At 64.4% G+C, this 57,671-nt stretch carries 47 protein-coding genes (1 of these 47 running past the window's edge); 35 read left to right on the top strand and 12 right to left on the bottom strand.

The window, feature by feature from the left end; all coding sequences use genetic code 11:
- The 8 genes in view from VUG52_RS08780 to VUG52_RS08815 are tightly spaced (at most 57 nt apart) and all read left to right on the top strand, a layout consistent with a single transcriptional unit that may run on beyond the window.
- Positions 1 to 1,131, top strand: partial view of a DUF2341 domain-containing protein gene (locus VUG52_RS08780; protein WP_262974334.1) — the 3' portion only. 675 nt of this gene lie to the left of the window's left edge; 1,131 of the gene's 1,806 nt are visible here — the last part of the coding sequence; its start codon lies off the left edge, out of view; it ends in the stop codon at positions 1,129 to 1,131.
- Positions 1,132 to 1,141: 10 nt separating this feature from the next.
- Positions 1,142 to 1,567, top strand: coding sequence for an ExbD/TolR family protein (locus VUG52_RS08785; protein WP_050707632.1), 426 nt, complete (start codon positions 1,142 to 1,144; stop codon positions 1,565 to 1,567).
- A gap of 8 nt (positions 1,568 to 1,575) precedes the next feature.
- Positions 1,576 to 2,250: an energy transducer TonB family protein gene (locus VUG52_RS08790; protein WP_259470170.1), complete on the top strand. Its 675-nt coding sequence runs from the start codon at positions 1,576 to 1,578 to the stop codon at positions 2,248 to 2,250.
- A gap of 38 nt (positions 2,251 to 2,288) precedes the next feature.
- Positions 2,289 to 3,989 carry a putative porin gene (locus VUG52_RS08795; RefSeq protein WP_050705812.1) on the top strand — a complete coding sequence of 567 codons (1,701 nt, stop codon included), beginning with the start codon at positions 2,289 to 2,291 and terminating at the stop codon, positions 3,987 to 3,989.
- A gap of 15 nt (positions 3,990 to 4,004) precedes the next feature.
- Positions 4,005 to 4,652: a hypothetical protein gene (locus tag VUG52_RS08800; RefSeq protein WP_050705811.1), complete on the top strand. Its 648-nt coding sequence runs from the start codon at positions 4,005 to 4,007 to the stop codon at positions 4,650 to 4,652.
- Between the two features lie 28 nt (positions 4,653 to 4,680).
- On the top strand, positions 4,681 to 5,157 hold the full coding sequence (locus VUG52_RS08805; protein WP_050705810.1) for a YbjN domain-containing protein: 477 nt from the start codon (positions 4,681 to 4,683) through the stop codon (positions 5,155 to 5,157).
- Positions 5,154 to 6,113, top strand: coding sequence for a peptidylprolyl isomerase (locus tag VUG52_RS08810; RefSeq protein ID WP_262974336.1), 960 nt, complete (start codon positions 5,154 to 5,156; stop codon positions 6,111 to 6,113). Before VUG52_RS08805 ends, VUG52_RS08810 begins: the two co-directional genes overlap by 4 nt.
- A gap of 57 nt (positions 6,114 to 6,170) precedes the next feature.
- Complete coding sequence (locus VUG52_RS08815; RefSeq protein WP_262974337.1) at positions 6,171 to 7,133, top strand: LysR family transcriptional regulator; 963 nt, start codon at positions 6,171 to 6,173, stop codon at positions 7,131 to 7,133.
- A gap of 9 nt (positions 7,134 to 7,142) precedes the next feature.
- Here the strand turns inward: VUG52_RS08815 and alkB are convergent, their stop codons facing one another.
- The 5 genes from alkB to VUG52_RS08840 all read right to left on the bottom strand — a co-directional run bounded on the left by alkB (position 7,143) and on the right by VUG52_RS08840 (position 12,057).
- Positions 7,143 to 7,787, bottom strand: coding sequence for a DNA oxidative demethylase AlkB (gene alkB, locus VUG52_RS08820; RefSeq protein WP_186714813.1), 645 nt, complete (start codon positions 7,785 to 7,787; stop codon positions 7,143 to 7,145).
- Between the two features lie 288 nt (positions 7,788 to 8,075).
- Positions 8,076 to 9,404: an MFS transporter gene (locus VUG52_RS08825; RefSeq protein ID WP_050704750.1), complete on the bottom strand. Its 1,329-nt coding sequence runs from the start codon at positions 9,402 to 9,404 to the stop codon at positions 8,076 to 8,078.
- Positions 9,405 to 9,450: 46 nt separating this feature from the next.
- Positions 9,451 to 10,644, bottom strand: a complete 1,194-nt coding sequence (gene lhgO / locus VUG52_RS08830) for an L-2-hydroxyglutarate oxidase (protein ID WP_050704751.1) — start codon at positions 10,642 to 10,644, stop codon at positions 9,451 to 9,453.
- Between the two features lie 102 nt (positions 10,645 to 10,746).
- The gene (locus VUG52_RS08835) at positions 10,747 to 11,457 is read right to left on the bottom strand and encodes a FadR/GntR family transcriptional regulator (RefSeq protein ID WP_050704752.1); all 711 of its coding nucleotides are present in this window, start codon (positions 11,455 to 11,457) and stop codon (positions 10,747 to 10,749) included.
- Positions 11,458 to 11,703: 246 nt separating this feature from the next.
- Positions 11,704 to 12,057, bottom strand: coding sequence for a hypothetical protein (locus VUG52_RS08840; protein ID WP_234561252.1), 354 nt, complete (start codon positions 12,055 to 12,057; stop codon positions 11,704 to 11,706).
- A gap of 271 nt (positions 12,058 to 12,328) precedes the next feature.
- Between VUG52_RS08840 and VUG52_RS08845 the strand changes: the two genes are divergently transcribed.
- The gene (locus VUG52_RS08845) at positions 12,329 to 17,194 is read left to right on the top strand and encodes an NAD-glutamate dehydrogenase (RefSeq protein WP_262951167.1); all 4,866 of its coding nucleotides are present in this window, start codon (positions 12,329 to 12,331) and stop codon (positions 17,192 to 17,194) included.
- Between the two features lie 184 nt (positions 17,195 to 17,378).
- On the opposite strand, the gene ppsR is transcribed toward VUG52_RS08845, so the two are convergent.
- Positions 17,379 to 18,197: a posphoenolpyruvate synthetase regulatory kinase/phosphorylase PpsR gene (gene ppsR / locus VUG52_RS08850; protein ID WP_028692934.1), complete on the bottom strand. Its 819-nt coding sequence runs from the start codon at positions 18,195 to 18,197 to the stop codon at positions 17,379 to 17,381.
- Between the two features lie 178 nt (positions 18,198 to 18,375).
- Between ppsR and ppsA the strand changes: the two genes are divergently transcribed.
- From ppsA to VUG52_RS08890, 8 genes are all read left to right on the top strand, one after another.
- The gene (gene ppsA / locus VUG52_RS08855) at positions 18,376 to 20,751 is read left to right on the top strand and encodes a phosphoenolpyruvate synthase (RefSeq protein ID WP_050704755.1); all 2,376 of its coding nucleotides are present in this window, start codon (positions 18,376 to 18,378) and stop codon (positions 20,749 to 20,751) included.
- A 136-nt stretch (positions 20,752 to 20,887) separates the two neighbouring features.
- Positions 20,888 to 21,880, top strand: a complete 993-nt coding sequence (locus VUG52_RS08860) for an alpha/beta fold hydrolase (RefSeq protein WP_050704756.1) — start codon at positions 20,888 to 20,890, stop codon at positions 21,878 to 21,880.
- A gap of 121 nt (positions 21,881 to 22,001) precedes the next feature.
- Positions 22,002 to 22,493, top strand: coding sequence for a ribonuclease E activity regulator RraA (rraA, locus tag VUG52_RS08865; protein ID WP_023630330.1), 492 nt, complete (start codon positions 22,002 to 22,004; stop codon positions 22,491 to 22,493).
- A 25-nt stretch (positions 22,494 to 22,518) separates the two neighbouring features.
- A complete protein-coding gene (locus VUG52_RS08870) occupies positions 22,519 to 23,514 on the top strand; it encodes a zinc transporter ZntB (RefSeq protein ID WP_050704757.1) in 996 nt (331 codons plus the stop codon).
- Between the two features lie 168 nt (positions 23,515 to 23,682).
- Complete coding sequence (locus tag VUG52_RS08875; RefSeq protein ID WP_028692938.1) at positions 23,683 to 23,946, top strand: hypothetical protein; 264 nt, start codon at positions 23,683 to 23,685, stop codon at positions 23,944 to 23,946.
- Positions 23,947 to 23,948: 2 nt separating this feature from the next.
- Positions 23,949 to 24,773, top strand: coding sequence for a mechanosensitive ion channel family protein (locus tag VUG52_RS08880; protein WP_050704758.1), 825 nt, complete (start codon positions 23,949 to 23,951; stop codon positions 24,771 to 24,773).
- A gap of 113 nt (positions 24,774 to 24,886) precedes the next feature.
- Positions 24,887 to 25,453, top strand: coding sequence for an RNA polymerase sigma factor SigX (sigX, locus tag VUG52_RS08885; protein ID WP_050704759.1), 567 nt, complete (start codon positions 24,887 to 24,889; stop codon positions 25,451 to 25,453).
- A 110-nt stretch (positions 25,454 to 25,563) separates the two neighbouring features.
- Positions 25,564 to 26,604 carry an OmpA family protein gene (locus tag VUG52_RS08890; RefSeq protein WP_050704760.1) on the top strand — a complete coding sequence of 347 codons (1,041 nt, stop codon included), beginning with the start codon at positions 25,564 to 25,566 and terminating at the stop codon, positions 26,602 to 26,604.
- Positions 26,605 to 26,841: 237 nt separating this feature from the next.
- Here the strand turns inward: VUG52_RS08890 and VUG52_RS08895 are convergent, their stop codons facing one another.
- From VUG52_RS08895 to VUG52_RS08910, 4 genes are all read right to left on the bottom strand, one after another.
- A complete protein-coding gene (locus VUG52_RS08895; protein WP_050704761.1) occupies positions 26,842 to 28,500 on the bottom strand; it encodes a bifunctional protein-serine/threonine kinase/phosphatase in 1,659 nt (552 codons plus the stop codon).
- Positions 28,501 to 28,509: 9 nt separating this feature from the next.
- Entirely contained in the window at positions 28,510 to 29,721 is a 1,212-nt protein-coding gene (locus tag VUG52_RS08900) for a nitrate/nitrite transporter (protein ID WP_050704762.1), read from the bottom strand.
- A gap of 310 nt (positions 29,722 to 30,031) precedes the next feature.
- Positions 30,032 to 30,607: an ANTAR domain-containing response regulator gene (locus VUG52_RS08905; protein WP_050704763.1), complete on the bottom strand. Its 576-nt coding sequence runs from the start codon at positions 30,605 to 30,607 to the stop codon at positions 30,032 to 30,034.
- A 10-nt stretch (positions 30,608 to 30,617) separates the two neighbouring features.
- Positions 30,618 to 31,892, bottom strand: a complete 1,275-nt coding sequence (locus VUG52_RS08910) for a CmpA/NrtA family ABC transporter substrate-binding protein (protein ID WP_156329599.1) — start codon at positions 31,890 to 31,892, stop codon at positions 30,618 to 30,620.
- A gap of 66 nt (positions 31,893 to 31,958) precedes the next feature.
- Between VUG52_RS08910 and VUG52_RS08915 the strand changes: the two genes are divergently transcribed.
- Positions 31,959 to 32,981 carry a quinone-dependent dihydroorotate dehydrogenase gene (locus VUG52_RS08915; protein WP_050704765.1) on the top strand — a complete coding sequence of 341 codons (1,023 nt, stop codon included), beginning with the start codon at positions 31,959 to 31,961 and terminating at the stop codon, positions 32,979 to 32,981.
- Positions 32,982 to 33,195: 214 nt separating this feature from the next.
- On the opposite strand, the gene rmf is transcribed toward VUG52_RS08915, so the two are convergent.
- Positions 33,196 to 33,411: a ribosome modulation factor gene (gene rmf / locus VUG52_RS08920; protein WP_003248687.1), complete on the bottom strand. Its 216-nt coding sequence runs from the start codon at positions 33,409 to 33,411 to the stop codon at positions 33,196 to 33,198.
- A gap of 549 nt (positions 33,412 to 33,960) precedes the next feature.
- Between rmf and rlmKL the strand changes: the two genes are divergently transcribed.
- The 8 genes from rlmKL to VUG52_RS08960 all read left to right on the top strand — a co-directional run bounded on the left by rlmKL (position 33,961) and on the right by VUG52_RS08960 (position 44,172).
- Positions 33,961 to 36,159 (top strand): bifunctional 23S rRNA (guanine(2069)-N(7))-methyltransferase RlmK/23S rRNA (guanine(2445)-N(2))-methyltransferase RlmL, encoded by a 2,199-nt coding sequence (gene rlmKL / locus VUG52_RS08925; RefSeq protein WP_050704766.1) that lies wholly within the window; start codon positions 33,961 to 33,963, stop codon positions 36,157 to 36,159.
- A 95-nt stretch (positions 36,160 to 36,254) separates the two neighbouring features.
- Positions 36,255 to 38,651, top strand: coding sequence for a sensor domain-containing diguanylate cyclase (locus tag VUG52_RS08930; protein ID WP_220689992.1), 2,397 nt, complete (start codon positions 36,255 to 36,257; stop codon positions 38,649 to 38,651).
- A gap of 447 nt (positions 38,652 to 39,098) precedes the next feature.
- Positions 39,099 to 40,124 (top strand): IS110 family transposase, encoded by a 1,026-nt coding sequence (locus VUG52_RS08935; RefSeq protein WP_050707629.1) that lies wholly within the window; start codon positions 39,099 to 39,101, stop codon positions 40,122 to 40,124.
- Positions 40,125 to 40,794: 670 nt separating this feature from the next.
- Positions 40,795 to 40,977: a hypothetical protein gene (locus tag VUG52_RS08940; RefSeq protein ID WP_331832721.1), complete on the top strand. Its 183-nt coding sequence runs from the start codon at positions 40,795 to 40,797 to the stop codon at positions 40,975 to 40,977.
- Between the two features lie 212 nt (positions 40,978 to 41,189).
- On the top strand, positions 41,190 to 42,632 hold the full coding sequence (locus VUG52_RS08945; RefSeq protein WP_050706524.1) for an aminotransferase-like domain-containing protein: 1,443 nt from the start codon (positions 41,190 to 41,192) through the stop codon (positions 42,630 to 42,632).
- A gap of 62 nt (positions 42,633 to 42,694) precedes the next feature.
- Positions 42,695 to 43,171 carry a hypothetical protein gene (locus VUG52_RS08950; protein ID WP_050706523.1) on the top strand — a complete coding sequence of 159 codons (477 nt, stop codon included), beginning with the start codon at positions 42,695 to 42,697 and terminating at the stop codon, positions 43,169 to 43,171.
- Between the two features lie 107 nt (positions 43,172 to 43,278).
- On the top strand, positions 43,279 to 43,533 hold the full coding sequence (locus tag VUG52_RS08955) for a YkgJ family cysteine cluster protein (RefSeq protein WP_023628900.1): 255 nt from the start codon (positions 43,279 to 43,281) through the stop codon (positions 43,531 to 43,533).
- 33 nt (positions 43,534 to 43,566) lie between these two features.
- Positions 43,567 to 44,172 (top strand): START domain-containing protein, encoded by a 606-nt coding sequence (locus VUG52_RS08960; RefSeq protein ID WP_050706522.1) that lies wholly within the window; start codon positions 43,567 to 43,569, stop codon positions 44,170 to 44,172.
- 207 nt (positions 44,173 to 44,379) lie between these two features.
- Here VUG52_RS08960 and gltA read toward each other — a convergent pair whose 3' ends face one another.
- Positions 44,380 to 45,669, bottom strand: coding sequence for a citrate synthase (gene gltA / locus VUG52_RS08965; RefSeq protein ID WP_050706521.1), 1,290 nt, complete (start codon positions 45,667 to 45,669; stop codon positions 44,380 to 44,382).
- A 352-nt stretch (positions 45,670 to 46,021) separates the two neighbouring features.
- Between gltA and sdhC the strand changes: the two genes are divergently transcribed.
- From sdhC to sucD, 9 genes are all read left to right on the top strand, one after another.
- Positions 46,022 to 46,408, top strand: a complete 387-nt coding sequence (gene sdhC / locus VUG52_RS08970) for a succinate dehydrogenase, cytochrome b556 subunit (RefSeq protein ID WP_088852917.1) — start codon at positions 46,022 to 46,024, stop codon at positions 46,406 to 46,408.
- The gene (sdhD, locus tag VUG52_RS08975; protein ID WP_028690455.1) at positions 46,402 to 46,770 is read left to right on the top strand and encodes a succinate dehydrogenase, hydrophobic membrane anchor protein; all 369 of its coding nucleotides are present in this window, start codon (positions 46,402 to 46,404) and stop codon (positions 46,768 to 46,770) included. Before sdhC ends, sdhD begins: the two co-directional genes overlap by 7 nt.
- Positions 46,771 to 46,773: 3 nt before the next feature.
- Positions 46,774 to 48,546, top strand: coding sequence for a succinate dehydrogenase flavoprotein subunit (sdhA, locus tag VUG52_RS08980; RefSeq protein WP_028690456.1), 1,773 nt, complete (start codon positions 46,774 to 46,776; stop codon positions 48,544 to 48,546).
- A gap of 11 nt (positions 48,547 to 48,557) precedes the next feature.
- On the top strand, positions 48,558 to 49,262 hold the full coding sequence (locus VUG52_RS08985; protein ID WP_028690457.1) for a succinate dehydrogenase iron-sulfur subunit: 705 nt from the start codon (positions 48,558 to 48,560) through the stop codon (positions 49,260 to 49,262).
- A gap of 245 nt (positions 49,263 to 49,507) precedes the next feature.
- On the top strand, positions 49,508 to 52,339 hold the full coding sequence (locus VUG52_RS08990; RefSeq protein ID WP_028690458.1) for a 2-oxoglutarate dehydrogenase E1 component: 2,832 nt from the start codon (positions 49,508 to 49,510) through the stop codon (positions 52,337 to 52,339).
- A 42-nt stretch (positions 52,340 to 52,381) separates the two neighbouring features.
- Positions 52,382 to 53,608: a 2-oxoglutarate dehydrogenase complex dihydrolipoyllysine-residue succinyltransferase gene (odhB, locus tag VUG52_RS08995; RefSeq protein WP_050706520.1), complete on the top strand. Its 1,227-nt coding sequence runs from the start codon at positions 52,382 to 52,384 to the stop codon at positions 53,606 to 53,608.
- Between the two features lie 92 nt (positions 53,609 to 53,700).
- Positions 53,701 to 55,137, top strand: a complete 1,437-nt coding sequence (gene lpdA, locus VUG52_RS09000) for a dihydrolipoyl dehydrogenase (RefSeq protein WP_028690460.1) — start codon at positions 53,701 to 53,703, stop codon at positions 55,135 to 55,137.
- 172 nt (positions 55,138 to 55,309) lie between these two features.
- The gene (gene sucC, locus VUG52_RS09005; protein ID WP_003254205.1) at positions 55,310 to 56,476 is read left to right on the top strand and encodes an ADP-forming succinate--CoA ligase subunit beta; all 1,167 of its coding nucleotides are present in this window, start codon (positions 55,310 to 55,312) and stop codon (positions 56,474 to 56,476) included.
- On the top strand, positions 56,476 to 57,360 hold the full coding sequence (gene sucD, locus VUG52_RS09010; RefSeq protein ID WP_004376004.1) for a succinate--CoA ligase subunit alpha: 885 nt from the start codon (positions 56,476 to 56,478) through the stop codon (positions 57,358 to 57,360). The genes sucC and sucD overlap by 1 nt, the downstream gene beginning before the upstream one ends.
- Positions 57,361 to 57,671 lie beyond the last annotated feature (311 nt).

The raw sequence follows: 57,671 nt of genomic DNA on the forward strand, positions 1-57,671 counted from the left end.
TTGCTGGGCCTGGCCCAGGGCGTGCCGTTCGTCGAGGTCGACGGCCAGCGCGCCAGCGCCAACCAGGCCGTGAGCGCAGGCCAGTGGCAACACCTGGCCCTGCTGGGCGAGGGCGGCAACCTGAGCCTGTTGCTCGAAGGCCAGCCGGTGGCGCGCCTGGCCGCCAGCCTGGGGGCCTTCAGTGGTGCCATCGGCGTCGGCGGCGACCTGCCGGCGGCCGAAGGCGAGGCGGTCAGTCACTTCGCGCCGTTCGTCGGTGCCCTGGACGAACTGCGCCTGTCGCGCGTGGCCCGCAGCCAGGCCAGCCTGCAGGCCGACGTGCTGGCCCAGGGCGCCGAGTCGCGCCTGGTGGCGTATGGCGTCGACGAGGAACAGTCGGGCTTCGGTTTCGGCGGCCTGGGCTTCCTGCTCAAGGCGGTGCCGGTGGACGCCTGGGTGATCATCGCCATCCTGGTGCTGATGATGGTGCAGTCGTGGGTGATCATGCTGCGCAAGCAGCGCACCCTCAACCGCGTCACCGCCGCCAACACTCGCTTTCGCGAGCACTTCGCCACGGTCGGCACGCGTCTGGAGCAGTTCGCCGACGATCAGAACCTGCATAAGCGGCTGACCGACTCCTCGCTGTGGCATCTGTACCTGGTGGCCGTGCAGGAGCTGCGCACCCGCCGCGCCCAGGGCGCCGACACCAGCTCAGTGTCCGCTGCCACCATCGAGGCCATCCGCTGCTCCATGGACGGCGTTCGCACCCGCGAGAACCAGGCGTTGTCGTCGAAGCTGTCGACCCTGTCCAACGCCATCGCCGGCGGCCCCTACATCGGCCTGCTGGGCACGGTGCTGGGGATCATGGTGGTGTTCCTCGGCACCGCCATGGCCGGCGACGTCAACATCAACGCCATCGCCCCGGGCATGGCCGCGGCGCTGCTGGCCACTGCCATGGGCCTGTTCGTCGCCATCCCCGCGCTGTTCGGCTACAACCGCCTGACCACGCGCAACCGCGAGGTCAGCGCCGACATGCGGGTGTTCGTCGACGAGTTCATCACCCGCCTGGCCGAGCTGCACGGCGAGGGCCAGGCCGGTGAAGCGGCGCAGCGTCCGGCCGGGCGTAGCGTCAACCCGTCGGTTCCGGCGTGAGGGCGCAGCCATGGCATCCGTGAACAACGCCCATGACGACGACGCCGACGCCGCGGTCGACAGCATCAACATCACCCCGTTGGTGGATGTGCTGATGGTGGTGCTGGTGATGTTCATCCTCACCGCCACCGCGCAGGTCTCCGGGATCCAGGTGCAGTTGCCCAAGGCCAGCGCCACGGTGTCGCTGGCCCAGCCCAAGACCAAGGCGATCTCGATCAACGACGCCGGCCAGGTGTTCCTCGACGCCTACCCGGTGACGCTGCAGGAGCTGGAGGACCGCCTGCGCAGCGAGAAGGCGCGCAACCCGGACTTCCCGCTGATCGTGCGCGGCGACGCGGGCGTGCAGTACCAGAAGGTGGTCGAGGTGCTCGACCTGCTGCGCCGTCTCGAACTGGCCCAGGTCGGGCTGGTCACCGGCAAGCCGAACCAGGGATGAGCGCAGGCATGGAACGTACAGCCAACCCCCGCCGCCTGCTGACCTGGGCCGTGCTCGCCGTTGCCGGCGCAGGCCTGGCCTGGCTGCTGTGGCAGTGGGCCAACGACATGGCCGGGGTGCGCCGCGAGGCGCCCAAGGTGCCGGCGATCATCCCGCTGCCACCACCTCCGCCGCCACCCCCGCCCGAGCCGCCCAAGGAGCCCGAGCCGCCGGTCGAGGAGAAGGTCGTCGAGCCGCAGCCGGTGCCCGAGGCCGAGGAGGTCAAGCCCGCCGAGGAGGCGCCCGACCCGGCCCAGGACCTGGCCGAGCCGATGCAGATGGACGGCGACGCGCAAGCGGGCGGCGACAGTTTCAACGTCGGCGCCGGCAAGGGCGGCGGCATGGCCGGTGGTGGTGGCGGGGGGCTGGGCAGTGGCAGCTACAGCCAGTACCTGGCCTACGCCTTCCAGCGCCTGCTGCGCGACAACCCCGAGCTGCGCAACCTGGTGTTCAACCTGCAGGCCGAGATCTGGCTCAGCGCCGCCGGCGAGATCACCCGTGTCGAGCTGCTGCGTGGCAGCGGCGAGCCAGAGGTGGACGCCCAGGTGCTCGCCGCCCTGCGCGGCGCCCGCGCCCTCGACCAGCGTCCGCCCGCCAACCTGACCTTGCCGGTGAAGATCGCCCTGCAGGGGCGCCGGCCATGAACAACGAAGCACGACTGACCCACAGGAGTTGCAAACCCATGAAGTGCCCAGTCAACCGATTGACCCTGGCGCTCGGCCTGCTGGCCGCCGCCACCGCGGTCGGTCCGACCGTCGTCCACGCCGCGCCGTCGGAGAACGCGACCGTCAACCTGATCCGCCTGCTGGTGGAGCAGGGCGTGCTCAAGCAGGACAAGGCCGACGCGCTGATCGCCCAGGCCGAACGCGAGGCCCAGCAGGCGCGGGTCGCCGCCAGCACCGCGCCGATCGTCGCCCAGGCCCCGGCCGCCAATGGCGAGGTGCGCGTGCAGTACGTGCCGGCCATCGTCCGCCAGCAGATCCGCGACGAGATCAAGGCCGAGGTGATGAACACTGCCAAGCAGGAAAACTGGGCCGCGCCCAACACCTTCCCCGACTGGGCCTCGCGCATCAGCTTCGACGGCGACCTGCGCCTGCGCTACGAGTCGCGCTCGTATGCCGACGGCAACAGCAACGAGATCGTCGATTTCGCCAGGCTCAACGAAAAGGGCCCTTACGACGTCAACCCCAACAGCAGCTCGAGCCTGCCGCCGCTGCTCAACACCCGCGAGGACCGCGACAGCCTCCTGCGCCTGCGGGCGCGCTTCGGCCTCAAGGCGCAGCTGGCGGACAACTGGGTGGCTGGCATCCGCGTCGCCACCGGCTCCAACAACAACCCGGTCTCGACCACCCAGAACCTCGGTGGCGGCTTCGGCAAGAAGGACATCTGGCTCGACCAGGGCTACGTCACTTGGACGCCCAGCGAGCGCCTGACGCTGACCGGCGGGCGTATCGCCAACCCGTTCATGTCCACCGACATCCTGTATTCCCACGACCTCAACTTCGATGGCGTGGCGGCGCTGTTCGACCAGCCGCTGGGCCGCGACCTCAGCCTGTTCGGCACCGTCGGCGCATTCCCCGTGCAGTACAGCGACGACAACGCCACAAGCAACGGCCTGGACAAGGAAGACAGTGACAACAAGTGGCTGTACGGCGCGCAGCTGGGCGCGAAATGGGCGCTCAACGACCACAACCGGCTCAAGGGCGCGATGGCCTACTACCGCTTCGATGACATCGCCGGCGAGCGCTCCAGCCCCTGCGCCCCGTGGGACGGCCAGCCGGCCTGCGACAGCGATGAAAGCCGGCCGACCTTCATGCAGAAGGGCAACACCGTGTTCCTGCTACGCGACATCACGCCGAACCCGGCTAACCCGGCGGCCACGCCGCAGCCGCAGTTCGTCGGCATTGCCTCGGAATTCGAGCTGCTCGACCTGAACCTGGTGTGGGACGCCGACCTGCCCCATGACTTCAAGCTGCGCAGCCAGGCCAACTACATCCACAACCTGGCCTACGACGAGGGCGACATGCGCAAGCGCTCGGCCGGGCAGTTGGCCAACAACGTCGACGAGAACGGCAACATCAAGAGTGGCGGCGACGCCTGGATGTTCCAGTTCACCCTGGGCAACGCCCTGGACATGCGCAAGGCCGGCGACTGGAACCTGTTCGCCGGTTACAAGCGCATCGAACCCGACGCGCTGCCGGACGGCTTCAACGACTCGAGCTTCCACCTCGGCGGCACCAACGCCAAGGGTTATTTCCTCGGTGGCAACTACGGCCTGGCCGACAACGTCTACGCTACAGCACGTTGGTTGAGCAGCGAGGCGGTCTACGGCGCGCCGTTTGACATCGATGTGCTACAACTTGAAGTCAACACGCGGTTCTAGGGAAGGAGCACGGGCATGAACAAGGGAGCTTATCGCCGCCGCTGCGCCTGGTTGATGCTGGCCCTGGGCGCAAGCCTGGCGGCCTCGGCGTCGGCCGAGACCCTCGAGGAACGCCTGCGCACCCAGCTGCGCAGCACCACGCAACAGCTGCAGGCCCTGCAGAGCGAGCAGGCCCAGGCCAGCGCCGCCCGCCAGGCGGCCGAGCAGCAGCGCGACGCGGCCCTTGGCCAGGTGCGCGAACTGACCGCGCAACTGGCCAAGGCCCGTGGCCAGAGCGAGCAACTGGCCGGCCAGCAACAGGCCGTGCACAGCCAGGCCCAGGCGCTGGTGGCCAGCAGCAACGAACAACTGCACAAGTACAAGCAGGCCTATGACGAGCTGCTGGCGATGGCGCGCACCAAGGAAAGCGAACGCGCCACCCTGCAGGCGCAGCTGGGCGAACGTGATGGCCAGGTGCAGCAATGCCAGGCCCGCAACCAGCAGATGTACGGGGTGGCCAAGGAGATGCTGGCCGCCTACGAGAAGGTCGATATCGCCGATGTCATGAAGATGCGCCAGCCTTTTGCCGGTGGCGCCCGGGTCAAGTTCGAGGAGCTGGCCCAGGCTTACGGCGACAAGCTCTACGAAAGCCAGTTCGACGCCCCCAAGGGCGTGACCCAGTGATGTTTTCTCAACGCAAGGAAGTAAGCACATGACCGAAGTCACCCTGATCGAAACCGTTAGCGCCGACTCCCTGACCCAGCTGCTGCAGGATGCCGGCTGCCGGGTCAACCGCACCGAGCAGAACGCCGTGGTGCAGTTGCTCAGCGCCAGCCAGGGCGTGGGTTATGCCGTTCGTTTCGGCAACCGGGCCGCAGGCAAGGAGGGCGAATTCCTCGACTTCACCTTCAGCTGTGCCCTGCGTATCCAGGGCGAGCTGCCGGCGGGCCTGGCCGAGCACTGGAATGCCAGCCGGCGCTTCGCCCGCCTGTCGGTGCAGGGCGAGTTCCTGGTGATGGAGCAGGACGTGGTGGTCGCCGACGGCGTCAGCCAGCAACACCTGCTGGGCAGCCTGGTGCTGTGGGACCGGCTGCTGCAGGAGCTGATCGTCTATCTGCGTGACTACAGCCGTAATGTGGCCGACCAGCAGAACGCCCAGGTCGCCCACGACGAAGAGCGCGCCTCGTGACGGCGCGCACTTTCTGGGCCGGCGCCGGCGCGCTGGCCATTGTCGCGGTGGCGGTCGCCCTGGCCTTGCGCCCGGGCGACGAGCCGGTTGCGGCGGCGCGTCCGGCGTCGCCCGCCGCCCTGGCGGCCGCCGACAATGGCCCGGTACTGGCGCGTCTGGGCGAGCAGCAGGTCGGCAGCGGCGAGCTCAAGGCGCTGTTCGCCCAGTTGCCCGAAGAGGCACGCGCCAGCCTGCGCGGCGACCGCCCGGCACTGGAGGCCTGGATCCGCGCTCGCCTGGCGGAAAAGGCCCTGTACCAGCAGGCCGAGGCCCAGGGCTGGTTGCAGCGCCCGGAAATCCAGGTGCAGACCCGCGCGGCCACCGAGCAGATCGTCCTGCGCGACTACCTGAACTCGGTGAGCAAGGTGCCCGACGACTATCCCGGCGAGGCGGAGCTCAAGCAGGCCTATGAGGCAGGCAAGGCCGGGTTGCAGTTGCCGGTGCGCTACCGCCTGAGCCAGATCTTCCTGCGGGTGGAGAACCCCAGGGACGACGAGGCCGTGCGCAAGCAGGCCCAGGCGCTGGCCAAGCAGGCCCAGGCCGCCGATGCCGACTTTGCCGCACTGGCCCGCGAGCACTCCCAGGATGCCGGCACGGCCGCAGGCGGCGGCGACACCGGCCTGCAAGCGCTGGCGCAGTTGTTGCCAGAGGTGCGCGGGGTGGTGCCCAAGCTCAAGGTGGGCACGGTCAGCGAACCGGTGCAGAGTGCGGCGGGCTACCACATCATCAAGCTGGTCGAGCAACAGCCCGCCCGGGCGGCGACCTTCGAGGAGGTGGCGCCACGCCTGCGCGAGTTGCTGCGTGCCCAGCGCCAGGAGCAGGTTGCCAAGGCCTATGTCGAGGGCATGTTCGACACCGCCACCCTGAGTATCGATGGCGCGGCGCTGAACCAGGTGCTGGAGAGCAGCAACCGCTAGTCGCCAACAACCATGGAAGAACCGGGCCTGCCCAGGCGGGCCCGCGGGAGGCGAGGAATGCCGATCGATCTGCCCCGGGGGCGTGCCCCCGATATCACCGTGCCTGTCGTTCGTCCCCAGGTGCCGCTGGCCCTGGACGAACAGACCCTGAACTGTTTCCTGGTCACCGCGCGCTGCGGCTGTTTCATGCAGGCGGCGCGGCGGCTCAACCTCAAGCCGGTGGCCCTGCGCAAACGCCTGGCGGCGCTGGAAGCGCGCCTGGGCTACAGCCTGTTCGTCAACCGCAATAACAATCCCGTGCTCAGCCAGCAGGGCGAGCGCCTGCTGCAGATACTCCAGGCGCGCGAGCCGGTCGTGCCGCTGCCGCGAGAGCAAAGCGCCTGCGTGCGCCTGGCCGTGGCCGAACCGCTGCTGCAGGACCTGCTGGGTCGCAACCTGATCAACTTCGTGCGCCAGCATGCCGGCATGCGCCTGGAGGTGGCCACCTTCGACGGTCGCCAGGTACCCGAACAGGTCGCCGATGTCGCCCTGTGGTTGGGCGACGCCAGCCACGGTGCTCGCGCCGGCAGCTTTGCCGGTGCCGCCCCCGAGGCCCTGGCCACCCTCGAGTACCTGCCGCATATCGCCAAGCGCTACGCCCGCGAGGCCAACCGGCCGACCCGCCTGGCGGACCTGCAGGACTACATGCTGGTGCAATGGCAGGGTGAGGCAGGTGTGCAGGCGCTGATGCCCTGGCAAGCGTTGCTGCGGACCCGTTCGGCCGGGGTGACGCAGATCGAGGATTACGAAATGTACTGCCAGCTGATCAAGTGCAGCGCCAGTGTCGGCCTGCTGCCGCACTATGCGACGCACATGGACCGTGGGTTGCTGGCCCTGCCGGGCCTGTTCCGCGAACCGATGCGGCGGCGGGTGTGGCTGGCGGTCAATGGGCAGACCGAGGACGATCCACTGGTGCAGGTGATGGTCGGGGCGATCCGGGCGGCGTTCGAGGAGCGCCGCGAGTGGTTCGCCAGCCTGTAGGCGGGCGGTTTATCCCGCCTTGCGCAGCGTGAGGTTGATCCGCCGCTCGCCCATGCGCGGGTGCACGCCCGGCTTGATCGGCAATACGCCATGAAAGCGCAGGCGGTCCTCGCCGCCCCAGACGAGCACATCGCCGTGGCTCAGCGGGATGTGCCGGGGGCGGTCCGAGCGTTGCAGCCCGCCGAACAGAAATACCGCAGGCAAGCCCAGCGAAATCGAGACGATCGGCTGTCCGTAGTCCTGTTCGTCGCGGTCCTGGTGCAGGCTCAGGCGGGTACCGGGCAGGTAGTGGTTGACCAGGCAGGCATCGGCCACGAAGCCATCGAAGCCCGCTTGCGCGGCGGCGCGGGTGGCCATATCGACCAGCAGCGGGGGCAGGGCGGGCCAGGGCTTTGCGCTGACCGGGTCGATGGGGGTGTAGCGGTAGCCGTTCTCGTCGCTGACCCAGCCCAGCGCGCCACAGTTGGTCAGGGCCACGGCCATGCGCAGGCCGCCGGGGGTATGCATGTGACGAAACGGTGCCGCGCGCAGCACGGGACGCAGGGCGTCGAGCAGGGCTTCGAGTTCGGGCAGGGCGAAGCCGGGCAGCAGCAGGGTATGGCGCGCCAGGCGCTGGGGATGGGGGTCGAAGAGATCGAGGCTGGACTGGATCATGTCTGGAGGCTGCTGCCTGGGGAGGGGGCCATTATACCCTCCCGAGGCAGCAGTTGGCGGTGGTCCACCTGGGAAACCCTGGCCAATGCCCGGGATTGGCCTCTTCGCGGGTACTACGCCAACGTGTAGGAGCGGCCTTGTGCCGCGAAAGGGCTGCAAAGCAGCCCCAGGATGTCAGCACCGACGCAGAAATTGCCGGGGCCGCTATGCGGCCCTTTCGCGGCACAAGGCCGCTCCTACAGGTTGGCGTAGTACCTGTGGGAGCGGGTTTACCCGTCTGTCGCCAGGTCAGTTCTTCGACTTCGAATGCCGCCAGCCCTGGTCAAAGAAGGCAAACACCACCACCAGTACCCCGGCCACCGCCAGGATCAACGCCACGCCGTCGGTGGAGTGAGTCGCCGAACCGGCCACCAGCGCCAGCCCGCCCAGCGGTGCCAGGCCACCGGCCACGGCGGTGCCGACCTCGCGGCCGGTGCCGAACCCCGACGAACGCGTCTGGGTCGGGAACTGCCGGCTGAGGAACGAGCCCTGCGGGGCGAACATCATCGGCGCCAGGATCCCGGTGCCCACGGCGATGGCCAGGTAGATCATCATCGGCTCGCCGGTCGACAGCAGTTGCAGGAACGGGAAGGCGAACAGCGCCGACAACAGCCCGCCGAGCATCAGCACGGTCTTGCTGCTCCACTTGTCGCACAGCCAGCCGAAGAACGGCACGGCAAAGATCGCCACCAGGCTGGCCAGGGTCACCGACAGCGAGGTGACATGGGCCTCGACGCCCTTGAACTGGGTCAGGTAGGCCAGCGAGAAGGTCTTGAAGATATAGCTCAGGGCGTTGTAGCCCACGGCCACGAAGAACACCACCGCCAGGCCCTTGAGGTCGTTCCTGAACAGCAGCTTGAGTGGCGACACCTGCGGCTTGTCGTCGGCCTTGTCCAGTTCCTTGAAGTCCGGGGTCTCGGGGATGCTCTTGCGCACCCACAGGCCCACCGCCACCAGGGCGATACTGGCGATGAACGGGATGCGCCAGCCGCCGGCCAGCAGGAACTCGTTGCCGTTCATGGTCAGCAGGTACACGGTCAGCGACGACAGCAGCAGGCCCAGGTTCAGCCCCAGCGCCGGCCAGGCGCCCTGGCTGCCGCGCTTGCCTTCGCTGGCGTGCTCGTAGGAGGTCACCGCCGCGCCGGACAGCTCGGCGCCGGCGCCCAGGCCCTGGATGATGCGGATGATCACCAGCAGGATCGGTGCCCAGATGCCGATGGTGGCGTAGCCGGGGATCAGGCCGATCAGCATGGTGCACAGGCCCATCATGCAGAAGGTGATCACCAGCACGTGCTTGCGCCCGAAGCGGTCGCCCAGGTAGCCGAACAGCACGCCGCCGAAGGGGCGGGCGATAAAACCGATGGCGAAGGTGGAGAACGCCAGCAGCGAGGCCACCGCCGGGTTGCTGGGGTCGAAGAAGATCTTCGAGAAGACGATCGCCGCCATGGTGGCGTAGAGGTAGAAGTCGTACCACTCCAGCATCGAGCCGAAGATGGTCGCCGCCGCTACCTTGCGCAGGCGCTTGCGTTGCTGTTCGGGGGTTTCGCTCGCGGCCAGGGCCGTCTCGTGTACCGACATGGGAGTTTTCCTTGTTGTCTTTGTAATTGTGGATGCAGCGGGTGGATCAGCGGGCCTGGAGAATCTTCTCGGCGATCATCTGGCCGATGGGGATGGCCGAGGTGGCGGCGGGCGATGGTGCATTGCACACATGCACCATGCGTGGCGTCTCGGCGAACAGGAAGTCGTGCACCAGGGTGCCGTCGCGCATCACCGCCTGGGCGCGGATGCCGGCTTCATAGGGCAGCAGGTCCTCGACTTCGAGGGACGGGCAATACTTGCGGCACTGCTCCAGATAGCCGCGCTTGAACAGCGAGTTCTTCATCTCGGTGGTGCCGGAGCCGAGGTTGTTCCAGATGGTTTTCCAGAAACCCGGGAAGCGTGCGTACTCGGCGACATCGCGCCAGTTCACCGAGAACTTGCGGTAGTTCTCCCGGCCGAAACCGAGCACCGCGTTGGGGCCGACGGTGACGCTGCCGTCGATCATCCGCGTCAGGTGCACGCCGAGGAACGGCAGCTCCGGGTCGGGGATCGGGTAGATCAGGTGGTTGACGATCTGGTTCTTGCTCGCCGGCAGGCGGTAGTACTCGCCGCGGAAGGGGATGATCTGATGGTCGATCTTCACGCCTGCCAGACGGGCCAGGCGGTCGGACTGCAGGCCGGCACAGGCCACCAGCTGGCGGGCGCGCCAGGCATCGCCGTCGGCGCTGATCGCGACATGATCGGCATGTTCCTGGATGGCGCGCACAGTGGTGGACAGGCGCAGTTCGCCGCCGGCCTGGCGGATCACCCTGGCCATGGCGTCGCACACCTGCTGGTAGTCGACGATGCCGGTGGCATCGAGGAACAACGCGCCCTTGCCGACGATGTTCGGTTCCCGCTCGCGCAGGACACCGGCATCCAGGCGCTCGACCTTCAGGCCATTCTGCTGGGAGCGCTCGTACAGCGCCTGCATGCGCTGCACCTCCAGGTCGTTGGAGGCCACCAGCAGCTTGCCGCAGACCTCGAAGGCGATGCCGTGCGCGCTGCAGAAGTCCTTGGTGGCCTGGGCGCCGCGCTTGCACAGGTCGGCCTTGAGGCTGCCGGGCGCATAGTAGATGCCGGCATGGATCACGCCGCTGTTGTGGCCGGTCTGGTGGCGGCCGAGGCTGGCCTCTTTTTCCAGGATCAGCAGCGAAGCGCCGGGGCGTTGTTCGAGCAGGGCCATCGCGGTGGCGAGGCCGACGATGCCACCACCGATGATGCAGTAGTCGTAGGTCATGCAGGGTACCTTGGTATTCTTGTCGGTGAATCTGCTTATCAGGTTGTCAGACTAAGTGGTGCGCGTGAAAGCCTCGCCAGGCCGCGATGGGGTTCTCCGGGGTCAGTCGAGGTCGGGAAGGTCGAGTTTCAGGCGCTTGGCCGAGGCGCGCAGGTGGGCCTCGGCGCAGCCGGCCGCCGCCTGGCGGTCGCCGTCGGCGATGGCCTGGTACAGCGCCCGGTGCTCGCGCAGGGCATCGGCCGAACCGCCCACCGCCGGGGTGGCGGAGTTTTCCCAGGCGGTGCGCCGGGCGGCGGCCAGCTGGCCGCCGAGGAAATCGTGGAAGGCGACGAAGTAGTCGTTCTTGCTGGCTTCGGCGATGGCGCGGTGGAAGGCCACGTCGGCGGCCGAGGCTGTGGCGAAGTCGCTGCGCGGGTCTTCCATGGTGCCCAGGGCGCTGGCCATGCGCGCGAGGTCGTCGGCGTCGCGGCGGCGGGCGGCGATGGCGGCGGCCTGGGTCTCGATCCACAGGCGCATCTCGAACATCTGCACCAGGTCCGGCTTGCGCCCCTGGCTGCCGGGGAAGCGGAACACCGTGCCGCTGGGCGTCTGCGAGATGTACGAGCCGAGCCCGCGGCGGGCGATCAGCACCCCGTCGGCCTTGAGCTGCGCCACGGCCTCGCGCACCACCGAGCGGCTGACATTGAGCTGTTCAGCCAGTTGCTGTTCGGTGGGCAGGCGCGATTCGGCGGCCAGGCGGCCGGAATCGATCTCGGCGCGGATGGCGCTGACGACCCGTTCGACGAGGGTGTCGGGGCGCTGGAGCTGGAGCATGGACAGAGGTTTCTTGTTGGTCAGGTTGTCAGACAATGCCTGCTCTGATGGCCAGCTGTCAATGCTGCCAGTGTTTCTGTAGGAGATCGGAGCTGCGCTGTAAGTATCCGGCGTGGGAGCGGGCTTGCCCCGCGATGGGGTGTATGGCACCGGCTTCGCCGGTGATCGCGGGTCAAGCCCGCTCCCACGCTGTCCTGGTCAAGTCAGAAAATTACGTTTTGTTCGTAAGAGGGCGATGCGCCGGGCTCAGAGCTCGGACACGAACGTCCCGGTCCCGTCGAGGATATTGCGCAAGGTCAGCGCCACTTCCTCCAGGTCGGTCCCGGCGCTGGTCAGGATGATCTCCAGCGTTTCATCCCCCTTCAGCGCATCACGATCTCCGGCCGCCACCTCGATCAGCAGCCGCTGCGCACTCAGGGTCACCTTCAGTCCGTCTAGGGTCGACGGCTCGTCATCCAGGGTCAGGTCGACGGTATCCTCGTCCGGATAACGGGTCAGCAGGAACATCTGGCCCTTGTCGCTGTGGCAGCACAGGGTCGCCATGTTGTCTTCCTCATCGTCACAGGGGGTGGCGAAGAGCAGGGCGGTTTTCAGTTGCATGGGCGGCTCGGATCAATGGCAATGGAAAGGAATTCTGACAGCCTTGGCGGCCGCGATAAACGTAAAGTTACCGCGCATTGACCGAAATTGTCGCAGCGCTGCAAGCCGTAGTGACCGTTCAGTCGTTAAGCTCCCCAGTCGGTGGACATGACGCTCGTGTCCAACGCCTGGTTTTACCGTCCGGCTTGCCGCGGGTTGGCTATCGTTGATCCGTACACGGCGGACGTACGCGACGCTTCACCTATAACAAAGCCCAAGCGGAGTACCACAGATGGCGTTTTTCACCGCAGCCAGCAAAGCCGACTTCCAGCATCAACTGCAGGCGGCCCTGGCGCAGCACATCAGCGAACAGTCCCTGCCACAAGTGGCGCTGTTCGCCGAGCAGTTCTTCGGCATCATCTCTCTGGACGAACTCACTCAGCGCAGGCTGTCGGACTTGGCCGGCTGCACGCTGTCCGCCTGGCGCATCATCGAGCGCTTCGACCCCGAACACCCGCAGGTGCGGGTCTACAACCCCGATTACGAACGCCACGGCTGGCAATCGACCCACACCGTGGTCGAGGTGCTGCACCATGACCTGCCGTTCCTGGTCGACTCGGTGCGCACCGAGCTCAACCGCCGCGGCTACAGCATCCACACCCTGCAGACCACCGTGCTCAGCGTGCGCCGCGGCGCCAAGGGCGAGTTGGTCGAGTTGCTGCCCAAGGGCACCCAGGGCGAGGGCGTCAGCCATGAGTCGCTGATGTACCTGGAGATCGACCGCTGCGCCAATGCCGCCGAGCTCAACACCCTGAGCATGGAACTGGAGCAGGTACTGGCCGAAGTGCGCGGCGTGGTCGCCGACTTCGAGCCGATGAAAGCCAAGATCCGCGAGCTGCTGGAACTGGTGGAGCAGAACGCCTTCGGCCCGGCGCAGAACGACAAGGCCGAGGTCAAGAGCTTCCTGTCGTGGCTGCTGGACAACCACTTCACCTTCCTCGGCTACGAAGAGTTCACCGTCGAGTCCGACACCGACGGCGGTCATCTGGTCTACGATGAGTCCTCGTTCCTCGGTCTGGCCCGCCTGCTGCGCGCAGGCCTGGGCGCCGACGACCTGCGCATCGAGGACTACGCCGTCGCCTACCTGCGCGAGCCGCGCCTGCTGTCGTTCGCCAAGGCCTCGCAGCCGAGCCGCGTGCACCGTCCGGCGTACCCGGACTACGTGTCGATCCGCCAGATCGACCAGGACGGCAAGGTCATCAAGGAATGCCGCTTCATGGGCCTGTACACCTCGTCGGTGTACGGCGAGAGCGTGCACACCATCCCGTACATCCGTGGCAAGGTCGCCGAAGTCGAGCGCCGCTCCAACTTCGACCCCAAGGCCCACCTGGGCAAGGAGCTGGCCCAGGTCCTCGAGGTGCTGCCCCGTGACGACCTGTTCCAGACCCCGGTCGACGAACTGCTCAGCACCGTCATGTCGATCGTGCAGATCCAGGAGCGCAACAAGATTCGCGTGTTCCTGCGCAAGGACCCGTACGGCCGCTTCTGCTACTGCCTGGCCTATGTGCCACGTGAGATCTACTCCACCGAGGTGCGGCAGAAGATCCAGCAGGTGCTGATGGAGCGCCTGAAGGCCACCGACTGCGAGTTCTGGACCTTCTTCTCCGAGTCGGTGCTGGCCCGCGTGCAACTGATCCTGCGGGTGGACCCGAAGAACCGCATCGACATCGACCCGCAACAGCTGGAAAACGAAGTGATCCAGGCCTGCCGTTCGTGGCAGGACGACTTCTCGGCGCTGGTGGTGGAGAACTTCGGCGAGGCCCACGGCACCAACATCCTGGCCGACTTCCCGAAAGGCTTCCCGGCCGGCTACCGCGAGCGCTTCGCCGCCCACTCGGCAGTGGTCGACATGCAGCATGTGCTGAACCTGTCGGAAGCCAAGCCGCTGGCCATGAGCTTCTACCAGCCGCTGACCCAGCTGGGCGAACGCCAGTTGCACTGCAAGCTGTACCATGCCGATACGCCGCTGGCGCTGTCGGACGTGCTGCCGATCCTGGAAAACCTCGGCCTGCGCGTGCTCGGCGAGTTCCCGTACCGCCTGCGCCACGCCAGCGGCCGCGAGTTCTGGATCCACGACTTCGCCTTCACCTACAGCGAAGGCCTCAATCTTGATATCCAGCAGCTCAACGACACCTTCCAGGACGCCTTCGTCCATATCGTCAAGGGCGATGCCGAGAACGACGCCTTCAACCGCCTGGTGCTGACCGCCGGCCTGCCGTGGCGCGACGTGGCGCTGCTGCGCGCCTACGCCCGCTACCTCAAGCAGATCCGCCTGGGCTTCGACCTGGGCTACATCGCCAGCACCCTGAACAACCACACCGACATCGCCCGCGAGCTGACCCGGTTGTTCAAGACCCGCTTCTACCTGGCGCGCAAGCTGACCCAGGAAGATCTGGACGACAAGCAGCTGCGCCTGGAGCAGGCGATCCTCAGCGCCCTGGACGAGGTCCAGGTGCTCAACGAGGACCGCATCCTGCGCCGCTACCTGGACCTGATCAAGGCCACCCTGCGCACCAACTTCTACCAGCCGGACGCCAACGGCCAGAACAAGTCGTACTTCAGCTTCAAGTTCAACCCCAAGCTGATCCCGGAACTGCCGAAACCGGTGCCGAAGTTCGAGATCTTCGTCTATTCGCCGCGGGTCGAGGGCGTGCACCTGCGCTTCGGCAACGTCGCCCGCGGCGGCCTGCGCTGGTCGGACCGCGAAGAGGACTTCCGCACCGAAGTGCTCGGTCTGGTCAAGGCCCAACAGGTGAAGAACTCGGTGATCGTGCCGGTGGGCGCCAAGGGCGGCTTCCTGCCGCGCCGCCTGCCGCTGGGCGGCAGCCGTGACGAGATCGCCGCCGAAGGCGTGGCGTGCTACCGCATCTTCATCTCCGGCCTGCTCGACATCACCGACAACCTCAAGGATGGTGGCGTGGTGCCGCCGGCCAACGTGGTGCGCCACGATGACGACGACCCGTACCTGGTGGTGGCGGCCGACAAAGGCACCGCGACCTTCTCCGACATCGCCAACGGCATCGCCATCGACTACGGCTTCTGGCTGGGCGACGCCTTTGCCTCCGGCGGCTCGGCCGGCTACGACCACAAGAAGATGGGCATCACCGCCCGTGGCGCCTGGGTCGGCGTGCAGCGTCACTTCCGCGAGCGCGGCATCAACGTGCAGGAAGATCCGATCACCGTGGTCGGGGTCGGCGACATGGCCGGCGACGTGTTCGGCAACGGCTTGCTGATGTCCGACAAGCTACAACTGGTGGCAGCGTTCAACCACCTGCACATCTTCATCGACCCGAATCCGGACCCGGCCACCAGCTTCGTCGAGCGCAAGCGCCTGTTCGACCTGCCGCGTTCGGCCTGGAGCGACTACGACACCAGCATCATGTCCGAAGGCGGCGGGATCTTCCCGCGCAGCGCCAAGAGCATCGCCATCAGCCCGCAGATGAAGGAACGCTTCGCCATCGAAGCCGACCGCCTGACCCCGACCGAACTGCTGCACGCGCTGCTGCAGGCGCCGGTGGACCTGCTGTGGAACGGCGGTATCGGCACCTACGTCAAGGCCAGCACTGAAAGCCACGCCGATGTCGGCGACAAGGCCAACGACGCCCTGCGCGTCAACGGCAACGAGCTGCGCTGCAAGGTGGTGGGCGAGGGCGGCAACCTGGGCATGACCCAGCTCGGCCGTGTCGAGTTCGGCCTCAATGGCGGCGCCACCAACACCGACTTCATCGACAACGCCGGCGGCGTGGACTGCTCCGACCACGAGGTCAACATCAAGATCCTGCTCAACGAAGTGGTGCAGGGTGGCGACATGACCGAGAAGCAGCGCAACCAGCTGCTGGGCAGCATGACCGACGAAGTCGCAGGGCTGGTGCTGGGCAACAACTATAAGCAGACGCAAGCGCTGTCGCTGGCGGCCCGCCGCGCCCGCGAGCGGATCGCCGAGTACAAGCGCCTGATGGCCGACCTCGAGGCCCGTGGCAAGCTGGACCGCGCCATCGAGTTCCTGCCGACCGAGGAGCAGTTGGCCGAACGCCTGGCCGCCGGCCAGGGCCTGACCCGCGCCGAGCTGTCGGTGCTGATCTCGTACAGCAAGATCGACCTCAAGGAGCAACTGCTCAAGTCGCTGGTGCCGGACGACGACTACCTGACCCGCGACATGGAGACGGCCTTCCCGCCGTCGCTGGTGAGCAAGTTCGCCGACTCGATGCGCCGTCACCGCCTCAAGCGTGAGATCGTCAGCACCCAGATCGCCAACGACCTGGTCAACAACATGGGCATCACCTTCGTCCAGCGTCTGAAGGAGTCCACCGGCATGAGCCCGGCCAACGTCGCCGGCGCCTATGTGATCGTGCGTGACATCTTCCACCTGCCGCACTGGTTCCGCCAGATCGAGGCCCTGGACTATCAGGTCCCAGCCGAGATCCAGCTGACCCTGATGGACGAGCTGATGCGCCTGGGCCGCCGCGCCACCCGCTGGTTCCTGCGCAGCCGTCGCAACGAGCAGGACGCGGGTCGTGACGTCGCCCACTTCGGGCCGGTGCTCGCCCAGCTGGGGCTCAAGCTGGATGAACTGCTGGAAGGCCCGACCCGCGAGCGCTGGATGGTCCGCTACCAGGGCTTCGTCGAGGCGGGTGTACCGGAACTGCTGGCGCGCATGGTTGCCGGCACTACCCACCTCTACACCCTGTTGCCGATCATCGAAGCTTCGGACGTCACCGGTCACGATCCGGCGCAGGTAGCCAAGGCGTTCTTCGCCGTGGGCAGCTCGCTGGACCTGACCTGGTACCTGCAGGAGATCAGCAACCTGCCGGTGGAGAACAACTGGCAGGCCCTGGCCCGCGAGGCGTTCCGCGACGACATCGACCTGCAGCAGCGGGCGATCACCATCTCCGTGCTGCAGATGGCCGACGCGCCGCAAGACATGGATGCACGGGTGGCACTGTGGTGCGAGCAGCACCGGGTGATGGTCGAGCGCTGGCGCGCCATGCTCGACGACCTGCGCAACGCCACCGGCACCGACTATGCGATGTATGCGGTGGCCAACCGCGAGCTGGTCGACCTGGCGATGAGCGGGCAGGCGGCGGTGATTCCGTCCTGAGCCTGGCGTTGAGGTAAAAGAAAGCCCCGGCAGTGATGCCGGGGCTTTTTCATTTGTCTGGGGGAGGCGAGGCGTGGGAGCGGGCTTGCCCCGCGATTGCGTCGGATCAGGCCATGGTCAATCGCGGGGCAACCCCGCTCCCACGCTGTCCGTACCGAACCTGTTTCCACAGGTTCGCAGCGGCTTACTTGAACCTGCGCTCCACGCCTTTCTCCACCAGGATCTTCGCCGAGATCTCCTCCACCGAGAAATGCGTGGAGTTGATGTTGGGAATGTTCTCCCGGCGGAACAGGTTCTCCACCTCACGCACCTCGAACTCGCACTGGGCGAAGCTCGAATAGCGGCTGTTGGGCTTGCGCTCGTGGCGGATGGCGGTCAGGCGGTCGGGGTCGATGGTCAGGCCGAACAGCTTGCTGTGGTGCTTCTTCAGCACCGCCGGCAACTGCAGGCGCTCCATGTCGTCCTCGGTCAGCGGGTAGTTGGCGGCGCGGATGCCGAACTGCATGGCCATGTACAGGCAGGTCGGGGTCTTGCCGCAGCGCGACACGCCGACCAGGATCAGGTCGGCCTTGTCGTAGTAGTGGGTGCGCGCGCCGTCGTCGTTGTCGAGGGCGAAGTTGACCGCCTCGATGCGCTCCATGTAGTTGGAATTGCCGCCGATCGAGTGGGATTTGCCCACGGAATACGACGAATGGGCGGTCAATTCCTGCTCGAGCGGGGATAAAAACGTCGAGAAGATGTCGATCATGAAGCCATTGGACGTGGCCATGACCTCACGGATGTCCTGGTTGACGATGGTGTCGAAAATGATCGGTCGCACCCCGTCGCGCTCGGCCGCGGCGTTGATCTGCTGGACCATGGCCCGGGCCTTATCCAGCGTGTCGATGTAGGGGCGCGTGAATTTATTGAACGGAATGCTCTCGAATTGTGCGAGCAGGCTCTGGCCCAGCGTTTCTGCAGTGATGCCGGTACCGTCGGAGATGAAGAACGCGGTTCGTTTCATTTGCACCTGGGGGCCTTAAGCTGCCGAAGATTTCTGGATATGATAGGTTCGGTTTGCCGAACGCGGTTGCTCGGCATTCTCACTTATTTTCCAGGTCCAGGCCACAAGCGTCCGGCCCAGTCAGTCAGGCAGGCGGGCGCCCTTGAGCTTTTCCAATACAGTTAGTGGAGAGATCACCTTGGTAGAGTACGTAGTTTCCCTCGATAAGCTCGGCGTCCATGATGTGGAGCATGTGGGGGGCAAGAACGCATCCCTGGGCGAGATGATCAGTAACCTCGCAGGTGCCGGTGTCTCGGTGCCGGGCGGCTTTGCCACTACGGCTCAGGCGTACCGCGATTTTCTCGAACAAAGTGGCCTCAACGACCGCATCCACGCCGCGCTCGATGCGCTGGACGTCGATGACGTCAACGCCCTGGCCAAGACCGGCGCGCAGATCCGCCAGTGGGTGATGGAAGCCGATTTCCCGGCGCGTCTTGATTCGGAAATCCGTACGGCCTTCGCCGAGATGGCCGGTGGCAACGACAACATGGCCGTGGCCGTGCGTTCCTCGGCCACCGCCGAAGACCTGCCGGATGCCTCCTTTGCCGGGCAGCAGGAGACCTTCCTCAACATCCGTGGCGTCGACAACGTGATCCGCGCGGCCAAGGAAGTGTTCGCCTCGCTGTTCAACGACCGCGCCATTTCCTACCGCGTGCACCAGGGCTTCGACCACAAGCTGGTGGCCCTGTCTGCCGGCGTGCAGCGCATGGTCCGCTCCGAGACCGGTACCGCCGGGGTGATGTTTACCCTCGACACCGAGTCGGGTTTCCGCGACGTGGTGTTCATCACCGGCGCCTACGGCCTGGGCGAAACCGTGGTGCAGGGCGCGGTCAACCCTGACGAATTCTACGTGCACAAGCAGACCCTGCAGGCCGGCCGTCCGGCGATCCTGCGCCGCAACCTGGGCAGCAAGGCGATCAAGATGGTCTACGGCGACGAAGCCAAGGCCGGTCGCTCGGTCAAGACCGTCGAGGTCGAGCGTGCCGAGCGCGCGCGCTTCTGCCTGAGCGACGCCGAGGTCAACGAGCTGGCCAAGCAGGCGATGATCATCGAGCAGCACTACCAGCGCCCGATGGACATCGAGTGGGCCAAGGACGGTGACGACGGCAAGCTGTATATCGTTCAGGCCCGTCCCGAGACCGTGAAAAGCCGTTCCAGCGCCAATGTCATGGAGCGCTACCTGCTGAAAGAGAAGGGCACCGTGCTGGTCGAGGGCCGCGCCATCGGCCAGCGCATCGGTGCCGGCAAGGTCCGCGTGATCAACGATGTCTCGGAAATGGACAAGGTCCAGCCGGGCGACGTGCTGGTCTCGGACATGACCGACCCGGACTGGGAGCCGGTGATGAAGCGCGCCAGCGCCATCGTCACCAACCGCGGCGGGCGTACCTGCCACGCGGCGATCATCGCCCGTGAACTGGGCATTCCGGCCGTCGTCGGCTGCGGCAACGCCACCCAGGTCCTGAAAGACGGCCAGGGCGTCACCGTGTCCTGCGCCGAGGGCGACACCGGCTTCATCTTCGAAGGCGAGCTGGGTTTCGACGTCAAGCAGAACTCGGTCGATGCCATGCCTGAACTGCCGTTCAAGATCATGATGAACGTCGGCAACCCGGACCGCGCCTTCGACTTCGCCCAGCTGCCCAACGCCGGTGTCGGCCTGGCGCGCCTGGAATTCATCATCAACCGCATGATCGGCGTGCACCCCAAGGCGCTGCTCAACTATGCCGGCCTGCCGCCGGAGCTGAAGGAAAGCGTCGACAAGCGCATCGCCGGCTACGACGACCCGGTCGGCTTCTATGTCGAGAAGCTGGTCGAGGGCATCAGCACCCTGGCCGCGGCTTTCTACCCGAAAAAGGTCATCGTGCGCCTGTCGGACTTCAAGTCCAATGAATACGCCAACCTGATCGGCGGCAAGCTCTACGAGCCGGAAGAAGAGAACCCGATGCTGGGCTTCCGCGGCGCCTCGCGCTACATCAGCGAGTCGTTCCGTGACTGCTTCGAGCTCGAGTGCCGTGCGCTGAAGCGCGTGCGCAACGAGATGGGCCTGACCAACGTCGAGATCATGGTGCCGTTCGTGCGCACCCTGGGCGAAGCCAGCCAGGTCGTCGACCTGCTTGCCGAGAACGGCCTGGCCCGCGGTGACAACGGCCTGCGCGTGATCATGATGTGCGAGCTGCCGTCCAACGCCATCCTCGCCGAAGAGTTCCTCGAGTACTTCGACGGCTTCTCCATCGGCTCCAACGACCTGACCCAGCTGACCTTGGGCCTGGACCGCGACTCAGGCATCATCGCCCACCTGTTCGATGAACGTAACCCGGCCGTGAAGAAGCTGCTGGCCAACGCCATCGCCGCGTGCAACAAGGCCGGCAAGTACATCGGCATCTGCGGTCAAGGCCCGTCGGACCACCCGGACCTGGCCAAGTGGCTGATGGAGCAGGGTATCGAGAGCGTGTCGCTGAACCCGGACTCGGTGCTCGAGACCTGGTTCTTCCTGGCCGAGGGCCAGGGCGCGGCGTGATGCGCTGAAGGCAACACACTGTGGGAGCGGGCTTGCCCCGCGATAGCGCCAGATGGGACAGCAGTGTCTGTAGGTCTGGTTCAATCGCGGGGCAAGCCCGCTCCCACGTTCATATCCTCTGTTTGTTTGTGAACCCATGCAAAGCAGCTCCACCCAATTCCCCGTCGCGTTGCTCAGTGCCGAGCGCCGCGGCGACCTCAGCGAAGACGTCTACCGGATCAAGGCCGGCAACAGCCCCGATCCGAGCGTCGAGCTGGCTGTCACCCGCCTGGGCCTGGCTGATCAGGAACACGCCCAGGGCGTGCCGGTCATTCTCCTGCACGGCAGTTTCTCCAACCGTCGCTTCTGGTACTCGCCCAAGGGCATCGGTCTGGGCGCCTACCTGGCCCGCGCCGGTTTCGATGTGTGGATCCCGGAGATGCGCGGCCACGGCCTGTCGCCGCGCAACCGCGACTGGCGGCAGAACCGGGTGGCCGACTATGCCCGCTACGACCTGCCGGTGATCGGCGCCTTCGTTCGCGAGCAGGCCGGGCAGGCGCCGCACTGGGTCGGCCACTCGCTGGGCGGCACCACCCTGGCGGCGGCGCTGGGCAGCGGTTACCTGGACGTCGCGCTGGTGGCCAGCGCGGCGCTGTTCGGCACCCAGGTCAGCCGGGTCTACTGGCCGCTGAAAGTACCGCCGGTGGAATGGGGCGCGCGCGTGCTGCTCAAGCGCTTCGCGCAGATCTCGGGTTCGCGCCTCAAGCGTGGTCCGGAGGACGAACCTATCGGCCTGGCCCTGGAGAGCTTGCGCTGGAATGGCCTGTTTGGCCGCTTCGGCGACAAGGACAAGGACTGGTGGGCGGGGCTGGCCGAGGTCGAGGTACCGCTACTGGCGGTGGCCGGGGCCGGCGACTTCCAGGACCCGGTGTGGGCCTGCCGCAAGCTGTTCGAGCAGTTTGGCGGTGACGCCAGGCAGTTCCTGCGCCTGGGGCGCGAGGAAGGCTTCGAGGCCTTCGGACATGTCGACATGCTGGTCAGCAAGGCGGCGCAAACCCAGGTGTGGCCGCTGGTGGAGCGCTGGCTGAGGGATCCGCGGGTGCCGGTGCATGCCTCGACGGTGGTGATGGAGCCGGTGCCCGCCAATTGATTGCGTGTCGGCTTCTTCGCAGGTAAAGGCGAACTGACTGCTCGGTCCCGGATGACTGCCGGCCTCCTGCGGTGTAGCCTTGCTCCACATCCGCTTTCGTTGTGACTGACAGGAGTTTCCCATGCAGCATTACGTAACGCCCGACCTGTGCGACGCCTACCCGGACCTGGTCCAGGTGCTCGAACCGATGTTCAGCAACTTCGGCGGCCACGACTCGTTCGGTGGCCAGATCGTCACCATCAAGTGCTTCGAGGACAATTCGCTGGTCAAGGAGCAGGTCGAACTCGACGGCAAGGGCAAGGTCCTGGTGGTCGACGGCGGCGGCTCGCTGCGCCGTGCGCTTTTGGGCGACATGCTCGCCGAGAAGGCGGCGAAGAATGGCTGGGAAGGCCTGCTGATCTACGGCTGCGTGCGTGACGTGGACGTGCTGGCGCAGACCGATGTCGGCATCCAGGCCCTGGCCAGTCATCCGATGAAGACCGACAAGCGCGGCATCGGCGACCTCAATGTCGCGGTGACCTTCGCCGGCGTGACCTTCCGCCCGGGCGAGTACGTGTATGCCGACAACAACGGTGTGCTGGTCTCGCCAAGCCCGCTGAAAATGCCCGAGTGACGCGCCGTACACCGATGGAGCTTTGATGTTCGAGGAAGACAACGCGCAGTGGGGCCTGGTGCATGCCCTGGTGCTCGATGGCAAGGGTGGCGCGCGTTCGATCGCCCGCACCGAGCTGGACGACCTGCAGTTGCAGCCCCAGGAGAGCCTGTGGCTGCACTGGGACCGCAGTCACCCGCAGACCCGCACCTGGCTGCTTCACGACAGCGGCCTCAGCGAGTTCGCCTGCGAACTGCTGCTGGAGGAGAACACCCGCCCGCGCCTGCTGCCATTGGCCGACGAGCAGATGCTGCTGTTCCTGCGCGGGGTCAACCTCAATCCGGGCGCCGAGCCCGAGGACATGGTCTCGGTGCGCATCTTCGCCGAGGCGCGGCGGGTCATTTCCCTGCGTCTGCGGCCTCTGCGGGCGAGTGACGAGGTCTTGCAGCAACTGGACGAGGGCAGGGGGCCGAAGACCGCCTCGGAACTGCTGTTGCTGATGGGCGAGCTGTTGACCGAAAAGGTCCAGGCGCTGGTCAGCGACCTGTCGGAAGCGGTCGATCTGGAAGAAGAAAAGGCAGAATCCGACGAACGGTATTCTCCGGCCCAGGGCAGCCTGCAGCAGATCCGTCGTCGCGCCGCCGGCCTGCGGCGTTTCCTCGCCCCCCAGCGCGACATCTATGCCCAGCTGTCACGCAACAAATGCAGCTGGTTCGCCGATGCCGATGGGGACTACTGGAACGAGCTGAACAACAGCCTGATCCGCTACCTCGAAGAGCTCGAACTGGCCCGCGAGCGCGCAGCGCTCGTGCTGGAAAGCGAGGACCGGCGGCGCAGCGAGCGGATGAACCGGACCATGTACCGGTTCGGCATCATCACCTGCATCTTCCTGCCCATGAGCTTCGTCACCGGGCTGCTGGGTATCAATGTCGGCGGTATTCCAGGCTCCGACAGCCCCTACGGATTCCTGTTCGCCAGCCTGATCGTGCTGGGGCTGGCGGTAGGGCAGTGGCTGCTGTTCCGGCGGTTGCGGTGGGTGTGATGTGTCTTGTTGCGGGGCAAGCCCGCTCCCACGCTCTGAGCGTGGTTCCGTGGGAGCGGGCTTGCCCCGCGATGGGTTCGCACACTCATTTTGAAACATTCGTCCCACATCCCTGTGTGACCCATCGCTCGGCGCCCTCGTCTTTGACTGACATTGCGCGAGGTGCCCATGCACGATCCGTTTGAAGAATCCCTGCGCGACCTGCTCAAGGCGTCGCCGTCCGGCCAGGACCGTGACGACGCCGCCTGCCTGGGTCGCGTACTCAAGACCGCCAACCGCCAGGTCGGCGCGGGCGATCTGTTCAGCTTGCTTGGCCGCTGGAGCCAGGCGCTGCTGATTGCCGTGAACAATGGCTCGGCGCATGTCGCGCCGGTCCGTCGCAACTCTACCCGCAAACCTGCCGCCGGCAGCAACGCAGATAAGGCCGATTGAATATGGAACTCGATCTCTGGACCCAGAGCCTGGTCACCGCCATGACTGCCCTTTGGACCAAGGTGGCGAACTTCATCCCCAACCTGTTCGGCGCGCTGGTCGTGGTGCTGCTCGGCTTCGTCGTCGCCAAGTTGCTCGACACCCTGCTGTCCAAGGTGCTCGCCAAGTTCGGCCTGGATCGCCTGATGAGCGGCACCGGGCTGACCAAGATGCTCGCCCGGGTCGGCATCCAGGTGCCGATCTCGACCCTGATCGGCAAGATCGTCTACTGGTTCGTGCTGCTGATCTTCCTGGTCTCGGCCGCGGAATCCCTGGGGCTCGAGCGGGTCTCGGCGACCCTCGACATGCTCGCCCTGTACCTGCCCAAGGTGTTTGGCGCGGCCCTGGTGCTGCTGGCGGGTGTGCTCCTTGCGCAACTGGTCAACGGCCTGGTGCGCGGCGCCGCCGAGGGCATCGGCCTGGAATATGCCGCCGGCGTCGGGCGTATCGCCCAGGGCCTGGTGATCATCATCAGCATCTCGGTGGCCATCAGCCAGCTCGAGGTCAAGACCGACCTGCTGAACCACGTGATCGTCATTGGCTTGATTACCGTTGGTCTGGCAATTGCGTTGGCCATGGGCCTGGGCAGCCGGGAAATCGCCGGGCAGATCCTGGCCGGCATCTATGTGCGCGAGCTGTATCAGGTAGGCCAGCAGGTGCGGATTGGCGAGGTCGAAGGCCACATCGAGGAGATCGGCACGGTCAAGACGACCCTGCTGACCGATGATGGCGAACTGGTGTCGCTGTCTAATCGCGAGCTGCTCGAGCAGCGCGTGAATAGCCGCTAACCGCACAAAAGCTGTTAATGTATGCCGCCGCAAAAATCGGCCCTGGGGGCCGAGCGGCGACATTGACCTGACTGTCGGCCAGATCCGTTTTGAATAAAGTTCATTCGCCGCCCATGCGCTATGACCCCCGCGAGCTCACCGACGAGGAGTTGGTGGCGCGTTCGCATGAGGAGCTGTTTCATGTCACCCGCGCCTACGAGGAGCTGATGCGCCGCTACCAGCGCACGCTGTTCAACGTCTGCGCGCGCTACCTGGGGAACGATCGGGATGCCGACGATGTCTGTCAGGAGGTGATGCTCAAGGTGCTCTACGGGTTGAAGAACTTCGAGGGCAAGTCCAAGTTCAAGACCTGGCTCTACAGCATCACCTACAACGAATGCATCACCCAGTACCGCAAGGAGCGCCGCAAGCGCCGGTTGATGGATGCCCTGAGTCTGGATCCTGTCGAAGAGGCGTCCGAGGACAAGGCACCGAAGCCGGAGGAGAAAGGCGGGCTGGACAAATGGCTGGTGCATGTGAACCCGATCGACCGGGAAATCCTGGTGCTGCGATTTGTCGCAGAGCTGGAATTCCAGGAGATCGCGGACATCATGCACATGGGCCTGAGCGCCACGAAAATGCGCTACAAGCGTGCGCTCGACAAGCTTAGAGAGAAATTTGCAGGCCTGGCTGAAACTTAGTGGCCAGCAAATACCTCTAACCAACCGGCAAGTTCTGCTAGACTTGCCGTCGAGTTGTCCCCCGGATGTTGGTGGGACTGCTTAACTATCACCAGATGGGGATTTAACGGATGAAATTGAAAAACACCTTGGGCTTGGCCATTGGCTCGCTCGTGGCCGCTACTTCGTTCGGCGTTCTGGCTCAAGGCCAAGGCGCTGTCGAAATCGAAGGCAACGTTACCAAGCAGTACTACGACAGCGAACGTAACTTCAAGAACACCGGCACCAATCCAGGTGTTCGCCTCGGTTACTTCCTGACCGACGACGTCTCCCTGGACCTGGGCTACAACGAGACCCACAACGCTCGTGGTGAAGTCTTCAACAAAGACATCAAAGGCTCCAAGACCAAGCTGGACGCCACCTACCACTTCGGTACCGTCGGCGACGCCCTGCGTCCGTACGTTTCCGCTGGTTTCGCCCACGAGAGCCTGGGCCAGGCCACTCGCGGCGGCCGTGACCACTCCACCTTCGCCAACGTTGGCGCTGGCGCCAAGTGGTACATCACCGACATGTTCTTCGCCCGTGCCGGCGTCGAAGCCATGTACAACATCGACAACGGCAACACCGAGTGGGGCCCGACCGTTGGTCTGGGTCTGAACTTCGGTGGCAGCGGTGGCCAGAAAGCCGCTCCTGCGCCGGCTCCAGTTGCCGAAGTCTGCTCCGACAGCGACAACGACGGCGTCTGCGACAACGTCGACAAGTGCCCTGACACCCCAGCCAACGTTACCGTTGACGCTGATGGCTGCCCGGCTGTTGCCGAAGTCGTTCGCGTTGAGCTGGACGTCAAGTTCGACTTCGACAAGTCGGTCGTCAAGCCTAACAGCTACGGCGACATCAAGAACCTGGCTGACTTCATGAAGCAGTACCCACAGACCACCACCACCGTGGAAGGTCACACTGACTCCGTCGGCCCAGACGCTTACAACCAGAAGCTGTCCGAGCGTCGTGCCAACGCTGTCAAGAACGTCCTGACCCAGCAGTACGGCATCGAATCGAGCCGTGTTGACTCGGTTGGCTACGGTGAGACCCGTCCGGTCGCCGACAACGCCACCGATGCTGGCCGCGCCGTCAACCGTCGCGTAGAAGCTCAGGTAGAAGCCCAGGCCAAGTAATTGGTCTGACGCTTCATGAAAAACCCGGCCTCGGCCGGGTTTTTCTTTGCCTGCGATTTCTCGAGGCACACGTCGCCCTTCCTTTGTAGGAGCGGCCTTGCCGAGGCGTCGGACCGGCCGGAAAGGGCTGCGTAGCAGCCCCGACAGTCTCACATGATGCCGAAATTCTGGGGGGCGTTGCGCACCCCTTTCGCGGCACAAGGCCGCTCCTACATGGAACGTCGCTCGGCTATGCGTTTAGCGTTTGAGCATTACCAGCAACAACACCATGTTCAACAGCAACGACACCAACCCAATCGTACGCCACACCTTCAACGGCTCGCGCTCCAGCAGCGGCCGTGGCCGTTCGTCCAGCTCCTGGCGATCCCCCCGCTCCAGCAACAGCAACCACTGCTCGGCGGTCTCGAAGCGCTGCGCCGGATCTGCCGCCACCGCCTGCAACAGGTTGCGTTGCAACCACTCCGGTAAATCAGGTCGATACCGCGCCGGGTTCACTGGCATGCCGAAGCGCGGCCGCTGGAACGCTTCGACCTCGCCATAGGGGTAGTGGCCGGTGAGCAGGTGGTAAAGCGTCACGCCAACGGCATACAGGTCCTGTCGTGGCGCGGGGGGCAGGCCGTCGAAGGCTTCCGGGGCGAGGAACGAGGGCGTGCCCGGCAGGGCATGGGGCGGGTCTTCGGAAAGCCCCGGGCAGTACGCCAGCCCGAAGTCCAGCAAGCGCAGTTGGCCATCGCTGCCGTGGTGCAGGTTGTCCGGCTTGATGTCGCGGTGCAGCAGGTTGCGCCGGTGTAGCACGCCGACGGCCTGCAGCAGCTGGCGGGCGACCTCCAGCCATTGTGCCAGTGGTAGCGGGGGCTGCCCGGCCAGGGTCGTGCCCGGGTATTCGCGCATCAGGTAGTACAGGTGCTGGCGTTGGCTGGCCGGATGTACCTCAGGGAAGTGACGGCCGGCGACCCGACGCAGGAACCATTCTTCCAGCAACAACGCCTGGGCGGCGCCGGGCTCCTGATCGCGGGACTGCGGCAGGGTCTTGAGCAGCCAGGACTGGCCTTGCGGGTCGCGGACCCGGTACAGCAGCGATTGCCGACTCTGGGCCAGCAGGCCGTCGACCTGCCAGCCATCAATCGACTGACCGTCACGCAGCGCGCCCGGTAACGGCCATTGCTGGAGCTGTGCCAGGGCGTCGCCCAGGGTGCTGGGACCCAACTGGTCGACCCGCACCAACAGGGCGCTGGCGTTGTCCTGACTGCCGCAGTGATGGGCGCTGGTGACCAGAGTGTGGGCGGCCACCTGCAAATCGGATTGTTCGCGCAGGATCGAGCGGATGTGCGCATCGCCCAGGCTGGCCCACACGCCGTCGCTGAGCAGCACGAAGCACTCGCCTTGGCGCAGGTCGCCTTCCAGGTAGTCCACCAGCAGGTGCTGGTCCAGCCCCAGCGCGCGCTTGAGCACATGCTGCATGCCGGGCTGGTCCCAGACATGGTCTTCGCTCAGGCAGTGCAACTGGTCGGCCTGCCAGCGATACACCCGGCAATCGCCGACATGGGCCAGGGTGAATCGCCGCCCGCGCAGCACCAGGGCGCTGAGGGTGGTCAGCAGCGGCTGGCCATTGCCCTGGGCACGCAGCCAGCGGTTCTGTGCCGTGAGCAGGCGGTCCAGCGCCTGGGTCACGCCCCAGGTGGCGGGCGTGGCGTAATAATCCAGGGCCAGGGCCTGCAGGCTGGCCCGCGCCGCCAGGCCGCCGTCGGCGCACTGGCTGACACCGTCGGCCAGTGCGCACAGGTAGCCCTTGCTGGCGGCCAGCTCCGGTGCGGGGGTCACCAGGCGCAGGGCATCCTGGTTTTCCGGGCGCGGCCCGGTTGCGCTGGCCTGGGCAAAGCTCAGTCGCAGGCTCATGGCAAGGCCTCAGACCCGCGCTGCGGTGATCGCCGCCGAGCCCCAGGTGGTGCGCCAGCGTTGCTTGACCCCATGCAGGCCGAACCAGGCCAGCAGGCCGAGGCTGGCGAACAGCCACAGGCCGAGCTGGTAGTCGCCGGTATGCTGCTTGATGGTGCCCAGGCCTGCGGCAAGCAGGAAACCGCCGATGCCACCCGCCATGCCGATCAGTCCGGTCATCACGCCGATCTCTTGACGGAAGCGCTGTGGTACCAGTTGGAACACCGCGCCATTGCCGGCGCCCAGTCCGAGCATGGCACTGACGAACAGGGCCAGGGCCGCCGCCGCGCTGGGCAGGTTGAAGCCCACCGCGGCGATGCACGCGGCGGCCACGCCGTACATCGCCAGCAGGGTGCGGATCCCGCCGAAACGGTCGGCCAGGGCACCGCCGAGCGGGCGCATCAGGCTGCCGGCGAACACGCAAGCGGCGGTGTAGTAGCCTGCAGTCACCGGGCTCAGGCCGTACTGGTCGCTGAAGTAGCCGGGCAGGGCGCTTGCCAGGCCGATGAAGCCGCCGAAGGTCACGCTGTAGAAGAACATGAACCACCAGCTATCCCTGTCACCCAGGGCCTTGAGGTAGTCGGCCATGGCCTTGGGCCTGGGGCGTTGGGGCGCATTGCGCGCCATCAGGGCGAACAGCACAAGCGTCAGCAGCAAGGGCAGCACGGCGAAGCCGAACACATTGTTCCAGCCGAAGCCCGCGGCCAGCGCCGGGGCCAGCAGCGCGGCGAACACCGTGCCGGAGTTGCCGGCGCCGGCGATGCCCATGGCCTTGCCCTGGTGCTGGGGCGGATACCACTGCGAGGCCAGCGGCAGGGACACGGCGAACGAGGCTCCGGCAAAGCCGAGGAACACGCCCAGCAGCAACGCCTGCTCGTAGCTGCGTACCCCCAGGTGCCAGGCGCAGGCCAGGGCGACGATCACGATGACCTGGCCGATCAGCCCGGCGGTCTTGGGCGACAGGCGATCGACCAGCAGGCCCATGGCGAAGCGCAGCACCGCGCCGGCGAGGATCGGCGTGGCGACCATCAGGCCCCGTTGCTGAGCGCTCAGTTGCAGGTCGGTGGCGATCTGCACCGCCAGGGGGCCGAGCAGGTACCAGACCATGAAGCTCAGGTCGAAATACAGGAAGGCGGCGAACAGCGTGGGCACATGCCCGGATTTCCAGAAGCTCGTATTCATCGAACACCTCGTTGGGCGCGGAAACGAAAAGACGCCGCTGCCCGGTCCACGGATGTGGAAGGGCAAGCGACGTCTTTGTCAGGGTATGGGGGCAACCGCCGTTGGCTACCGGGGTTTTCAGAGCAAGAGGCGGGCCAATGTTCCGGCCATGCGCAATTCCTGTAGGAGCGGCCTTGTGCCGCGAAAGGGCTGCGCAGCGGTCCCAGGATTTCAGGGTTCTGACAAAGATCGCCGGGGCCGCTTTGCGGCCCTTTCGCGGCACAAGGCCGCTCCTACAGGAAGGGTATTGCGCGACACCATGGCGTTACAGCTACCCCAACATCTCCGACATGGCAATGATCTGTTCCGCCACCTGGATCAGCTTCTGCTGGCGGCTCATGGCCTGGCGGCGCATCAAGGTGTAGGCCTGTTCCTCGTTGCAGTCCTTCATCTTCATCAGCAGGCCCTTGGCTTGCTCGATGCGCTTGCGCTCGGCCAGTTGCTGGTCGCGGGCCATCAACTGGGCCTTGAGCGCCTGGTCGCTTTCGAAGCGGGCCATGGCCACGTCGAGGATCGGTTGCAGGCGCGTGGCCTGGATACCCTCGACGATGTACGCGCTGACCCCGGCCTGGATCGCCTGGCGCATCACACCGGGGTCATGCTCGTCGGTGAACAGCACGATGGGGCGCGGCCGGTCGCGGCTGACCAGCACCACCTGTTCCATCACGTCCCGGCCCGGTGACTCGGTATCGATCAGCACCACGTCCGGATGCACCGTTTCGACACAGGCGGGCAGGTCGATGCTCAGGCTACCCGCCTCGATCACCTCGAAGCCGGCCTCGATCAGGGCGGCCTTGAGGCGGCCGACCTTCTTTTCCGTGTCGTCGATCAGCAGGATACGCAACATGGCCGCGCCCTCAGCGATGGGCGCGGGCGCCAGGCGCCGCGTCCAGGGCGTGCAGGGCGAAGCTGCGCGCATAACCATGGGGGTCGCTGCCGTCCCAGCGACTGCCGTCGATCAGCAGGCTGCTGCGCATGGGCGGGTCGGCGCAGGGGACGCCCAGCGCTGTGGCGGCCTCGCGGTACAGCGCCAGCTGCTGCACCTGGCCGGCGACGGCCAGGTAGTCCGGGTCGTCACGCAGCAGGCCCCAGCGGCGGAACTGGGTCATGAACCACATGCCGTCGGACAGGTACGGCAGGTTGGCCCGCCCTTGGTCGAACAGGCGTAAGCCATGAGGGTCGTGCCAGCGATGGCCCAGGCCGTCCTGGTAGTCACCGAGCAGGCGCGGCTCGATGCTGCCGACCGGAGCGTCCAGGTAGGCGCTGCCACTGAGCAGTTGCGCGGTGCCGCGGCGGTTCTCCTGGCTCTGCTCGATGAAACGCGCGGCGGCGAGTACCGACTTGATCAGCGCCCTGGCGCTGTTGGGGTACTGTTCGACGAAGCCGCGGGCGCAGGCCAGGACCTTTTCCGGATGGTCGGGCCAGATCGACTGGCTGGTGGCCAGGGTGAAGCCCTGGCCATTGGCGAGTGCATCCGCCGACCAGGGTTCGCCAACACAGAAACCGTCGATACGCCCGGCCTGCAGGTGGGCGGCCATCTGCGCCGGGGGCACCACCACGCTGGTCACGTCGCGCAGCGGGTGGATGCCCTGGCTGGCCAGCCAGTAGTAGAGCCACAGGGCATGGGTGCCGGTGGGGAAGGTCTGGGCGAAGGTCAGTCGTGCGCCCTGTTGGTGCACCAATCGCGCCAGTGCCTCGGGGCTGGTCACGCCCTTGCGTTGCAGTGCAGGGGAGAGGTTGATGGCCTGGGCGTTCTGGTTAAGGCCCATGAGCACGGCCAGGGGGCTGGCGGGCACGCCGCCGATGCCCAGGTGCACCGCGTACACCAGGCCATAGAGGCAGTGGGCGGCGTCCAGCTCGCCGCTGACCAGCCTGTCGCGCAGCCCGGCCCAGGAGGCCTGGCGGCGCAGGTTGAGGGTCAGGCCGAACTGCTGGGCGAAGCCCTGGGTGGCGGCGACCACCACCGAGGCACAGTCGGTCAGGGCCATGAAACCGATGTCCAGGCTGGGCTTTTCCGGCGCGTCGCTGCCGTTGACCCAGGCCAGGGGCGTTGTCGGGAGGGGTGTGTTCACGAGAATCCTCGGGCATTCGCGGATGGCCGCATGCAGCAGACATAGCAACCCATATGCCATGGCCCTGTCGCCCCGGCGGCGCGCTGGCTATAATCGCCCCCTCACACACCGCGAGTCCGCCCGCCCATGTATACCCTGGCCCGCCAGCTGCTGTTCAAGCTCTCCCCGGAAACCTCCCACGACCTCTCGCTGGACCTGATCGGCGCCGGTGGCCGCCTTGGGCTCAACGGCCTGCTGTGCAAGCAGCCAGCGGCGTTGCCGGTGACGGTGATGGGCTTGAACTTCGCCAACCCGGTCGGCCTGGCCGCCGGCCTGGACAAGAACGGCGCGGCCATCGACGGCTTTGCCCAGCTGGGCTTCGGCTTCGTCGAGATCGGCACCGTGACGCCGCGTCCGCAGCCGGGCAACCCCAAGCCGCGACTGTTCCGCCTGCCGGAAGCAACGGCCATCATCAATCGCATGGGCTTCAACAACCTGGGCGTCGACCACCTGCTGGCGCGGGTACGTGCCGCGAAGTACACCGGCGTGCTGGGCATCAACATCGGCAAGAACTTCGACACCCCGGTCGAGCGGGCCCAGGACGACTACCTGATCTGCCTGGAGAAGGTCTACAACGACGCCAGCTACATCACCGTCAACGTCAGCTCGCCGAACACCCCGGGCCTGCGTTCGTTGCAGTTCGGCGACTCGCTCAAGCAACTGCTCGATGCCCTGGCCGAACGCCGCGAACAGCTGGCGCAGGCGAACGGCAAGCGCGTGCCGCTGGCGATCAAGATCGCCCCGGACATGAGCGATGAGGAAACCGCCCTGGTAGCGGCGGCGCTGGTCGAGTCGGGGATGGATGCGGTGATCGCCACCAACACCACCCTGGGGCGCGAGGGCGTCGAAGGCCTGCCGTATGGCGGTGAGGCAGGCGGCCTGTCGGGGGCGCCGGTGCTGGAGAAGAGCACCCACACGGTCAAGGTGCTGGCGGGTGAGCTGGGTGGCAAGCTGCCGATCATCGCAGCGGGCGGGATCACCGAAGGACGCCATGCGGCTGAGAAGATCGCCGCCGGAGCTAGCCTGGTGCAAATCTACTCGGGCTTCATCTACAAGGGGCCGGCGCTGATCCGTGAGGCGGTGGATGCGATTGCTGCGATGAAGCGTTGACCTAACAAGGCCTCTTCGCGGGTAAACCCGCTCCCACAGGTCTCATGCTGCCTTGAGGTTGGCGCTGTACCTGTGGGAGCGGGTTTACCCGCGAAGCGGCCGGCGCTGGTGTAAGATGCGACGCAATAAAAAAGGGGTCCCTCAAGGGACCCCCTGGGCCGCAGCCCGCCGCCCGGATAGGGCGCGCATGGTGACTCGAATTCAGTGTCCTCGTTCAGCCAACGGCGTGATTTTCGTTGAGTCTATGAATGCCAGCGGTGCCGGTCATGCCATCCCAGTTGTCGCCGCGACCTTCGCGCCAGCCGTTGATCCAGGCTTGGCGTACAGAGGGTAGATTGAAGGGGCAAAGTTCGCGGGATTTGCCGGTGACCCCATACTGGTAGCCACGTGAGTATGCTCTTTCCAACGGATCACGCTTAAGTCTTCTCATAGGGTGTTGCCCTCACTTGTTGACTGTAATGTCCCGTCGGCCTCTCCGAGGCCGGGCAGAATCGTTCTGCCGGTGTGCGCCCGCTGCCGGCGTCGCGGGCTGGAAGTGCCGCCCCGTTGCGGTGCGGCCTGAGATCAGTTCTAACGAATGCGAGTCACAGTGTGAATGATCGATTTGTCATAAGGACGTAACCTTTCCGAGGGTGAGGGGATAAGTAAATAAATGCGACTCAACCTTGTTTGCCGTTGAGCCCGCTATGATCAGGGTTTACCCAACCTTGACGTCAATTGGCCAGCGTTGCTGGTTGATGACAGTAATATTTGGTAATGCGACGAAGGGTCACATCTGAACCCTGCGTCCACGCAATTTTCATACTGCTCGACGATCAAAGCCTTTTTCGCCACCCGGCAAAGGCATGATCGACGGGCGGCCAGGCCTGGCGAGCGTTTCGCCGGGCCACCCGGGCGCCTCGTGGAAAGGCGTGCGGGCAAACAGCGGCAGCCGATGCGTCGGCTCGCCATCTACCTAGCCAAAGGCTCTGGATTGCACATGTCGGACCGTTTCGAACTTTACCTTACCTGCCCCAAGGGTCTTGAAGGCCTGCTCGCCGAGGAAGCCCGTCAACTGGGCCTGAACGAGGTGCGTGAGCACACCTCGGCCATTCGCGGCGACGCCGACATGGAAACCGCCTATCGCCTGTGCCTCTGGTCGCGCCTGGCCAACCGCGTGCTGCTGGTGCTCAAGCGCTTCCCGATGAAGAACGCCGACGACCTGTACGATGGCGTGCATGCCGTCGACTGGGCCGACCACCTGGCGGCCGATGGCACCCTGGCGGTGGAGTTCAGCGGCCATGGCTCGGGCATCGACAACACCCACTTCGGCGCGCTCAAGGTCAAGGATGCGATCGTCGACAAGCTGCGCAACCGCGAAGGCCTGCGTCCGTCTGTGGAGAAGGTCGATCCGGATGTGCGCGTGCACCTGCGCCTGGACCGTGGCGAGGCGATCCTGTCCCTCGACCTGTCCGGCCACAGCCTGCACCAGCGTGGCTATCGCCTGCAGCAGGGCGCGGCACCCTTGAAGGAAAACCTGGCGGCGGCGGTGCTGATCCGCTCTGGTTGGCCACGTATTGCGGCCGAGGGCGGGGCCCTGGCCGACCCGATGTGCGGCGTGGGCACCTTCCTGGTCGAGGCGGCGATGATCGCCGCCGATATCGCTCCCAACCTCAAGCGCGAGCGCTGGGGCTTCAGCGCCTGGCTCGGCCATGTGCCGGCGCTGTGGCGCAAGGTCCACGACGAGGCCCAGGCCCGGGCTCAGGCCGGCCTGGCCAAGCCGCCGCTTTGGATCCGCGGCTACGAGGCCGACCCGCGGTTGATCCAGCCGGGGCGCAACAACGTCGAGCGCGCGGGCCTGGGCGACTGGGTGAAGATCTACCAGGGCGAGGTGGCCAGCTTCGAGCCGCGCCCGGACCAGAACCAGAAAGGTCTGGTGATCAGCAACCCGCCGTACGGCGAGCGCCTGGGCGACGAAGCCAGCCTGCTGTACCTCTACCAGAACCTCGGCGAGCGCCTGCGTCAGGCCTGCATGGGCTGGGAGGCGGCGGTGTTCACCGGCGCGCCGGAACTGGGCAAGCGCATGGGCATCCGCAGCCACAAGCAATATGCCTTCTGGAACGGCGCGTTGCCGTGCAAGCTGTTGCTGTTCAAGGTCCAGCCCGACCAGTTCGTTACCGGTGATCGTCGTTCGGCCCAGGCCGAGGCGGCTGAGGGCGAGCCTCGTCGCCAGGCCCCGGTGGCCAGCGAGCCGGCGCGCCTGTCGGAAGGCGCGCAGATGTTCGCCAACCGCCTGCAGAAGAACTTCAAGCAGCTGGGCAAATGGGCCCGCCGCGAGAAGGTCGATTGCTACCGTGTGTACGATGCCGACATGCCTGAGTACGCCCTGGCGGTCGACCTTTATCACGACTGGGTGCATGTGCAGGAATACGCCGCGCCCCGCTCGATCGATCCGGACAAGGCCCAGGCGCGCCTGCTCGATGCGCTGAGCGCGATTCCCCAGGCCCTCGGCGTCGATCCTCAGCGTGTGGTGCTCAAGCGCCGGGAGCGCCAGACCGGCACTCGCCAGTACGAGCGCCAGGCCACCGAAGGACGTTTCCAGGAGGTCAACGAAGGCGGCGTCAAGCTGCTGGTCAACCTCACCGACTACCTGGATACCGGGCTGTTCCTCGACCACCGCCCGATGCGCATGCGTATCCAGCGCGAGGCGGCGGGCAAGCGTTTTCTCAATCTGTTCTGCTACACCGCCACGGCCACCGTGCATGCGGCCAAGGGCGGCGCGCGCAGCACCACCAGCGTGGACCTGTCGAAGACCTACCTGGACTGGGCGCGGCGCAACCTGTCGCTCAACGGTTTTTCCGAGCGCAACCGCCTGGAGCAGGGCGATGTCATGGCCTGGCTGGAGAACGCCCAAGACAGCTACGACCTGATCTTCATCGACCCGCCGACCTTCTCCAATTCCAAGCGCATGGAAGGGGTATTCGACGTGCAGCGCGACCATGTGCAGCTGCTCGACCTGGCCATGGCGCGCCTGGCCCCGGGAGGTGTGCTGTACTTCTCCAACAACTTCCGCAAGTTCCAGCTCGACGAGCACCTGGCGACGCGGTACGTGGTGGAGGAGATCAGTGCCCAGACCCTGGACCCGGACTTCGCCCGCAACAACCGCATCCACCGCGCCTGGCAGCTACGCCTGCGCTGAACCGACGAGGTACGTGGCGCGCCTGCTGGCCAGTGGCTATAACTCAGGACAGGGCGGGACAATACGCAGGACGCTGACCTTGGTTGGAGTCCTCTATGTCGACCCCGGGCGTACCTGTGAAGCGGCTTGGCCTGCTCGGCGACGAGTTGTCGGCCTGGGGCGTGGCCCTGGCGGCGCTGGTCGCCGGGGCGTTGCTCACGGCGGCCCTGGCGATCGCCACCCAGACCTTCTACCAGCAGCAACTGCGCCAGCGCTTCGAGCTGCTGGCCAGTGAGCGCTACAGCCGTATCGCCGAGCGTTTCGAGGAGCAGGAACAGCGCCTGGACGGCCTGCGTCGGTTCTTCGCCTATTCCACCGAGATCACCCCCCGCGAGTTCGATGGCTACGCACGTCCCTTGCTGCACCGCACCCAGGCCTACTCCTGGGCACCGCGGGTAGCGGCGGCGCAACGCGAGGACTTCGAGCGGCGCGCCAGTGCCTGGCTGGGCCAGCCTTACCGGATCCGCGACGTGGACGCCCAGGGCGATTGGCAGGCCGCGCCCGCGCGCGATCACTACTATCCGGTTCTGTACACCCAGGCGACGAGCCGCCAGGCCCAGCCCTACGGCTTCGACCTGGGCGGGCAGCCGCTGCGCGCCGCGACCCTGGCCCGGGCCGTGAGCCCCGGCAGCATGGCGGTGTCGGCGCCGCTGGACATGATCAACGTCGAGCCGACCTATACCCGTGGCCTGCTGATAGTCGCCCCGGTGTTCGCCGAGCAAGCGTCTGCGGGCGAGCCGCCCCGAGGCTACGTCATGGCCTTGCTGAGCTTGCATCAGCTGATCGCCGAGAGCCTGCCGACGGTGGCCGACGACAACCTGGTGGTGCGCATCCTCGACCTGTCCACCGAGGGTGGGCACGAGGTGTTGTTCGATTCGGGGATGCCGCCGGCGCGGATGGGATTTGCCAGCAGTCACCTGCTGCACCTGGCCGACCACCATTACCAGCTCGATATTCGCCCCAGTCAGGGCTTTCTCGCGGCCAATCGCTCGTCGGCGGTGCCGGTGGTGGCGTTGCTCGGCGGCTTGCTCAGTGTGTTGCTGGCGTTGTTGCTGTACAGCCTGTTCAGCCAGCGCCAGCGCGCCCTGGGCCTGGTGGCCCGGCGCACTGCCGAGCTGCGCGTCAGCGAGCAGTCATTGCGCGAGACTCACAACCAGTTGCGCAGCGTGCTCGATGCCGCGACCCAGGTGGCGATCATCGCCACCAGCCTGCGCGGGGTGATCGGCACCTTCAACGCGGGCGCCGAACGCATGCTGGGCTATTCGGCCGGCGAAGCGCTGGGCCAATTGCGGCTCGAGGATCTGGTCTTGCCCGAAGAGTTGCACCAGCGTGCCCACGCCTTGAGCGTGCGATTCGGTCGTGAGGTCGGCGCGGGTCAGGCGATGTTCGCCGAGACGGTGCAGGAGGGCGGCGCGGAGCCGGCCGACTGGACCCTGGTGCGCAAGGATGGCAGTCACTTGCTGGCCAACATGCTGGTGACGGCGGTGCTGGACGAGCAGGGGTTGTGGGTGGGCTACCTGGCGATCTGCATCGATGTCACCGAGCGGCGCCGGGTGCACGAGGCCCTGGCGGCCCGCGACCGGCTGCTGGAAAAACTCAGCGCGGAGGTGCCTGGCGGGATCTACCAGTATCGTCTGGATGCCGATGGTCATTCCTGTTTCCCCTATGCCAGCCAGGGCCTGCACGACATCTATGAGGTGGACCTGGCGTTGCTGCGCCAGGACGCCGCGGCGGTGTTCGAGCGTATTCATCCGGACGACCTGGAGCGGGTACGGCGCTCGGTGCGCTACTCCGCCGAGTACCTGACGCCGTGGCGGGAGGAGTACCGGGTGTGCCTGCCACGGGCGGGGTTGCGTTGGGTGCGGGGGGAGGCGACTCCGGAAATTGGCGAGCACGGCAGTACGCTCTGGCATGGGTACCTGACTGATATCTCGGACCTAAAGCGGGTAGAGGAGGAGCTGCGGGCGCTGTCGGTGACCGATGCCCTGACCGGGATCTATAACCGGCGCTATTTCCAGGAGCGGCTGCGCAACGAACTGGATCGGGCGCAGCGGGATGGGTTGGACCTGGCGGTGATCATGCTGGATATCGATCACTTCAAGCGGATCAACGATCAATATGGGCATGCGGTGGGGGATCATGTGCTGCGCAGCCTGTGTCAGCGGATCGGGCAGCGGTTGCGGCGAACCGATGTGTTTTGTCGGTTGGGGGGGGAGGAGTTCATGGTGCTGTGTCCGGGGAGCAATGCCGAGCAGGCGCGGATGCTGGCGCAGGAGTTGTGGCAGGGGGTGCGGAGTGTGCCGGTCGAGGGGGTTGGGCGGGTGACGGCGAGCTTTGGCGTGGCGGGGTGGCGGGTTGGGGAAGGGGCTGATGCGTTGTTGTTGCGGGCGGATGCTGGGGTTTATGTGGCTAAGCAGGGAGGGCGGGATCGGGTTGAGGGAGAGTTGTCTTGAAGTGGGTTGTATATTTTAATTGGTTGGTTAGTTGGTTAGTTGGTTAGTTGGTTAGTTGGTTAGTTGGTTAGTCGGTTAGTCGGTTAGTCGGTTAGTCGGTTAGTTTGACTGGTTGCTCTTGCTCTTGCTCTTGCTCTTGCTCTTGCTCTTGCTCTTGCTTCTAAGTGCGCGGTAGTTCAGGCAACACCAATTGCGACTTCAGGAGGCCGAGCGGAGTTCTTGCGGAGGGAGGTGACGGGCATGGATGCCCGTCAAGCGCTGCGCCCCAGGATGGGGCGTTCAGCGCGGTCCTCCCGGGAGCAAGAACGGAGCGAGGGAACCCCGGAGCGAAGCGTAGGGGCCGGATGAATGGAGCGAGGATTTTTTGGTTCCTTAATGAGATGGTCACCCCGGCACCCTGCGAGGCGTACGCTTTCGCAGGGTGTTTTTTCTTCGGAGACCGTCATCATGAGCACCGTGACACTGATCGGCATCGACATCGGCAAACATACCTTCCACCTGCATGCCCAGGACAAGTTCGGCAAAGAGGTATCGCGCAAGAAGTGCTCAAGGCTGCAGATGATGCGGTTTCTGGCCAATCATCCTCCCTGCACGGTGGTGATGGAGGCCTGTGCCGGTTCGCACTATCTGGCTCGAGAACTCACGGCGATGGGGCATGAAGCCAAGCTGATCTCGCCTCAGTTTGTTAAGCCTTTCGTCAAGAGCAACAAAAACGACTTCGTTGATGCGCAAGCCATCTGCGAAGCTGCTTCCCGGCCTTCCATGCGCTTTGTGACGCCAAAATCGCCTGAGCAGCAAACGCTCTCTGTTTCTCATCGGATGCGTGAATCATTGATCCGCGACCGAACCAAGACGGTGAACCAGATGCATGGGTTCCTGCTCGAATTCGGCGTCAGCCTGCCGACCGGACTGGCAGTGGTCAAACGCCTCGCTTCTGTGCTTGAAGAGCACGACTTGCCTGTACGTCTTGTCGCATTGTTGCAGCGGCTACATGAGCATTTCGTCTACCTGAGCGAGCAGATCAAGTTGTTGGACGAAGAGCTGGTGAGCCAGCTGACTGACGATGATCTGGGTAGTCGTTTGCTGAGTATTCCGTGTGTCGGACCGATCACCGCCAGCCTGCTGGCTGTGGAAATGGGCGATGGCCAGCAATACGGCAGTAGCCGGGACTTTGCGGCCTCTGTAGGTCTGGTGCCCCGTCAGTACAGTACCGGTGGCAGACAGAATTTGCTGGGGATTAGCAAGCGCGGCGACAAGAACCTTCGACGCTTGCTGGTGCAATGCGCACGGGTTTACCTGATGCGTTTGAAGTACCAGAAAGGCCCATTAGCCGATTGGGTGCGCTCACTGCTCGCTCGACGTCACTCCAACGTGGTGGCCTGCGCGTTGGCCAACAAACTGGCACGCATCGCTTGGGCCATTACCACTCGGCACACGCAATATAAAACGGAGCCAGGCGCCATGAACGCCTGACCCCGTAGTGCTGCACCGTGTTTCACCATCAGGTTTTGCGATAGCTGTACAACAGATGAAACAAACGGCCGATCGGCCTGACGATGATCCTGGGATCAAAAATGGCTCTTGGAAGCCGCTTACTTTTTAAGGATTGTCAGGTGCGAACGCTCATCGTGGCGCGGGCGGATACGAGCCCATCAGACGCCGGATAGATTTACGCAAGCCATCCATTTCATCTGATGAACAGTATTGCAGAAAACGGGGTGACCATAGATTTTGATCCTTCAAAAAGGGACCCGCCGTAAGGGCGGAAAGGTGATTTTGCGTCACCATCGCAAATGAATGCGCATATAACTTTCAAAACACATGCTCTAAAAGTCAAAGTCAAAGTCAAAGTCAAAGTCAAAGTCAAAGTCAAAGTCAAAGTCAAAGTCAAAGTCAAAGTCAAAGTCAAAGTCGGTTGGTGCTGGTTTTAATAGTTGTAAGCGCATTCATTTGCGATGGTGACGCGAAGTCACCTTTTCGCCCTTACGGCGAGTTCCTTTTTGAAGGATCAAAAAGGAACCAAAAAATCCTCGCTCCATTCATCCGGCCCTCCGCTTCGCTCCGGGTCCCCTCACTCCGGCCTTGCTCCCGGGAGGACCGCGCTGAACGCCCCATCCTGGGGCGCAGCGCTTGACGGGCATCCATGCCCGTCACCTCCCTCCGCAAGGCCTGCGTTCGGCCTCCTGAAGTCGCGAAGGTACGGGCGGCGCCTGGGCTGGCGCAGCTGTCGCTAGCGGGGTATGGCGCTAGACTCCTGATCGGCAACGGCAACGGCAACGGCAACGGCAACGGCAACGGCAACGGCAACGGCAACGGCAACGTGTAACGTGTAACGGGTAACAGGCAACAGCGGGCAGCATCACCATTCTGTGCGTTCGTCGGCGCGCCGACTCAAACATTAATCGTTGCTCTGTCACGCAACTGTATTGTTGACTATCCTGCGATCTGTCCCAGTACACTTCGCAACTGTTACGGTATTCTGCCTCGGCAGTGAGTCACACAAGAATAACGACCCCGTCCGCGCTTCGAGAACACGCCATGACCAACCTGCTGCTGTACCAGCGTATTGCCCAGCAACTGGCCGATGACATCCGTCAGGGTGTCTACCAGCCAGGCGAACGGGTGCCGTCGGTGCGCAAGATGAGCGCCCAGCTCAATGTCAGCCACGCCACCGTGCTGCAGGCCTATGCCAATCTCGAGGACCAGGGCCTGATCCGCGCCCGACCGCAGTCGGGCTACTATGTCCACCAGACCCCGGCACTGACGGCGCAGACCCCGGATATCGCCCGGGTCGAGCGCCCTGGCCTGGTCACCCGGGCCAGCATCATCCAGCAGGTACTGGTCGAGGCGCGACGCGATGGCGTCTTTCCCTTCGGCGCGGCGGTGCCCCATGTCGACTACCTGCCCGTGCGCGCCCTGCACCAGCAACTGGCCAAGGTGACGCGCTTCCATAGCCCGCGTGCCTTCAGCTACATGTTCAGCCCCGGCTTCGAGCCGTTGCGTCGGCAGATTGCCATCCGCATGCGCGATGCCGGCGTGCTGGTCGATCCCCGCGAAGTGGTGGTGACCCATGGTTGTGTCGATGCCCTGCAAATGGCGCTGCGAGTCCTGACCCGGCCGGGCGACCTGATCGCCGCCGAGTCGCCTACCTACTATGGGCTGCTGCAACTGGCCGACCTGCTCGGGCTCAAGGTCATCGAGATCCCCAGTGACCCCTCCACCGGCATCAGCCTGGAGGCCCTGCAGCTGGCCGCCAACCAGTGGTCGATCAAGGCCCTGGTGCTGACCGCGCGACTGAGTAATCCGCTGGGTGGCACCATTCCCGAGGAACGACAGAAACAGTTGCTGCGCCTGGCCTCGGATTTCGACATCCAGATCGTCGAGGACGATATCTACGGCGAGCTGATGTTCGAGCAAGGGCGCACCAAGTCGCTCAAGGCGTTCGATCGGCTGGATCGGGTGATCTACTGCTCGAGCTTCTCCAAGACCTTGTCGCCGGGGGTGCGGGTTGGCTGGATGATCGCCGGGCGCTACCAGGACGAGATCCAGCGCCTGCAGACCTTCACCACCCACTCGGCGTGCAGCGTCACGCAGATGGCGGTGGCCGCCTACCTGGAGAATGGTGGCTACGATCGGCATTTGCGCTTCATCCGACAGGAATACCGCAAAAACCTCAGCGCTTACCAACTGGCGGTGCAGCAGCACTTCCCGGAAGGCACTCAGATGACCCGGCCAACCGGCGGCTTCATTCTCTGGGTCAGCCTACCGGGGCGGGTCAATACCCAGGAGCTGCATGTGCGGGCGCTGGAGCAGGGCATCAGCATCGCCCCCGGGCTGATCTTCAGCAATACCGAGCAGTTCAACCACTGTATCCGGCTTAATTGCGGCATTCCCTGGAATCGCGAGGCCGAGCGTGCAGTGATGACGCTGGGGCTGCTGGCCCAGCAATTGTGCCGGGAATCGAACGGCGTGCTGTTGTAGGCTTGTCAGACGAGTCGGGAACAGGGAGCATACGCGTTTTACAGCTTGCGCTCCTGGTACCCATGAACCTGCTTCGTCCTCTCGCCATCGCCCTGTGTTTCGCCTTGCCCTGGCTGTCGGTCGGTGCGGTGCAGGCTGCCGAACCGGCGGCCAAGGCGCAGGGTGTACACAAGTCGGTGAACAAGGCGTCCACCAAGGCCCCTGCCAAACCTCAGGCCAAGCCGGTAACCAAGGCGAAGCCCAAACCCAAACCGAAGGCCAGGTCTGTCAGCAAGTCCGTGGCCAAGCCGCTTCCCAAGCCGAAGATCGACCTGAGCCTGCCCAAGGACATGGTCAAGCATCTCGAGCCGGATCTTGGCGACGGGCCGGTGGTGCGCAAGCCGCTGCTGCCCTCGATGTTCCCCACCAAGCCCGAATCCGACAGCAGTCCCTTCCAGCTCAACGGCCGGCTGATCAGCAACGAAATGCAGTTGCAGTTGCGCAACGACAGTCGGCGGGACGTGGAAGGCGCGGCCATCGAATTCGAATTCCGCAACTGACTGCCGGGTCACGGCTGATTTCATCCGCTCGGCAATTTCAAACATATGTTTGAGCGGTTAGTATCCAGGGACGTTCGTCCCGTTTTGCTCCTGGGAGTCCTGTTGTCATGAAATGCCGCGAGGGCTGTGGTGCCTGCTGCATCGCCCCGTCCATCAGTTCACCGATCCCCGGTATGCCGCAGGGCAAGCCGGCCGGCGAACGCTGTCTGCACCTGAATGTCGAAAACCTCTGTGCGCTGTTCGGTAAGCCCGAGCGGCCGCAGGTGTGTGGCGGCTTCAAGGCGGAAGCGGACATCTGTGGCAACGATCGTGACGAGGCTATCCGCATCATCGGGTGGCTGGAGCAGATGACGGCGGCGTGACAGGTTGGATCTTCGACAACAAGGAACAAGATGATGAGATCGATCAAAGGTATTGCACTGCTGTGTGGCATGGGCGTGCTGCTGGCACCGACGGCCTGGGCCGAGAACTGGCAGGTGGCCAAGGACGAGGAGGGGATCAAGGTCTCCCTCAGCGAGGTGGCCGGCTCGAAGTACAAGGCCTATCGCGGCGTGACCGTGATCAAGGCGCCGCTGGCCAAGGTCAAGGCGCTGCAGGAGGACGTGGCGGGGGCCTGTGCCTGGATCCACGAGTGCAAGTCGCAGAAGCTGCTCAAGAGCGAAGGTGACCAGAGCTGGACCTACACCCAGTTCAATACGCCCTGGCCGGTGACGCCGCGGGATTCGATCCTGCATGTGACCACGGTCCAGGAGGCTGATGGCAGCCTGACCCGCAAGCTTCAGGAAGAGCCAAAGTATCTGCCGGAGGAAAAGGGCTTCGTGCGTGTCGCCCAGGTGGAAGGCTTCTGGAAGCTGGTGCCCAAGGGTGACAGCACCGAGGTGACCTACCAGGTGCACACCGAACCGGGCGGCAGCGTGCCGTCGTGGCTGGCCAACAAGTTCGTGGTCGATGCACCGTTCAATACCCTCAAGGGGCTGAAAGAGCGCGCCGAGAAGAACTAAAGGCTGGCGTGTTCCCTGTGTAGGAGCGGCCTTGTGCCGCGAAAGGGCTGCGCAGCGGCCCCGGCGATTTTGAGTCTGGCACGAGATCCTGGGGCTGCTGTGCAGCCCTTTCGCGGCACAAGGCCGCTCCTACACAGGGGAAGGGTATATAGGCCGGAACAAAAAAGGCTGCCCGAGGGCAGCCTTTTTGCGTTCAGCCTATGAAGCTTACTTGCGGTCCTTCAGGTCAACGATGTCACGCTGCTCGTAACCGGTGTACAGCTGGCGCGGACGGCCGATCTTGTACGGGCTGGAGAGCATTTCCTTCCAGTGCGAGATCCAGCCCACGGTACGTGCCAGGGCGAAGATCACGGTGAACATGCTGGTCGGGATGCCGATGGCCTTGAGGATGATGCCCGAGTAGAAGTCGACGTTCGGGTACAGCGAGCGCTCGACGAAGTACGGATCGGTCAGGGCGATCTCTTCCAGGCGCATGGCCAGTTCCAGCTGCGGGTCGTTCTTGATGCCGAGTTCGCTGAGGACTTCGTCGCAGGTCTGCTTCATCACGGTGGCGCGCGGGTCGCGGTTCTTGTAGACGCGGTGACCGAAGCCCATGAGCTTGAACGGATCGTTCTTGTCCTTGGCCTTGGCGATGAACTTGTCGATGTTCGAGACATCGCCGATTTCATCGAGCATGGTCAGTACGGCTTCGTTCGCGCCGCCGTGGGCCGGGCCCCACAGCGCGGCGATGCCGGCGGCGATACAGGCGAACGGGTTGGCGCCCGAGGAGCCCGCCAGGCGCACGGTAGAGGTGGAGGCGTTCTGCTCGTGGTCGGCGTGGAGGATGAAGATCCGGTCCATCGCCTTGGCCAGCACCGGGCTGATCGGTTTGATCTCGCACGGGGTGTTGAACATCATGTGCAGGAAGTTTTCCGCGTACGACAGGTCGTTGCGCGGGTACATCATGGGCTGGCCCATGGAGTACTTGTAGACCATCGCGGCCAGGGTCGGCATCTTGGCGACCAGGCGAACCGCGGAGATTTCGCGGTGCTGCGGGTTATTGATGTCCAGCGAGTCGTGATAGAACGCCGACAGGGCGCCGACCACGCCGCACATCACCGCCATCGGGTGGGCGTCGCGGCGGAAGCCGTTGAAGAACGACTTCAGCTGCTCGTGAACCATGGTGTGGTTCTTCACGGTGCTGACGAACTGGGCCTTCTGCTCGGCATTCGGCAGTTCGCCGTTGAGCAGCAGGTAGCAGGTCTCGAGGTAGTCCGACTGTTCGGCGAGCTGTTCGATCGGGTAGCCGCGGTGCAGCAGGATGCCCTTGTCGCCGTCGATGTAGGTGATCTTCGACTCGCACGAGGCGGTCGCCATGAAGCCGGGGTCGAAGGTGAAGTGGCCGGATGCCCCCAACCCGCGGACGTCGATAACATCGGGACCAACGGTGCCGGTTAAAATGGGCAGCTCGACGGGGGCAGCGCCCTCGATGATCAACTGCGCTTTTTTGTCAGCCATGTGGCCTCCTATTAATGCTTGAAATCATCAGACAGACCCCCCACGCAGGGCCCGCACCACTATAGAGGGATAAATTCGAATGTCAATTTGCCTAAAGGCTGGTTGAAACGCCCCCTGAAGCCTGGTTTTTCACGAAATTCTCGCCCGTTTACGCCTTTTGTTCACTAAAGGCAATGCGCTATTTGGGCGAGCCCCTCACGTTGTCATAAGCAGCCTAACTGTCTATACTCGGCAGCCGACTCCCAGGGGCTTTCAAGCCCGCCCTGCTGGGTGTCGTCGCTCTCCTGGGTGGTGGGTACCTGACCAGTACACTTACCAACAACTTTGCCCTGTTAGCTAGGGGCTCTTCAGTGTGAAAAAAGCCGTGAAAAGCCAACGACCTGTAAACCTAGACCTAAGGACCATCAAACTCCCGATCACCGCGTACACGTCCATTCTTCACCGTATCTCCGGCGTCATCCTGTTCCTCGGCCTTGCCATCATGCTGTACGCATTGAGCAAGTCGCTGGGTGGCGAGGAAGGCTTTGCCGAGGTGAAGGCGTGTCTGACCAGTCCGCTGGCCAAACTGGTGACCTGGGGCCTGCTGTCCGGCCTGCTGTATCACCTCGTGGCAGGTGTGCGCCACCTGATCATGGACATGGGTATCGGTGAGACGCTGGAAGGCGGCAAGCTGGGCTCGAAAATCGTGATCGTCATCTCCGTGGTGCTGATCGTTCTGGCAGGAGTTTGGGTATGGTAACTAACGTCACGAACCTGTCGCGTTCGGGCCTCTACGACTGGATGGCGCAGCGCGTCTCGGCGGTCGTTCTCGCGGCTTACTTCATCTTCCTGATCGGCTACCTCGCTGCCCACCCGGGCATCGACTACGCCCAGTGGCACGCTCTGTTCTCCAACAACGCGATGCGCATCTTCAGTCTGCTGGCCCTCGTTGCCCTGGGCGCTCACGCCTGGGTCGGCATGTGGACCATTGCCACCGACTACCTGACGCCGATGTCCTTCGGCAAGTCGGCGACTGCGATTCGTTTCCTGTTCCAGGCGGTATGCGGTGTAGCGATGTTCGCTTACTTCGTCTGGGGTGTGCAGATTCTCTGGGGTATCTGATTCATGGCTAACATTCCTACGATTTCCTTCGACGCCATCATCATCGGTGGCGGCGGCGCTGGCATGCGCGCAGCGCTGCAGCTGGCTCAAGGCGGCCACAAGACCGCCGTAGTCACCAAGGTGTTCCCGACCCGTTCGCACACCGTTTCCGCCCAGGGCGGCATCACCTGCGCCATCGCTTCGGCCGACCCGAACGACGACTGGCGCTGGCACATGTACGACACCGTCAAGGGTTCCGACTACATCGGTGACCAGGACGCGATCGAATACATGTGTCAGGAAGGCCCGGCTGCGGTCTTCGAGCTGGACCACATGGGCCTGCCGTTCTCGCGTACCGAGACTGGCCGTATCTACCAGCGTCCGTTCGGTGGCCAGTCCAAGGACTTCGGTAAAGGTGGCCAGGCCGCCCGTACCTGCGCCGCTTCCGACCGTACCGGTCACGCGCTGCTGCACACCCTGTACCAGGGCAACCTGAAAGCAGGCACCACCTTCCTCAACGAGTACTACGCCGTCGACCTGGTGAAGAACCAGGACGGCGCTTTCGTCGGTGTGATCGCGATCTGCATCGAAACCGGCGAAACCATGTACATCAAGTCCAAGGCCACCGTTCTGGCCACTGGCGGTGCCGGTCGTATCTACGCCTCCACCACCAACGCCCTGATCAACACCGGTGACGGTGTCGGCATGGCCCTGCGTGCCGGCGTGCCGGTGCAGGACATCGAGATGTGGCAGTTCCACCCGACCGGCATCGCCGGCGCCGGTGTACTGGTCACCGAAGGTTGCCGCGGTGAGGGTGGCTACCTGATCAACGCCCACGGCGAGCGCTTCATGGAGCGTTACGCGCCGAACGCGAAGGACCTGGCTGGCCGCGACGTGGTCGCCCGTTCCATGGTCAAAGAGATCATCGCCGGCAACGGCGTGGGCCCGAACAAGGACCACGTACTGCTGAAGCTGGATCACCTGGGCGAGGAAGTGCTGCACAGCCGCCTGCCGGGCATCTGCGAACTGTCCAAGACCTTCGCCCACGTCGACCCTGTGGTCGCGCCGGTACCGGTCATCCCGACCTGCCACTACATGATGGGCGGCGTTGCCACCAACATTCATGGCCAGGCCATCACCATGGACGCCGAAGGCAACGACCACATCATCCCGGGCCTGTTCGCCGTAGGTGAAGTGGCGTGCGTATCGGTCCACGGCGCCAACCGCCTGGGCGGCAACTCGCTGCTCGACCTGGTGGTCTTCGGCCGCGCCGCCGGCCTGCACCTGGAGAAGGCGCTGAGCGACGGCGTCGAGTACCGCGATGCCAGCGACACCGACATCGACGTTGCCCTGAACCGCCTGAGCAAGCTCAACGAGCGCACCACCGGCGAAGATGTCGCCAGCCTCAAGCGCGAGCTGCAGAGCTGCATGCAGAACTACTTCGGTGTATTCCGTACCGGCGAATACATGCAGAAGGGTATCGAGCAGCTGGCTGGCCTGCGTGACCGCATCGCCAACGTCAAGATCAACGACAAGTCCCAGGCCTTCAACACCGCGCGTATCGAAGCGCTGGAGCTGCAGAACCTGCTGGAAGTCGCCGAAGCGACCGCCATTGCCGCTGAAGCCCGTAAAGAGTCCCGCGGCGCGCACGCCCGTGAAGACTTCGAAGACCGTGACGACGAGAACTGGCTGTGCCACACCCTGTACTACCCGGGTGAGAAGCGCGTCGCCAAGCGTGGCGTCAACTTTGCGCCGAAGACAGTTCCTGCCTTCGAACCGAAAGTCCGGACTTACTAAGGGTGGCCGCTATGTTGCAAGTCGAAGTTTATCGTTACAACCCGGACACCGATTCGGCGCCGAAGATGCAGACCTTCCAGGTCGACACCGGCGGCAAGGATCTGATGGTCCTGGACGTGCTGGCGCTGATCAAGGAGCAGGACGAGGGCTTCTCGTACCGTCGCTCCTGCCGTGAAGGCGTGTGCGGTTCCGACGGCATGAACATCAACGGCAAGAACGGCCTGGCGTGCATCACGCCGCTGTCCGCTGTCGTAAAAGGTAACAAGTTGGTCCTGCGCCCGCTGCCAGGCCTGCCGGTTATCCGTGACCTGGTCGTCGATATGAGCATCTTCTACAAGCAGTACGAGAAGGTGAAGCCGTTCCTGCAGAACGACACCCCGGCCCCGGCCATCGAGCGTCTGCAGTCGCCGGAAGATCGCGACAAGCTGGACGGTCTGTACGAGTGCATCCTGTGCGCCTGCTGCTCGACCTCCTGCCCGTCGTTCTGGTGGAACCCGGACAAGTTCCTGGGCCCCGCCGCACTGCTGCAGGCCTACCGTTTCCTGGCCGACAGCCGCGACACCAAGACTCAGGAGCGCCTGGCGTCCCTGGATGACCCGTTCAGCGTGTTCCGCTGCCGCGGGATCATGAACTGCGTGAACGTTTGCCCCAAAGGTCTGAATCCGACCAAGGCAATCGGCCACGTACGTAACATGCTGCTGCAAAGCGGCACCTGATTCAAAGCGTTGTACCTGCAGTAAGCCGAGGTGCGGGTGGTGAGCCCGCACTGAGGTAAAACCCGAGCAAGGGCTCAAAAAGCCCGCGCTCATTACCTATGAAGATATGAGACCAGCAGGGGCTTCCGGGCTGGTACCCGGAAAATCAGCAGGATCCAGGTGGCGTGGTTCAGTCGCTGTGTTCGGACTTTTCCAGGTTTGCTGTGGCTCTCGCCGATCAGTCCCCTAACCGAGGGTGACCAAGCATGCAAGAAAGCGTGATGCAGCGCATGTGGGATAGCGCCCACCTTTCAGGTGGTAACGCTGCATATGTGGAAGAGCTTTATGAGCTCTACCTGCACGACCCTAACGCTGTGCCAGAAGAGTGGCGCACTTACTTCCAGAAGTTGCCCGCCGACGGCAGCACCGCTACCGATGTATCGCACTCGACGATCCGCGACCATTTCGTACTGCTGGCAAAGAACCAGCGCCGCGCCCAACCGGTATCCGCCGGGAGCGTGAGCAGTGAACACGAGAAGAAGCAGGTTGAAGTGCTGCGACTGATCCAGGCCTATCGTATGCGCGGCCATCAGGCTGCCAAGCTCGACCCGTTGGGGTTGTGGCAGCGTCCTGCGCCCGTAGACCTGTCGATCAATCACTACGGCTTGACCAATGCCGATCTTGATACGACCTTCCGTGCCGGCGACCTGTTCATCGGCAAAGAGGAAGCGAGCCTACGCGAAATCTTCGAAGCGCTGCAGAAGACATATTGTCGCACCATTGGCGCCGAGTTCACCCACATCGTCGATTCCGAGCAGCGCAGCTGGTTCCAGCAGCGCCTGGAAAGCGTGCGTGGCCGTCCGGAATTCTCCGCCGACGTGCAGGCTCACCTGCTCGAACGCGTCACGGCCGGTGAGGGCCTGGAGAAGTACCTGGGCACCAAGTACCCGGGCACCAAGCGCTTCGGCCTCGAGGGTGGCGAAAGCCTGATCCCGATGCTGGACGAAATGATCCAGCGCTCCGGCTCCTACGGCACCAAGGAAGTCGTGATCGGCATGGCCCACCGTGGCCGCCTCAACGTGCTCGTCAACACCTTCGGCAAGAACCCGCGCGAGCTGTTCGACGAGTTCGAAGGCAAGAAGATGAACGAGCTGGGCTCCGGTGACGTCAAGTATCACCAGGGCTTCTCCTCCAACGTGATGACCCCCGGTGGCGAAGTCCACCTGGCCATGGCGTTCAACCCCTCCCACCTGGAAATCGTCTCGCCAGTGGTGGAAGGTTCGGTTCGCGCCCGCCAGGATCGCCGCAACGACACCGTTGGCGACAAGGTCCTGCCGATCTCCATCCACGGTGACGCAGCGTTCGCCGGCCAGGGTGTGGTCATGGAAACCTTCCAGATGTCGCAGACCCGCGGTTTCAAGACCGGCGGCACCGTGCACATCGTGATCAACAACCAGGTCGGTTTCACCATCAGCAACCCGCTGGATGCGCGCTCCACCGAGTACGCCACCGACGTTGCCAAGATGATCCAGGCGCCGATCCTGCACGTGAACGGCGATGATCCGGAAGCGGTGATGTTCGTCACCCAGCTGGCCATCGACTACCGCATGCAGTTCAAGCGTGACGTGGTCATCGACCTGGTCTGCTACCGTCGTCGCGGCCACAACGAGGCCGACGAGCCGAACGGCACCCAGCCTTTGATGTACCAGCAGATCAGCAAGCAGCGCACCACCCGTGAGCTGTACGCCGAGCAACTGATCAGCGCCGGTCGCATCGACGCCGAGCGCGCCCAGGCCAAGATCGACGAGTACCGCAACGCCCTGGACAACGGCCTGCATGTGGTCAAGAGCCTGGTCAAGGAGCCGAACCGCGAGCTGTTCGTCGACTGGCGTCCGTACCTGGGCCATGCCTGGACCGCGCGTCACGACACCCGCTTCGACCTCAAGACCCTGCAGGAGCTGTCGGCCAAGCTGCTCGAGCTGCCTGAAGGTTTCGTCGTCCAGCGCCAGGTCGCCAAGATCTACGAAGATCGCCAGAAGATGCAGGCCGGTGGCTTGCCGATCAACTGGGGTTATGCAGAGACCATGGCCTACGCCACCCTGCAGTTCGAAGGTCACCCGATCCGCATGACCGGCCAGGACATCGGCCGCGGCACCTTCTCGCACCGTCACGCGGTGCTGCACAACCAGAAGGACGCCAGCACCTACGTGCCGCTGAAGAACCTGTTCCCGGGCCAGCCGCGCTTCGAGCTGTACGACTCCTTCCTCTCGGAAGAAGCGGTACTGGCCTTCGAATACGGCTACTCGACCACCACGCCGAACGCGCTGGTGATCTGGGAAGCCCAGTTCGGCGACTTCGCCAACGGTGCGCAAGTGGTGATCGACCAGTTCATCACCAGCGGCGAGCACAAGTGGGGCCGCCTGTGCGGTCTGACCATGCTGCTGCCGCACGGCTATGAAGGCCAGGGTCCGGAGCACTCCTCCGCGCGTCTGGAGCGCTACCTGCAGCTGTGCGCCGAGCACAACATCCAGGTCTGCGTACCGACCACCCCGGCACAGATCTACCACCTGCTGCGTCGCCAGGTCATCCGTCCGCTGCGCAAGCCGCTGATCGTGCTGACGCCGAAGTCGCTGCTGCGCCACAAGCTGGCCATCTCGACCCTGGAAGACCTGGCCGATGGCTCGTTCCAGACCGTGATCCCGGAAATCGACACCCTGGATCCTGCCAAGGTCGAGCGCCTGGTCCTGTGCGGTGGCAAGGTCTACTACGACCTGCTGGAAAAACGCCGTGCCGAAGGCCGCGAAGATATCGCCATCGTGCGTATCGAGCAGCTGTATCCGTTCCCTGAGGACGACCTGGTCGAGATCCTCGCGCCTTACACCAACCTCAAGCACGCAGTGTGGTGTCAGGAAGAGCCGATGAACCAGGGCGCCTGGTACAGCAGCCAGCACCACATGCGCCGTATCCTGGGCCGCCACAACAAGGCGCTGGTCCTGGAATACGCCGGTCGCGACGCTTCCGCCGCGCCAGCTTGTGGTTACGCATCGAAGCACGCCGAACAGCAGGAAAAACTGCTGCAAGACGCCTTCACTGTCTAACGCCTTCGCGCACCTGAAACCGAATTTAAGGAAACACAGATAATGGCTATCGAGATCAAAGCCCCAACCTTCCCGGAATCGGTTGCCGATGGCACCGTTGCCACCTGGCACAAGCAGCCGGGCGACGCCGTCAAGCGTGACGAGCTGATCGTCGACATCGAGACCGACAAGGTCGTCCTGGAAGTCCTGGCCACCGCCGACGGCGTGCTGGGCGCCATCGTCAAGGGCGAGGGCGACACCGTCCTGTCCGACGAAGTCCTGGGCTCGATCGTTGAAGGTGGCGCTGCCGCCGCAGCTCCTGCTGCCGCTCCGGCCGCTGCTGCTGCCCCGGCTGCCGCAGCCGCCGATGCTGGCGAAGACGACCCGGTCGCCGCTCCAGCCGCGCGCAAGCTGGCTGAAGAGAACGGCATCGACCTGGCTACCGTTGCCGGCACCGGCAAGGGCGGTCGCATCACCAAGGAAGACGTCGTTGCTGCCGTCGCCAACAAGAAGTCGGCCCCTGCCGCCGCACCGGCTGCCAAGCCGGCCGCTGCTGCCGCTGCCCCGGTCGTCGTCGCCGCTGGCGATCGTACCGAGAAGCGCGTGCCGATGACCCGCCTGCGCGCCAAGATCGCCGAGCGTCTGGTCGAAGCCCAGTCGAACATGGCCATGCTGACCACCTTCAACGAAGTCGACATGACCGAAGTCATGGCCCTGCGTTCGAAGTACAAGGACCTGTTCGAGAAGACCCACAACGGCGTGCGCCTGGGCTTCATGTCGTTCTTCGTCAAGGCTGCCACCGAGGCGCTGAAACGTTTCCCGGCGGTCAATGCCTCGATCGACGGCAACGACATCGTCTACCACGGCTTTGCTGATGTCGGCGTCGCCGTCTCCAGCGACCGTGGCCTGGTGGTACCGGTGCTGCGCAACGCCGAATCGATGTCGCTGGCCGAGATCGAGAACGGCATCGCCACCTTCGGCAAGAAAGCCCGTGACGGCAAGCTGTCGATCGAAGAGATGACTGGCGGTACCTTCACCATCACCAACGGTGGTACCTTCGGCTCGATGATGTCGACCCCGATCGTCAACCCGCCGCAGGCCGCGATCCTGGGTATGCACAACATCATCCAGCGCCCGATGGCCATCAATGGCCAAGTGGTGATCCGCCCGATGATGTACCTGGCGCTGTCCTATGACCACCGCCTGATCGACGGCAAGGAAGCGGTAACCTTCCTGGTGACCATCAAGAACCTGCTGGAAGATCCGTCTCGCCTGCTGCTGGACATCTAATCAACTAGCTGCGCGCCGCCGGCCCCGCTCTTCGCAAGAGGCGGGGCCGTGCGGTACGCGGCCTGTAGCTTGTAGCTGATAAGGAATCTTTTATGACCCAGAAATTCGACGTAGTGGTGATTGGTGCAGGTCCTGGCGGCTATGTTGCCGCCATCAAGGCTGCCCAACTCGGTCTGAAGACTGCCTGTATCGAGAAATACACCGACGCCGAGGGCAAGCTGGCCCTGGGCGGCACCTGCCTGAACGTGGGTTGCATTCCGTCCAAGGCGCTGCTGGACAGCTCCTGGAAGTACAAGGAAGCCAAAGAGAGCTTCAACGTGCACGGTATCTCCACTGGCGAAGTGAAGATGGACGTTGCCGCGATGGTTGGCCGCAAGGCCGGTATCGTCAAGAACCTGACCGGTGGCGTCGCCACCCTGTTCAAGGCCAACGGCGTCACTTCGATCCAGGGCCACGGCAAGCTGCTGGCCGGCAAGAAAGTCGAAGTCACCAAGGCTGACGGCACCACCGAAGTCATCGAAGCCGAGAACGTGATCCTGGCCTCCGGTTCGCGTCCGATCGACATTCCGCCGGCTCCGGTCGACCAGAACGTCATCGTCGATTCCACTGGCGCCCTGGAATTCCAGAGCGTACCGAAGCGCCTGGGCGTCATCGGTGCCGGCGTGATCGGCCTGGAGCTGGGCTCGGTATGGGCTCGCCTGGGTGCCGAAGTCACCGTTCTGGAAGCCCTGGACACCTTCCTGATGGCTGCCGACACCGCCGTGTCGAAAGAAGCCCAGAAGACCCTGACCAAGCAAGGCCTGGACATCAAGCTGGGCGCTCGCGTCACCGGCTCGAAAGTCAACGGCAACGAAGTCGAAGTCACCTACACCAACGCCGAAGGCGAGCAGAAGATCACCTTCGACAAGCTGATCGTCGCGGTCGGCCGTCGTCCGGTGACCACCGACCTGCTGGCTGCCGACAGCGGCGTGACCATCGACGAGCGTGGCTACATCTTCGTCGACGATCACTGCGCCACCAGCGTTCCGGGCGTCTACGCCATCGGTGACGTGGTGCGCGGCATGATGCTGGCGCACAAGGCCTCGGAAGAGGGCATCATGGTTGTCGAGCGCATCAAGGGCCACAAAGCCCAGATGAACTACGACCTGATCCCGTCGGTCATCTACACCCACCCGGAAATCGCGTGGGTCGGCAAGACCGAACAGGCGTTGAAAGCCGAAGGCGTTGAGGTTAACGTGGGCACCTTCCCGTTCGCGGCCAGCGGCCGTGCGATGGCGGCCAACGACACCGGTGGTTTCGTTAAGGTCATCGCCGATGCCAAGACCGACCGCGTACTGGGCGTTCACGTGATCGGCCCATCGGCTGCCGAGCTGGTTCAGCAAGGCGCGATCGCAATGGAATTCGGCACCAGTGCCGAGGACCTGGGCATGATGGTCTTCAGCCATCCGACCCTGTCCGAAGCGTTGCATGAAGCAGCGCTGGCGGTGAATGGCGGTGCCATTCACGTCGCCAACCGTAAGAAGCGTTAATTATAAGAAACCACGGCGGGCTGCCCGTCGTGGGTCTTGCGTGCAAGACTCACCGCGGAACGTCCGCCGGACCGGATCACACGGGAAAACCCGGGGTCAACGGTCACAGGTGGTGCGGCGCCAGTAATGGCGCAGCGCCGAAGCGCAGTACCTAACGAAGACGGTAAAAAGCATGAATCTTCACGAGTATCAGGGTAAGCAGCTGTTCGCTGAGTACGGCCTGCCAGTTTCCAAGGGTTTCGCTGTCGATACCCCTGAGCAAGCTGCAGAAGCCTGCGACAAGATCGGCGGGAACGAGTGGGTCGTCAAAGCCCAGGTCCACGCCGGTGGTCGCGGCAAGGCGGGCGGCGTCAAGCTGGTTCGCAGCAAGGAAGACGCCAAGGCGTTCGCTGCTCAGTGGCTGGGCAAGAACCTGGTCACCTACCAGACCGACGCCAACGGTCAGCCAGTTTCCAAGATCCTGGTCGAGTCCTGCACTGACATCGCCAAAGAGCTGTACCTGGGCGCTGTAGTCGATCGTTCGAGCCGTCGCATCGTGTTCATGGCCTCCACCGAAGGTGGCGTGGACATCGAGAAAGTCGCTCACGAAACTCCTGAGAAGATCCTCAAGGCCACCATCGATCCGCTGGTCGGCGCTCAGCCGTTCCAGGGTCGTGAACTGGCGTTCCAGCTGGGTCTGGAAGGCAAGCAGGTTCAACAGTTCGCCAAGATCTTCGTAGGCCTGGCCAAGCTGTTCAAGGATCACGATCTGGCCCTGCTGGAAGTGAACCCGCTGGTGATCAAGGCCGACGGCGATCTGCACTGCCTCGATGCCAAGATCAACATCGACGCCAACGCCATGTACCGTCAGCCGAAGCTGAAGACCTTCCACGACCCGTCGCAGGACGACGCCCGTGAAGCCCATGCCGCCAAGTTCGAACTGAACTACGTCGCCCTCGAAGGCAACATCGGCTGCATGGTCAACGGTGCCGGCCTGGCCATGGGTACCATGGACATCGTCAACCTGCACGGCGGCAAGCCAGCCAACTTCCTCGACGTGGGCGGCGGCGCTACCAAAGAGCGCGTTACCGAAGCGTTCAAGATCATTCTGTCCGACAGCAATGTCGCGGCCGTTCTGGTCAACATCTTCGGCGGCATCGTTCGCTGCGACATGATTGCCGAAGGCATCATCGGCGCTGTGAAAGAAGTCGGCGTCAAGGTTCCGGTTGTCGTTCGCCTCGAAGGCAACAACGCCGAACTGGGCGCTAAAGTACTGGCAGAAAGCGGTTTGAACATCATTGCGGCAACCAGCCTGACCGACGCTGCTCAACAAGTTGTCAAAGCTGCGGAGGGCAAGTAATGAGCGTCCTGATCAATAAAGACACCAAAGTCATCTGCCAGGGCTTCACCGGCTCGCAGGGTACTTTCCACTCCGAACAAGCCATCGCCTACGGCACCAAGATGGTCGGCGGCGTCACCCCGGGCAAGGGTGGCACCACCCACCTGGGCCTGCCGGTGTTCAACACCGTGAAAGAAGCCGTAGAGGCCACCGGCGCTGACGCGTCGGTCATCTACGTACCGGCTCCTTTCTGCAAGGACTCGATCCTGGAAGCCGCCTTCGGTGGCATCAAGCTGATCGTCTGCATCACCGAGGGTATTCCTACCCTCGACATGCTGGACGCCAAGGTCAAGTGCGACGAGCTGGGCGTGACCCTGATCGGCCCGAACTGCCCAGGCGTGATCACTCCGGGCGAGTGCAAGATCGGCATCATGCCGGGTCACATCCACCTGCCAGGCAAGGTCGGTATCGTTTCGCGCTCCGGCACCCTGACCTACGAAGCTGTGAAGCAGACCACCGACGCCGGCTTCGGCCAGTCGACCTGCGTCGGCATCGGCGGTGACCCGATCCCGGGCTCCAACTTCATCGACATCCTGAAGCTGTTCCAGGAAGACCCGAAGACCGAAGCGATCGTCATGATCGGCGAGATCGGCGGTTCCGCTGAAGAAGAAGCCGCGGCCTACATCAAGGCCAACGTGACCAAGCCTGTCGTTTCCTACATCGCCGGTGTGACCGCACCTGCGGGCAAGCGCATGGGCCACGCTGGCGCCATCATCTCCGGTGGCAAGGGCACTGCGGACGAGAAGTTCGCCGCCCTGCAGGACGCCGGTGTGAAAACCGTGCGTTCCCTGGCTGACATCGGCAAGGCCCTGGCCGAGCTGACTGGCTGGGAAGTCAAGAAGTAAGTAACACGCAGTACCCCCCACGCGCACAAAGGCCACCTTCGGGTGGCCTTTGTCGTTTTTCCTGGCGATCAGCGGCCGTTCCCACACCTGGGAAAATTCGATCACCTCAATCAGGTTTTTCAACCAGACATCTACCCAAATGAGCAATAAATTGTCGCCTAACACGTTCAACCAGACGACAAACACATACGCACATCGGACAAGCAGCACTGTGCCAGTGCGTTTGTCGGGCAAAACAGGTAGGCTACGCGTTCACTCTGTGCCCGTACCCCAAAAGGGAACGACACGCTAAACGGGTCTGGCTCACCAAG

This window comes from Pseudomonas sp. LH21 (assembly GCF_036549575.1).
In the GTDB taxonomy this organism is placed as follows: Bacteria; Pseudomonadota; Gammaproteobacteria; order Pseudomonadales; family Pseudomonadaceae; genus Aquipseudomonas; species Aquipseudomonas peradeniyensis.

Coding starts and splice junctions, on each gene's coding strand:
- VUG52_RS08785 (WP_050707632.1), top strand. CDS start 1,142: ATGGCATCCGTGAACAACGCCCATGACGACGACGCCGACGCCGCGGTC.
- VUG52_RS08790 (WP_259470170.1), top strand. CDS start 1,576: ATGGAACGTACAGCCAACCCCCGCCGCCTGCTGACCTGGGCCGTGCTC.
- VUG52_RS08795 (WP_050705812.1), top strand. CDS start 2,289: ATGAAGTGCCCAGTCAACCGATTGACCCTGGCGCTCGGCCTGCTGGCC.
- VUG52_RS08800 (WP_050705811.1), top strand. CDS start 4,005: ATGAACAAGGGAGCTTATCGCCGCCGCTGCGCCTGGTTGATGCTGGCC.
- VUG52_RS08805 (WP_050705810.1), top strand. CDS start 4,681: ATGACCGAAGTCACCCTGATCGAAACCGTTAGCGCCGACTCCCTGACC.
- VUG52_RS08815 (WP_262974337.1), top strand. CDS start 6,171: ATGCCGATCGATCTGCCCCGGGGGCGTGCCCCCGATATCACCGTGCCT.
- alkB (WP_186714813.1), bottom strand. CDS start 7,787: ATGATCCAGTCCAGCCTCGATCTCTTCGACCCCCATCCCCAGCGCCTG.
- VUG52_RS08825 (WP_050704750.1), bottom strand. CDS start 9,404: ATGTCGGTACACGAGACGGCCCTGGCCGCGAGCGAAACCCCCGAACAG.
- lhgO (WP_050704751.1), bottom strand. CDS start 10,644: ATGACCTACGACTACTGCATCATCGGTGGTGGCATCGTCGGCCTCGCC.
- VUG52_RS08835 (WP_050704752.1), bottom strand. CDS start 11,457: ATGCTCCAGCTCCAGCGCCCCGACACCCTCGTCGAACGGGTCGTCAGC.
- VUG52_RS08840 (WP_234561252.1), bottom strand. CDS start 12,057: ATGCAACTGAAAACCGCCCTGCTCTTCGCCACCCCCTGTGACGATGAG.
- VUG52_RS08845 (WP_262951167.1), top strand. CDS start 12,329: ATGGCGTTTTTCACCGCAGCCAGCAAAGCCGACTTCCAGCATCAACTG.
- ppsR (WP_028692934.1), bottom strand. CDS start 18,197: ATGAAACGAACCGCGTTCTTCATCTCCGACGGTACCGGCATCACTGCA.
- VUG52_RS08860 (WP_050704756.1), top strand. CDS start 20,888: ATGCAAAGCAGCTCCACCCAATTCCCCGTCGCGTTGCTCAGTGCCGAG.
- rraA (WP_023630330.1), top strand. CDS start 22,002: ATGCAGCATTACGTAACGCCCGACCTGTGCGACGCCTACCCGGACCTG.
- VUG52_RS08870 (WP_050704757.1), top strand. CDS start 22,519: ATGTTCGAGGAAGACAACGCGCAGTGGGGCCTGGTGCATGCCCTGGTG.
- VUG52_RS08875 (WP_028692938.1), top strand. CDS start 23,683: ATGCACGATCCGTTTGAAGAATCCCTGCGCGACCTGCTCAAGGCGTCG.
- VUG52_RS08880 (WP_050704758.1), top strand. CDS start 23,949: ATGGAACTCGATCTCTGGACCCAGAGCCTGGTCACCGCCATGACTGCC.
- sigX (WP_050704759.1), top strand. CDS start 24,887: ATGCGCTATGACCCCCGCGAGCTCACCGACGAGGAGTTGGTGGCGCGT.
- VUG52_RS08890 (WP_050704760.1), top strand. CDS start 25,564: ATGAAATTGAAAAACACCTTGGGCTTGGCCATTGGCTCGCTCGTGGCC.
- VUG52_RS08895 (WP_050704761.1), bottom strand. CDS start 28,500: ATGAGCCTGCGACTGAGCTTTGCCCAGGCCAGCGCAACCGGGCCGCGC.
- VUG52_RS08900 (WP_050704762.1), bottom strand. CDS start 29,721: ATGAATACGAGCTTCTGGAAATCCGGGCATGTGCCCACGCTGTTCGCC.
- VUG52_RS08905 (WP_050704763.1), bottom strand. CDS start 30,607: ATGTTGCGTATCCTGCTGATCGACGACACGGAAAAGAAGGTCGGCCGC.
- VUG52_RS08910 (WP_156329599.1), bottom strand. CDS start 31,892: ATGGCATATGGGTTGCTATGTCTGCTGCATGCGGCCATCCGCGAATGC.
- VUG52_RS08915 (WP_050704765.1), top strand. CDS start 31,959: ATGTATACCCTGGCCCGCCAGCTGCTGTTCAAGCTCTCCCCGGAAACC.
- rmf (WP_003248687.1), bottom strand. CDS start 33,411: ATGAGAAGACTTAAGCGTGATCCGTTGGAAAGAGCATACTCACGTGGC.
- rlmKL (WP_050704766.1), top strand. CDS start 33,961: ATGTCGGACCGTTTCGAACTTTACCTTACCTGCCCCAAGGGTCTTGAA.
- VUG52_RS08930 (WP_220689992.1), top strand. CDS start 36,255: ATGTCGACCCCGGGCGTACCTGTGAAGCGGCTTGGCCTGCTCGGCGAC.
- VUG52_RS08935 (WP_050707629.1), top strand. CDS start 39,099: ATGAGCACCGTGACACTGATCGGCATCGACATCGGCAAACATACCTTC.
- VUG52_RS08940 (WP_331832721.1), top strand. CDS start 40,795: ATGCCCGTCACCTCCCTCCGCAAGGCCTGCGTTCGGCCTCCTGAAGTC.
- VUG52_RS08945 (WP_050706524.1), top strand. CDS start 41,190: ATGACCAACCTGCTGCTGTACCAGCGTATTGCCCAGCAACTGGCCGAT.
- VUG52_RS08950 (WP_050706523.1), top strand. CDS start 42,695: ATGAACCTGCTTCGTCCTCTCGCCATCGCCCTGTGTTTCGCCTTGCCC.
- VUG52_RS08955 (WP_023628900.1), top strand. CDS start 43,279: ATGAAATGCCGCGAGGGCTGTGGTGCCTGCTGCATCGCCCCGTCCATC.
- VUG52_RS08960 (WP_050706522.1), top strand. CDS start 43,567: ATGAGATCGATCAAAGGTATTGCACTGCTGTGTGGCATGGGCGTGCTG.
- gltA (WP_050706521.1), bottom strand. CDS start 45,669: ATGGCTGACAAAAAAGCGCAGTTGATCATCGAGGGCGCTGCCCCCGTC.
- sdhD (WP_028690455.1), top strand. CDS start 46,402: ATGGTAACTAACGTCACGAACCTGTCGCGTTCGGGCCTCTACGACTGG.
- sdhA (WP_028690456.1), top strand. CDS start 46,774: ATGGCTAACATTCCTACGATTTCCTTCGACGCCATCATCATCGGTGGC.
- VUG52_RS08985 (WP_028690457.1), top strand. CDS start 48,558: ATGTTGCAAGTCGAAGTTTATCGTTACAACCCGGACACCGATTCGGCG.
- VUG52_RS08990 (WP_028690458.1), top strand. CDS start 49,508: ATGCAAGAAAGCGTGATGCAGCGCATGTGGGATAGCGCCCACCTTTCA.
- odhB (WP_050706520.1), top strand. CDS start 52,382: ATGGCTATCGAGATCAAAGCCCCAACCTTCCCGGAATCGGTTGCCGAT.
- lpdA (WP_028690460.1), top strand. CDS start 53,701: ATGACCCAGAAATTCGACGTAGTGGTGATTGGTGCAGGTCCTGGCGGC.
- sucC (WP_003254205.1), top strand. CDS start 55,310: ATGAATCTTCACGAGTATCAGGGTAAGCAGCTGTTCGCTGAGTACGGC.
- sucD (WP_004376004.1), top strand. CDS start 56,476: ATGAGCGTCCTGATCAATAAAGACACCAAAGTCATCTGCCAGGGCTTC.